The sequence below is a fragment of the Rhodopseudomonas palustris genome, from assembly GCF_034479375.1.
In the GTDB taxonomy this organism is placed as follows: Bacteria; Pseudomonadota; Alphaproteobacteria; order Rhizobiales; family Xanthobacteraceae; genus Rhodopseudomonas; species Rhodopseudomonas palustris_M.
In genome coordinates this window covers 54,636-112,306 of sequence record NZ_CP140155.1, presented here as the reverse complement: position 1 = coordinate 112,306, position 57,671 = coordinate 54,636, and the positions used below count along the sequence as shown (strand labels likewise).

At 64.6% G+C, this 57,671-nt stretch carries 49 protein-coding genes, 1 tRNA gene and 1 pseudogene (2 of these 51 cut by a window edge); 28 read left to right on the top strand and 23 right to left on the bottom strand.

Annotation, left to right across the window (positions count from 1 at the left end; translation table 11 throughout):
* From SR870_RS00555 to SR870_RS00535, 5 genes are all read left to right on the top strand, one after another.
* On the top strand, nt 1–1,292 hold the 3' portion of the coding sequence (locus SR870_RS00555; RefSeq protein WP_322516114.1) for a PLP-dependent aminotransferase family protein. The gene continues 487 nt to the left of window position 1, outside the view; 1,292 of the gene's 1,779 nt are visible here — the last part of the coding sequence; its start codon lies beyond the left edge, outside the window; it ends in the stop codon at nt 1,290–1,292.
* A gap of 447 nt (nt 1,293–1,739) precedes the next feature.
* Nucleotides 1,740–3,131 (top strand): amidohydrolase, encoded by a 1,392-nt coding sequence (locus SR870_RS00550; RefSeq protein WP_322516113.1) that lies wholly within the window; start codon nt 1,740–1,742, stop codon nt 3,129–3,131.
* The gene (locus SR870_RS00545) at nt 3,124–3,864 is read left to right on the top strand and encodes an ABC transporter permease (protein WP_322516112.1); all 741 of its coding nucleotides are present in this window, start codon (nt 3,124–3,126) and stop codon (nt 3,862–3,864) included. Before SR870_RS00550 ends, SR870_RS00545 begins: the two co-directional genes overlap by 8 nt.
* Nucleotides 3,861–4,679, top strand: a complete 819-nt coding sequence (locus SR870_RS00540; RefSeq protein WP_322516111.1) for an ABC transporter ATP-binding protein — start codon at nt 3,861–3,863, stop codon at nt 4,677–4,679. Before SR870_RS00545 ends, SR870_RS00540 begins: the two co-directional genes overlap by 4 nt.
* A 24-nt stretch (nt 4,680–4,703) precedes the next feature.
* Nucleotides 4,704–5,675: an ABC transporter substrate-binding protein gene (locus SR870_RS00535; RefSeq protein WP_322516110.1), complete on the top strand. Its 972-nt coding sequence runs from the start codon at nt 4,704–4,706 to the stop codon at nt 5,673–5,675.
* Nucleotides 5,676–5,726: 51 nt separating this feature from the next.
* On the opposite strand, the gene SR870_RS00530 is transcribed toward SR870_RS00535, so the two are convergent.
* Entirely contained in the window at nt 5,727–6,668 is a 942-nt protein-coding gene (locus SR870_RS00530) for a LysR family transcriptional regulator (protein WP_322516109.1), read from the bottom strand.
* Nucleotides 6,669–6,684: 16 nt separating this feature from the next.
* On the opposite strand from SR870_RS00530, the gene SR870_RS00525 reads away from it, so the two are divergent.
* The 3 genes from SR870_RS00525 (at nt 6,685) to SR870_RS00515 (ending at nt 9,701) form a co-directional block, all read left to right on the top strand.
* Nucleotides 6,685–8,010, top strand: a complete 1,326-nt coding sequence (locus SR870_RS00525) for an acyl-CoA dehydrogenase family protein (protein ID WP_322516108.1) — start codon at nt 6,685–6,687, stop codon at nt 8,008–8,010.
* 106 nt (nt 8,011–8,116) lie between these two features.
* The gene (locus tag SR870_RS00520; RefSeq protein WP_322516107.1) at nt 8,117–8,617 is read left to right on the top strand and encodes a flavin reductase family protein; all 501 of its coding nucleotides are present in this window, start codon (nt 8,117–8,119) and stop codon (nt 8,615–8,617) included.
* A 355-nt stretch (nt 8,618–8,972) separates the two neighbouring features.
* Nucleotides 8,973–9,701, top strand: coding sequence for a Crp/Fnr family transcriptional regulator (locus SR870_RS00515; RefSeq protein ID WP_416221112.1), 729 nt, complete (start codon nt 8,973–8,975; stop codon nt 9,699–9,701).
* A gap of 48 nt (nt 9,702–9,749) precedes the next feature.
* Here the strand turns inward: SR870_RS00515 and SR870_RS00510 are convergent, their stop codons facing one another.
* From SR870_RS00510 to SR870_RS00485, 6 genes are all read right to left on the bottom strand, one after another.
* Nucleotides 9,750–10,496 carry a Crp/Fnr family transcriptional regulator gene (locus SR870_RS00510; RefSeq protein ID WP_322516106.1) on the bottom strand — a complete coding sequence of 249 codons (747 nt, stop codon included), beginning with the start codon at nt 10,494–10,496 and terminating at the stop codon, nt 9,750–9,752.
* A gap of 261 nt (nt 10,497–10,757) precedes the next feature.
* On the bottom strand, nt 10,758–10,943 hold the full coding sequence (locus SR870_RS00505) for a hypothetical protein (RefSeq protein WP_322516105.1): 186 nt from the start codon (nt 10,941–10,943) through the stop codon (nt 10,758–10,760).
* A gap of 959 nt (nt 10,944–11,902) precedes the next feature.
* Complete coding sequence (locus SR870_RS00500) at nt 11,903–12,385, bottom strand: Spy/CpxP family protein refolding chaperone (RefSeq protein WP_322516104.1); 483 nt, start codon at nt 12,383–12,385, stop codon at nt 11,903–11,905.
* Nucleotides 12,386–12,478: 93 nt separating this feature from the next.
* Nucleotides 12,479–12,724 carry a hypothetical protein gene (locus SR870_RS00495; protein ID WP_322516103.1) on the bottom strand — a complete coding sequence of 82 codons (246 nt, stop codon included), beginning with the start codon at nt 12,722–12,724 and terminating at the stop codon, nt 12,479–12,481.
* A 205-nt stretch (nt 12,725–12,929) separates the two neighbouring features.
* Nucleotides 12,930–13,385, bottom strand: a complete 456-nt coding sequence (locus tag SR870_RS00490; RefSeq protein ID WP_322516102.1) for a response regulator — start codon at nt 13,383–13,385, stop codon at nt 12,930–12,932.
* Between the two features lie 136 nt (nt 13,386–13,521).
* Nucleotides 13,522–13,716 (bottom strand): hypothetical protein, encoded by a 195-nt coding sequence (locus SR870_RS00485; RefSeq protein WP_322516101.1) that lies wholly within the window; start codon nt 13,714–13,716, stop codon nt 13,522–13,524.
* A 241-nt stretch (nt 13,717–13,957) separates the two neighbouring features.
* Here SR870_RS00485 and SR870_RS00480 point away from each other — a divergent pair, with 241 nt between their 5' ends.
* The 5 genes from SR870_RS00480 to SR870_RS00460 are packed head-to-tail and all read left to right on the top strand — an operon-like array spanning nt 13,958 to nt 19,110.
* Entirely contained in the window at nt 13,958–14,428 is a 471-nt protein-coding gene (locus SR870_RS00480) for a response regulator (RefSeq protein WP_322516100.1), read from the top strand.
* Nucleotides 14,429–14,442: 14 nt separating this feature from the next.
* On the top strand, nt 14,443–15,060 hold the full coding sequence (locus SR870_RS00475) for a helix-turn-helix transcriptional regulator (RefSeq protein WP_322516099.1): 618 nt from the start codon (nt 14,443–14,445) through the stop codon (nt 15,058–15,060).
* The gene (locus SR870_RS00470) at nt 15,057–17,378 is read left to right on the top strand and encodes a PAS domain S-box protein (RefSeq protein ID WP_322516098.1); all 2,322 of its coding nucleotides are present in this window, start codon (nt 15,057–15,059) and stop codon (nt 17,376–17,378) included. The genes SR870_RS00475 and SR870_RS00470 overlap by 4 nt, the downstream gene beginning before the upstream one ends.
* Complete coding sequence (locus SR870_RS00465) at nt 17,375–18,070, top strand: response regulator (RefSeq protein WP_322516097.1); 696 nt, start codon at nt 17,375–17,377, stop codon at nt 18,068–18,070. The genes SR870_RS00470 and SR870_RS00465 overlap by 4 nt, the downstream gene beginning before the upstream one ends.
* Nucleotides 18,067–19,110 carry a glycoside hydrolase family 113 gene (locus SR870_RS00460; RefSeq protein WP_322516096.1) on the top strand — a complete coding sequence of 348 codons (1,044 nt, stop codon included), beginning with the start codon at nt 18,067–18,069 and terminating at the stop codon, nt 19,108–19,110. Before SR870_RS00465 ends, SR870_RS00460 begins: the two co-directional genes overlap by 4 nt.
* Here the strand turns inward: SR870_RS00460 and SR870_RS00455 are convergent, their stop codons facing one another.
* The 9 genes from SR870_RS00455 to SR870_RS00415 form a co-directional block, all read right to left on the bottom strand.
* Nucleotides 19,111–19,899 carry a hypothetical protein gene (locus tag SR870_RS00455; RefSeq protein WP_322516095.1) on the bottom strand — a complete coding sequence of 263 codons (789 nt, stop codon included), beginning with the start codon at nt 19,897–19,899 and terminating at the stop codon, nt 19,111–19,113.
* A 55-nt stretch (nt 19,900–19,954) separates the two neighbouring features.
* Entirely contained in the window at nt 19,955–20,917 is a 963-nt protein-coding gene (locus SR870_RS00450) for a response regulator (protein WP_322516094.1), read from the bottom strand.
* A 46-nt stretch (nt 20,918–20,963) separates the two neighbouring features.
* Nucleotides 20,964–22,370 carry a hypothetical protein gene (locus SR870_RS00445; RefSeq protein WP_322516093.1) on the bottom strand — a complete coding sequence of 469 codons (1,407 nt, stop codon included), beginning with the start codon at nt 22,368–22,370 and terminating at the stop codon, nt 20,964–20,966.
* Nucleotides 22,371–22,426: 56 nt separating this feature from the next.
* Entirely contained in the window at nt 22,427–24,307 is a 1,881-nt protein-coding gene (locus SR870_RS00440) for a glycosyltransferase family 2 protein (RefSeq protein WP_322516092.1), read from the bottom strand.
* Between the two features lie 7 nt (nt 24,308–24,314).
* Nucleotides 24,315–26,426: a cellulose biosynthesis cyclic di-GMP-binding regulatory protein BcsB gene (locus SR870_RS00435; RefSeq protein WP_322516091.1), complete on the bottom strand. Its 2,112-nt coding sequence runs from the start codon at nt 26,424–26,426 to the stop codon at nt 24,315–24,317.
* 5 nt (nt 26,427–26,431) lie between these two features.
* Nucleotides 26,432–26,815 carry an Hpt domain-containing protein gene (locus tag SR870_RS00430; protein ID WP_322516090.1) on the bottom strand — a complete coding sequence of 128 codons (384 nt, stop codon included), beginning with the start codon at nt 26,813–26,815 and terminating at the stop codon, nt 26,432–26,434.
* Between the two features lie 257 nt (nt 26,816–27,072).
* Nucleotides 27,073–27,390, bottom strand: coding sequence for an NAD(P)-dependent oxidoreductase (locus SR870_RS00425; RefSeq protein ID WP_322516089.1), 318 nt, complete (start codon nt 27,388–27,390; stop codon nt 27,073–27,075).
* Nucleotides 27,378–27,686: a hypothetical protein gene (locus tag SR870_RS00420; RefSeq protein ID WP_322516088.1), complete on the bottom strand. Its 309-nt coding sequence runs from the start codon at nt 27,684–27,686 to the stop codon at nt 27,378–27,380. The genes SR870_RS00425 and SR870_RS00420 overlap by 13 nt, the downstream gene beginning before the upstream one ends.
* A 134-nt stretch (nt 27,687–27,820) precedes the next feature.
* The gene (locus tag SR870_RS00415) at nt 27,821–28,534 is read right to left on the bottom strand and encodes a DUF502 domain-containing protein (protein WP_322516087.1); all 714 of its coding nucleotides are present in this window, start codon (nt 28,532–28,534) and stop codon (nt 27,821–27,823) included.
* Between the two features lie 172 nt (nt 28,535–28,706).
* On the opposite strand from SR870_RS00415, the gene SR870_RS00410 reads away from it, so the two are divergent.
* From SR870_RS00410 to SR870_RS00375, 8 genes are read left to right on the top strand one after another with little or no spacing between them, the layout of a single operon-like run.
* Entirely contained in the window at nt 28,707–29,231 is a 525-nt protein-coding gene (locus tag SR870_RS00410; protein ID WP_322516086.1) for a Na+/H+ antiporter subunit E, read from the top strand.
* Complete coding sequence (locus tag SR870_RS00405; protein WP_322516085.1) at nt 29,228–29,512, top strand: monovalent cation/H+ antiporter complex subunit F; 285 nt, start codon at nt 29,228–29,230, stop codon at nt 29,510–29,512. The genes SR870_RS00410 and SR870_RS00405 overlap by 4 nt, the downstream gene beginning before the upstream one ends.
* Nucleotides 29,509–29,832 (top strand): monovalent cation/H(+) antiporter subunit G, encoded by a 324-nt coding sequence (locus tag SR870_RS00400; protein ID WP_322516084.1) that lies wholly within the window; start codon nt 29,509–29,511, stop codon nt 29,830–29,832. Before SR870_RS00405 ends, SR870_RS00400 begins: the two co-directional genes overlap by 4 nt.
* On the top strand, nt 29,829–30,761 hold the full coding sequence (locus SR870_RS00395) for a hydrogenase subunit MbhD domain-containing protein (protein WP_322516083.1): 933 nt from the start codon (nt 29,829–29,831) through the stop codon (nt 30,759–30,761). Before SR870_RS00400 ends, SR870_RS00395 begins: the two co-directional genes overlap by 4 nt.
* Nucleotides 30,758–31,087, top strand: coding sequence for a cation:proton antiporter subunit C (locus SR870_RS00390; protein WP_322516082.1), 330 nt, complete (start codon nt 30,758–30,760; stop codon nt 31,085–31,087). The genes SR870_RS00395 and SR870_RS00390 overlap by 4 nt, the downstream gene beginning before the upstream one ends.
* Entirely contained in the window at nt 31,068–32,585 is a 1,518-nt protein-coding gene (locus tag SR870_RS00385) for a complex I subunit 5 family protein (protein ID WP_322516081.1), read from the top strand. The genes SR870_RS00390 and SR870_RS00385 overlap by 20 nt, the downstream gene beginning before the upstream one ends.
* Complete coding sequence (locus tag SR870_RS00380) at nt 32,582–34,057, top strand: complex I subunit 5 family protein (RefSeq protein WP_322516080.1); 1,476 nt, start codon at nt 32,582–32,584, stop codon at nt 34,055–34,057. The genes SR870_RS00385 and SR870_RS00380 overlap by 4 nt, the downstream gene beginning before the upstream one ends.
* 8 nt (nt 34,058–34,065) lie before the next feature.
* The gene (locus tag SR870_RS00375; protein ID WP_322516079.1) at nt 34,066–35,724 is read left to right on the top strand and encodes a complex I subunit 5 family protein; all 1,659 of its coding nucleotides are present in this window, start codon (nt 34,066–34,068) and stop codon (nt 35,722–35,724) included.
* A 58-nt stretch (nt 35,725–35,782) separates the two neighbouring features.
* On the opposite strand, the gene SR870_RS00370 is transcribed toward SR870_RS00375, so the two are convergent.
* Together SR870_RS00370 and SR870_RS00365 are read right to left on the bottom strand one after the other, a co-directional pair.
* Nucleotides 35,783–38,938, bottom strand: a complete 3,156-nt coding sequence (locus SR870_RS00370) for a multidrug efflux RND transporter permease subunit (RefSeq protein WP_322516078.1) — start codon at nt 38,936–38,938, stop codon at nt 35,783–35,785.
* A complete protein-coding gene (locus SR870_RS00365; protein ID WP_322516077.1) occupies nt 38,938–40,149 on the bottom strand; it encodes an efflux RND transporter periplasmic adaptor subunit in 1,212 nt (403 codons plus the stop codon). The genes SR870_RS00370 and SR870_RS00365 overlap by 1 nt, the downstream gene beginning before the upstream one ends.
* Before the next feature lie 528 nt (nt 40,150–40,677).
* Between SR870_RS00365 and SR870_RS00360 the strand changes: the two are divergent.
* Both SR870_RS00360 and SR870_RS00355 read left to right on the top strand, forming a co-directional pair.
* Nucleotides 40,678–41,537: pseudogene (locus SR870_RS00360) on the top strand (transposase).
* Between the two features lie 103 nt (nt 41,538–41,640).
* Nucleotides 41,641–41,904, top strand: a complete 264-nt coding sequence (locus tag SR870_RS00355) for a hypothetical protein (RefSeq protein ID WP_322516076.1) — start codon at nt 41,641–41,643, stop codon at nt 41,902–41,904.
* A gap of 176 nt (nt 41,905–42,080) precedes the next feature.
* On the opposite strand, the gene SR870_RS00350 is transcribed toward SR870_RS00355, so the two are convergent.
* Nucleotides 42,081–42,157, bottom strand: a tRNA-Met gene (locus SR870_RS00350).
* 285 nt (nt 42,158–42,442) lie between these two features.
* On the opposite strand from SR870_RS00350, the gene SR870_RS00345 reads away from it, so the two are divergent.
* Together SR870_RS00345 and SR870_RS00340 are read left to right on the top strand one after the other, a co-directional pair.
* Entirely contained in the window at nt 42,443–43,876 is a 1,434-nt protein-coding gene (locus SR870_RS00345; RefSeq protein ID WP_322516075.1) for a coniferyl aldehyde dehydrogenase, read from the top strand.
* A gap of 75 nt (nt 43,877–43,951) precedes the next feature.
* Entirely contained in the window at nt 43,952–45,556 is a 1,605-nt protein-coding gene (locus SR870_RS00340) for a choline dehydrogenase (RefSeq protein ID WP_322516074.1), read from the top strand.
* Between the two features lie 152 nt (nt 45,557–45,708).
* Here SR870_RS00340 and SR870_RS00335 read toward each other — a convergent pair whose 3' ends face one another.
* The gene (locus SR870_RS00335) at nt 45,709–49,830 is read right to left on the bottom strand and encodes an autotransporter-associated beta strand repeat-containing protein (RefSeq protein WP_322518365.1); all 4,122 of its coding nucleotides are present in this window, start codon (nt 49,828–49,830) and stop codon (nt 45,709–45,711) included.
* 491 nt (nt 49,831–50,321) lie between these two features.
* Complete coding sequence (locus tag SR870_RS00330) at nt 50,322–51,083, bottom strand: glucose 1-dehydrogenase (protein WP_322516073.1); 762 nt, start codon at nt 51,081–51,083, stop codon at nt 50,322–50,324.
* Nucleotides 51,084–51,193: 110 nt separating this feature from the next.
* On the opposite strand from SR870_RS00330, the gene SR870_RS00325 reads away from it, so the two are divergent.
* Nucleotides 51,194–51,976 carry an SDR family oxidoreductase gene (locus SR870_RS00325; protein ID WP_322516072.1) on the top strand — a complete coding sequence of 261 codons (783 nt, stop codon included), beginning with the start codon at nt 51,194–51,196 and terminating at the stop codon, nt 51,974–51,976.
* A 66-nt stretch (nt 51,977–52,042) separates the two neighbouring features.
* On the opposite strand, the gene SR870_RS00320 is transcribed toward SR870_RS00325, so the two are convergent.
* Entirely contained in the window at nt 52,043–52,672 is a 630-nt protein-coding gene (locus tag SR870_RS00320) for a response regulator transcription factor (protein WP_322518364.1), read from the bottom strand.
* 248 nt (nt 52,673–52,920) lie between these two features.
* Here SR870_RS00320 and SR870_RS00315 point away from each other — a divergent pair, with 248 nt between their 5' ends.
* Both SR870_RS00315 and SR870_RS00310 read left to right on the top strand, forming a co-directional pair.
* Nucleotides 52,921–54,009, top strand: coding sequence for a tripartite tricarboxylate transporter substrate-binding protein (locus tag SR870_RS00315; protein ID WP_322516071.1), 1,089 nt, complete (start codon nt 52,921–52,923; stop codon nt 54,007–54,009).
* Complete coding sequence (locus SR870_RS00310; protein WP_322516070.1) at nt 54,006–56,648, top strand: hybrid sensor histidine kinase/response regulator; 2,643 nt, start codon at nt 54,006–54,008, stop codon at nt 56,646–56,648. Before SR870_RS00315 ends, SR870_RS00310 begins: the two co-directional genes overlap by 4 nt.
* Before the next feature lie 26 nt (nt 56,649–56,674).
* On the opposite strand, the gene SR870_RS00305 is transcribed toward SR870_RS00310, so the two are convergent.
* Nucleotides 56,675–57,671 carry the 3' portion of an EAL domain-containing response regulator gene (locus SR870_RS00305; RefSeq protein WP_322516069.1) on the bottom strand. Its footprint extends 257 nt past the window's final position, so 997 of the gene's 1,254 nt are visible here — the last part of the coding sequence; its start codon lies off the right edge, out of view; it ends in the stop codon at nt 56,675–56,677.

Sequence of the window (57,671 nt, the reverse complement as noted above, 5' to 3'; positions counted from 1 at the left end):
TCGGCACCTTCGTGGCCGACGTGTTGCCCGATCGCAGCGTCGGCGCAGAACGGATCGGTGTCCCCGCCGACCCCGAGGCAACGGACCGGCCGGCTGCCTCGATCTTCACCGGCCGCCCTCACGCGATCCTCAACAATTCGAACATCCCGATCGATTTCTGGACCCAGCGCACCGACCCGCGCGCTTTCCCGCTGAAGACATGGCGGCGGCTGGTGATGCAATCGCTCGCGGCCGCGGGACACAATCTGACCGAATACGGCGATCCCTGCGGATTGATGCAGCTCCGCATGGAAATCGCCGAGCATGTCGGCGCCGCGCGCGGATTGCGCGTGCGGCCCGAGCAGGTGGTGATCGTGGCCGGCGCGCAACTCGCGCTGAACCTCGTACTCCGCCTGCTCGCCTCTCCGGGCGACGAGATCGCGGTGGAGAATCCGTGCAATCAGGGCGCGGCCTATCTGTTCGAAAGCCATCATATGCGGCTGCTCCCGATCGCGGTGGATCGCGCCGGTATCGACACGTCGCAGGTCGCCGCGTCGCATGCGCGCCTCGCTTATCTGACGCCGTCGCACCAGTTTCCAATGGGGGCGACGCTGTCGCTGGAGCGCCGCAGGGTCATCGCCCGCTGGGCCCAGAGCACGGGCGCACACGTCGTGGAGGACGATTACGACAACGAATTCCGCTATGACGGCGCGCCGCTTCCGGCGCTGGCCGCGATGGCGCCGGATCATGTGATCTATCTCGGCACCTTCTCCAAAACGCTCGGCGCCGGACTGCGGACCGGCTACGCGATCTTCCCCGAACATCTGGTGGACGCGGCCGCGACCGCGAAGGCGCTGCTCGACAATGGCCAGGTTTGGCTCGAGCAGGCCGCGCTGGCGCGCCTCATGCAGAGCGGCGGCTTTGCACGTCATTTGCGCCGCTGTCAGCAGCACTACTATGCGCGACGCAACGCGCTGATCGCACGACTGCGCGAGCGCTTCGGCGACGTCGAACTGATGGGCACCGATGCCGGAACCCACCTCGCATGGCGGCTGCCGCCGTCGCTCGCGCCGGCGCACAACATCAAGGCGATCGCGCGGACCCGCAATATCGGGGTCTATACCGTGCAGTCCGGCGGCGGTCATGAATATGACGGTGATCAGTACGAGACCGGCTGGCTGCTGCTCGGCTATGCCTCGTTGTCCGAAGACCAGATCCGGGCCGGCATCGACCGGCTGGCCGAGGTCTTGACCGACAACGACTTGCTGCGGCCCGGCGCGCGAGCGCACCGCACCCCGCTCGCTCCCGGCTAGCTTCGCGCGAATGCGCCGCTCGCGACGCACCAATATCTTCAGCTCAGCGAAGATTCATGCAATCCAAGCCGCGGTGCCGTTGTTGGTGGACGACAACATCGAGAAGTAGGGTTCCAGCGTTGCCAACATCCGATCTCCGCATGCGTCGAGAGCGTCCGGAGAACGCACGCGTATTGTTCAACGGCTGAACTAATAAGTAGCAGTCAGCACCATTTTCGTGCAGCTAGGCTAACCTCATCAACAGAATTCATGTAGAGAATTATTTCCATGAATTTGACTTAAGTCAACGTCGCATCCATTTTTTGAGAATGGACGCCACAGATTCAGAGATGGTCGTACTCAAAGGATGGACGCTATCCAGGTCTCGTTCGACCAAATGGTCGGTCCTGTGATTGACGGCCGCGTGTTGAGTAGCCTCAGGGAGCGGCCGTCAGGCCGATGGTCCCGATGACGCGCATCGTGATCGAGCACGGCCTGGTACTCACGATGGACCAGGCCGGCCGGATCATCGAAGATGGTCGGGTCGTGGTCGACGGGCGCGACATCGTCGCCGTCGGACGATGCAGCGACGATCCCGGCCCGCCTTGCGATCTCGTCATCGACGCCACGGGAAGGATCGTGCTTCCGGGGCTGGTGAATTCCCATACGCATCTGTGCATGGCGTTCGGCCGGACGATCGGCCCGGAGCGACGCTTGCTGGAGTGGCTCGATCTCATCATGCCGATGATGGCGGCGATGGACGAGGAGGCGCTCTACGTCGCCGAACTGCTTGGCTGCGTCGAGAACATCAAGAACGGCAATACCAGCCTCGTCGAGAACATCTTCATGCCGCCACAGGCGGCATCCGATCCCGAAGACTCCGCATTCCGCGCGCTCCGCGACAGCGGCGTCCGCGGCACCGTCGCGCGCGCGACCGAAGCGCGGAGTTTCGACCCGCGGTTCTGCGAGACGGCCGCCGAGCAGGCGGAGCGAGTCGGCCGCCTTGCCGGTCGCTGGCACGGCGATGAGGACGGCCGTCTGCGACTGTCGATCGGACCATTGCTGCCCTGGGTGGTGGATGAGGCCGGCTTTCGCGAGACGCGCCGGATCGCCCGCGACAACGGCCTCGCCCTGCACATGCACGTCGCCGAGTCGCCCGAGTTCAATCACATGATCGCGCGCCATTTCGGTCGCGACATCCGTCAAGTCGAACTGCTCGATGAAGTCGGCTGCCTCGGCCCGGACGTGCAGGCGATCGCCTGCTCCGACGTGTCGCCCCGCGAGATCGAATTGCTCGCCCAGAGCGGCACCGCCGTCTTGTTCGATCCGCCGACGCGGCTGTTCTGGGGAACCGGGTTTCCGCCGATCGGGGACTTCCTCGCGGCAGGCATCACCTGCGGTCTCGCGACCAACGGCGCCGCGGCGAATTGCGGGCAGGATCTGTTCGAGAGCATGAAATACGCCTGCGCGACCGCCAAGACGGCGGCCAACGATCCACGCGCTCTCACTGCCGCGCGCGCGCTTCGCATGGCGACCGTCGAAGGGGCGCGCGCGATCGGGCTGCCGGAAACCGGATCGATCGAGGTCGGCAAGCGCGCCGACCTGATCACGGTGGACGCGCGGCAGCCGCATCTTGCGCCGCTGTTCGATCCCGAGAAGGCGCTGGTTTACAGCGCGCGCGGCGCCGATGTCCGCGACGCCGTGATCGACGGCCGCGTCGTGATGCGGGATCGCAAGATCCTGACGGTCGACGAGACTGCCCTGCTCGCCGAGGTCGACCGCGTGGCGCGCCGCTGCGCGGCGAGCGCGGGGATCGCACTTCCAGAGGCTCGACTGATGGGGATTTCCAACCATGCTTAAAGTGGTGTCGCTGGTGGTCGCCGTGATCGTCTGGGGATTGCTGTCGCTGACATTGCCGCCGGAGATCTTCCCCGGTCCGGTCGAGACCGCGAAGGTGCTGTGGGCCGAGATCGCCGGCGGGCGCGTGGAAACGGATGTCGCCATGACGATGCTGCGCGTCGTCGGCGGCCTCGTTCTCGCGCTGCTGCTCGGCGTTCCGGTCGGCGTCCTGATGGGGCTCAACCGGCGCGCCGAGGCCGTGCTCGACGTCTGGGTGATGATCGGACTGACCGTCCCCAGCCTGTGCTACGCCATCATGGCCTTCATGTGGTTCGGGCTGAACGAGGGCGCCGCCATCATCGCCATCGCCGTCACCGCTGCGCCCTCGATCACGATCAACATCTGGGAGGGCGTGAAGAACGTCGATACCAAACTCGTCGCCATGGCCCGCATCTTCGAGGCCTCGCGACCGACCATCGTGCGCCGCGTGCTGCTTCCGCAGATCTACCCTTACGTGATGGCGTCCGCGCGTTTCGGGCTTGGCATCATCTGGAAGATCACGGTTCTGGTGGAATTGATCGGCCGCCCGAACGGAGTCGGGTTCAAACTGTTCTACTGGTATCAGCTCGCCGATATGCGCCAGGTTCTCGCCTGGACGCTGCTGTTCACCATCATCATGCTACTGATCGAGCTCGTCATCCTGAAGCCGATCGAGCGCCGCATCTTCGCCTGGCGTCCGGAGGTCGCAGTATGAAGCCCGCCATCCACGTCGCATCGCTGCGGAAAACCTTCAAAGGGCGCGACGGCGCGATCCACACCGTCTTGAAGGATCTCGACCTCGAGGTCGGCGTCGGCGAATTCCTGTGCATCCTCGGTCCGTCGGGCTGCGGCAAGTCGACCCTGCTCAACGTCCTCGCCGGTCTGGACAAGGTCTATGACGGTCGAGCCGACGTCAGCGGCGGCCGGATCGGCTATCTGTTTCAGGAGCCGCGCCTGCTGCCGTGGCTGACCGCGGAAGGCAACCTCGACTTCGCACTGTCGAGTTGTCGCGTGCCGACGGAGCGCTGGAGCGAACTGAAATCCCGCTATCTCGCAATGACGGGACTGTCCGACTATCGCAATTACTATCCGCATCAGATTTCGGGCGGCATGGCCCAGCGGCTGGCACTGGTGCGCGCTCTGTGTGTCGAGCCCGGCATCCTGCTGATGGACGAACCGTTTTCGGGGCTCGACGAGATCACGGCGCGGCGCATCCGCACCGACCTGCTGACGATCTGGGAGGAGACCCGCAAGACGATCGTCTTCGTCACGCACAACGCCTACGAGGCCTGTTTCCTCGCCGACCGCATTCTCGTGATGTCCGGTGGCGCGTTCCAGCAGGAGATGCGGGTCCCGATCGCCCGGCCGCGCAGCTACGACGACCCGGCCGTGTTCGAACTGAGCCGCGACGTCATCAAGGCGTTCGGCGACGGCATCGGGCGCGAAGCTGCGCCGACCATCGCCCGCCAGCCGCCATCGGGTCTGGTCGACGATCTCGACCGTCACACTGCTGCCCGCATGAACATCTGAAACCGTCAATCGATTGGAGCGAGTATGCTAATCCGTCTAGGGTTCTTCGCCGCCGTCCTGTTCGCGACGACCAGCGCCGCAACCGCGCAAGTCAAAGTGCGGATCGGTGATCTCGCGCAATCCCTCAACGAGATCGGGTCGCGCGCGATGATCGATCAGGGGATCGACAAGAAATACGGCATTGCCGCCGAGTATCGGGCCTACCCGACACTCGACGGATTGTTCACCGCGATCCGCGGCAAGGACGTCGATGTCGGCTTCGGCGGCTGGACGGCGATCGCCCAGTTCCGCGGCAAGGGCATGCCGGTGACGATGATCTTCCCTGTCGGGCGCGGCACGACGGTCGACGTCATCGTGCCGACTGCGTCGCCGATCAAGAGCATCGCCGACCTGAAGGGCAAGAAGGTCGGCTCCTTCGCCGGCGCGGCCGGGACCGCGACCGTGCTGTTTCGCGTGATCGCATCCAAGTTCTACAATTTCGATCCGGGCAAGACCGGCGATCTGCAGTTCGCCGGGCCGGGGCTTCTTCCCGCGCTGCTCGACAAGGGCGAGATCGACGCCGCGGTGATGTTCGATCCGCTCGCAGCCAAGCTCGAAGGATCGGGCAAGTACAGATCGATCGGCAATCTGGCGGACGCTTACAAGGCCGGCACCGGCGACGACTTCCTCTGGATCGGCTACTCGACGAACGACGATTTCATCAAGGCCGAGCCGGAAGCCTTGACCAACTTCACGCGGGCCTGGCTCGAGGCGCTCGACTACGTCAAGAGTCACCCCGAAGTCTTCGAGGCTTACGGCAAGAAATATGGGTTGGAGCCTGCCGCGGTCGACCTTCTCCGTCAGCGCGTGCTGGCCGACTACACCACCAAATGGGACGACGCCACGATCGCGACCCTGAAACGCTTCGGCGAGATGGCCAACGACGTCATGGGCGGAGGCTATCTCGACACGGTGCCGGCCGCGGCCTTCTCGACGCGTTTCGATCCACGCAAGTAACGAGAGCGGACCGGCGCTTCGGCCCAGCCACCCCGACGGCCGGCGCTCGATTCAGCGCTGGTCCGCTTTCACCCGCCCGGTGCCGCCCTCCCGGCTCAAGATGGCCGCACTGGTCTGGCACATCCAGTTGATGCCGGTGTCGTTTGCAAAGCGGGAATGGCTGTGCACGCGAACTTCGATCGGGGGCAACTCGAACGGGAGATCGAGCAGGCGAAAATCTCTGGCACGATGTAGATCCAGCGCCAGCAATCTCGGAAAGATCGCAACCAGATCGGAATGACGAACGATCTCCGGTGCCGTCGTGAAGTGCCCTCGCACGGCAATCCGCGGCCGGGCGTCTTCGTCTGCGAGCCATTGCTCCGCCAACTGATAGACCGACGACGTCGTTCGGGCGAAGAAGAACCGCAGCTTGGAGAAATTCGCCCGCGTCAGCTTGGACTTCGCAATCGGGTGATTGGCGCGCACCAGGCAGATGTATCGATCGTTGAAAGTGTCGATACTGATCAGGTCCTTCTCCGGCGCGCTGATGGCGCCGATCGCGAGATCGATCTCGCCCGATCGCATCGAGCTCACGACGCTGTCCGGAAGCAGCGGCACGATGTGAACGCGCACGAACGGGGAAATCCGCGACAATTCGCTGATCAGGCGCGGAAGGATGTACACCTCCGCGATGTCCGACATCGCGACCCTGAACGTGCGCTCGGTGACCCGCGGATCGAACACCACACCGCTCTGCAGAGTGCGATTGAGCAGCTCGAACGCCTGATCGAGCGGCCCGTGCAACCGTACCGCCGCATCGGTCGGAAGCATCCTGTTCGCCACCCTGACGAACAGCGGATCGCCGAAGCGCTCGCGCAGACGACGCAGCGCATGACTGATCGCAGGTTGGGTCAGCCCCAGGCGATCCCCCGCGGCGGTGAGGCTGCGCAGATCCCAGATCGCCAGAAAAACCCGCAGCAAGTTCAGATCGAGATATTCATTAGTCCGGCTCATACGGACGATTATGACTATGAATTTGACTTACATCAAGGCGCTCGACATCGTGGCGCATCCGCAAACTAATCGTGACGCGGGCCGATACAAAACCTCACCGGCGGCCATCAGGAGATCTGGGATGAACAGTGCATCCGCAATGCAGAAGGTTCAATCGCAAGACGCGACCGGCTCCGTCTTCGACTACAAAGAAGCGGTGCGTTCCATCCTTCCGCGGATCGCCGCCACGACGCACGAGAGCGACAAGCTGCGCCGCCTCAGTGACGATGCCGCGAACGCCCTGCGTGAATCGGGGCTTGCTCGCATGATTACACCGAAGCAGTTCGGCGGCTACGAGATGTCGCCGAGCGCTCACATCTGGGCATGCGCGGAGATCGGCAAAGTCTGCTCGGCGGCGAGCTGGGTGCTGATGGTGTGCGTCGCGCACGACTACATCATCGGTCGCTTCCCGGAAGAATGCCAGCGCGAGGTCTACGAGGGTGATGCCGACAATCTCGTGGCCGGCTCGCTGGCCCCGGCGGGAACGCTGACCCGCGTCGACGGCGGCTGGCGTCTCACCGGACGCTGGCAGTTCGGCAGCGGATCCGACCATTCGCCGTGGTTCATCGTCGGCGCTCGAAGGGCCGATCCCGGGCCGGACGACTACCTGATCCATCACGTCATGGTACCCCGCGCGGACGTCGAGATCGTCGATACCTGGCACACGCTGGGCATGCGGGGAACCGGATCCAAGGATCTCGTCGTCACCGACGCCTTCATCCCGGATCACCGCGCGGTTCCGACCCAGCCGACATTTCTCGGCCTCAGCCCGCACGCCAAGGCGCCGACTTATCGACTGTCCGTCTATTCAGGGCTGCCCGCGATGTTGTCCGGGTCCGTGCTCGGCATGGCCGAGGGAGGCCTGAAGGCCTTCGTCGATGCGACCGCCAAGCGCGTGTCGCCATACGGCGTGGTCAAGGCCGCCAACCAATCGATGCAGAAGCGTGTGGCGGAATCGAGCGCGGAGATCGCCGCGGCGCGCCGACTCCTCACCGACATGTGCGATCGCTTCGATGCCTTGATAGCGATCGATCAGGCGCCGATGTCGGCGGAGGATCGCATCCAGATGCGTTGGGATGCGGCCTATGTCGTCGAACTGTGCCGCCGCGCGATCGATCGCCTCTACGCGGCGTCGGGCGCGCACGGCCTCTACGAAGGCAACCCGGTCTATCGCGCCTTCCGGGACATCAGCACCGCGTGCCACCATGCGGTGATCGATTTCGACACCGTCTCGGGCATGATGGGTCAGTTCAAGCTGACCGGCGAGCTCGGCGAGAACCCGCGGGCGGCGCCGTTCGCCTGACACACCTCGATGACACGCCGTGGTGCGAGCGCGCCTCCGATCGCCGATTTGGATTGGGCTTCGCGAGTCGCACTGACCGGCTGATCGAGTATCCGCGAGGACGTGCATGATCTCCGAAACACCGATGTCGTCGGACCTGTTCAAGCAGAGCATGCGCCTTCTCGCCGGCGGCGTGTGCATCGTAGCGACCAGCGACAACGGCGAATGGCACGGTCTGACCATGACCGCAGTGTGCTCGCTGACGACAGATCCGCCGTCATTGATCGCCTGCGTGAACCGCGGCGCGGGCACCCGCGGTATCATCAGCGTCACCCGCCGCGTCAGCGTCAACATCCTCTCGGACGACCACTCCGGTCTCGCCGAGCGGTTCGGATCACCGGCGGTGAGAGGTCCCGATCGCTTCGACGCTCATGACTGGACCGAACTGGCGAGCGGGGTCCCCGCCCTCGTCGATGCGCTCGCCGTGCTCGATTGCGAAGTCATTCGCGAAACGGAACTGGGCCAACACTGCGTGTTCTTCTGCGAAGTCAAGAATTCGCGATTGCAGCCCGACAGAAAGCCGCTTGTCCACTTCAATCGAGAGTTCTGCGCCGTTCAGCCCGTGTAAACTCGCATCGGCCCGATGTGACCCGCGTAGTCACGTGCCGAACGAGTCGCGTCGAAGAGCCGCGTGGCGGATTCTGCCGCATTCCGGAGCTGCCTTCCGCGACGGGCCGGACGAAGCTGAATAGCAAGAGCTACCGGCGGTATGGCCGAGTAACGCGCCGGCGCCTCGCGATCCGGCTTGCACATCTGGCTGGAAGCTCCGCGATGGTCAGATACCTCACGGACGGAGATCATCAGGCGGCGGGTGCGTTTCCCTTCACAACCGACGGCAAAGACGTTATCCTGCCCGGGCGCCTGGGAGACCGTGAGTTCAGCACTTGCTGACCTCGGCAAATCCTTTCAGGCTTGGAGACATTTTGGCAAAGCCACCCGACGCTCCGGATACCAAGCACATGCCCCTCGATCCTGTGGCATTCTTGAAAACCACCGGCGTTGGCCACAATGTCAACAAGTATGTCAAGAACCTGACCGTTTTTTCCCAGGGCGATGCTTCGGACGCTGTCTTCTACATCATAAAAGGCAAGGTGAAGATCGTCGTATTGTCCGAACAGGGCAAGGAAGCGGTGATTGCCATCCTTGGACCGGACGAATTCTTCGGCGAAGCCTGCCTTACCGGACAGGAAAGGCGGCTTTCTACCGCGTCGACGATGAGTGAATGCGAGATCATGTGGATCAGCAAGCCGGCGATGCTGGCCGTGCTGCACAAAGAGCCGACCTTTTCCGAAATGTTCGTCGCGCATGTTCTGGCGCGCACCATCCGGGTCGAAGCCGACCTCGTCGACCAATTGTTCAATTCGAGCGAAAAGCGGCTGGCGCGCGCGCTGCTGCTGCTGGCGAATTTTGGCCACGACAGCGAACCAAAGAAGGTGATCGCGAAGGTCAGCCAGGAAACGCTCGCAGAAATGGTCGGCACCACTCGTTCACGCGTCAGTTACTTCATGAACAAATTTCGTAAAATGGGTTTCATCGACTACAATGGTCATCTCGAAATCCACAACTCGCTGCTCAATGTCGTGCTGCACGAACAGCCGCATATTTCCGGCGACGAATCCAAGACCGCGAAATTCGCCCCCAAGATCGACTGATCGATCGACGTGGATGGCATTCGGTCGGGAGGGCACAAGCTCTTGCGTTCAATCCAGCTCGTTCTTCAAGGCGGTCGAGGGCGGCTTCAGGAAGGCCTCGAACCGCTGCTTGACGATGGCGTAGCACTCGCACGACGCCAGCTCCAGGCCGGCACGATCGACCACCTGAATCGTTCCACGATGATAGCTGATGAGTCCCGCGGATTGCATCGATTGCGCCGCCAGCGTCACTGATTTCCGATTGACGCCCAGGATCTGCGACAGGAACTCGTGGGTGTAGGGAAGCGCTTCGCCTTCGGCCCTGTCGTGCATCATCAGCAGCCAGCGGCACATCCGCTCTTCCGTCGTGTGCATCGCATTGCAGGCGACCGTCTGTTGAACCTGAGACAACAACGTTTCGGAATAACTGACGAACAGATTCCGAACGTTCCCGCTCAGCTCGAATTCATGTTGCAGCCGCTCGATCGGGCAGCGGACCGTATGGCCCTCGAGCTGCACGATGCAGCGGTTGAAGGAAACCCTGCTGTACATCGCGGCGAACAGGCCGAACGCGCCCTCGCGGCCGATATTGGCGGTTTCGATAGCCGTACCGTTCTCCAGCACCGTCAGCAACGACAGCACCGATCCTCGCGGAAAATATGCATGCCTGAGCAGACCGCCCGCATCGCAAACCATGTCGCCGAGCTTGAATTCGACCGACTCGAGATGACGGTCGATTCGACTGCGGCTGTCCGGCGCCAGCGCGTCGAGCAACTGATTGCTCCGCAGATCATGGTCGGTCTGTGCCTTGGGCATTGGCCTGGTGCAACTCCCGGATCGAGGCGCGCCGGATCAGAGCGGTCGACCGTGGGACGGCCGCATCCTAAATCCGGAGCAGATTTTCTGCCACGATCTCCTTGGGCGCGTAGTCACGACAATGCTGAGCAGAACAGCTCACAACCGGCGATTGGACAATTCGCGCCGACCACGATCCTGAGCGGAGAGAACAAGCAAGTATCTCGTCGCAAATCGGATTCTGGCGGCAAGGCTGGCGCACGCTCAGACGCGGCGCCGATCCTAGGCGGTCGGGTCGGATGGATCATCCGGCGAGCTTGCGGCGATTTGGTCGGTCCAGTAGGCCGCCATTCGAATGCAGTGCGCCTTCAGTTCCGGATTGAATGTTCCGCGCGATAACTGGATGAATTCGTTTGCGAGACGCGCGCATTCCAGATCGTGTTTCCGCCCATCGTCGATTGTAGACACAACAGTTCTCCTCGCAGAGGACTGTCGTTGCACGGCTCCGCGCGCGCGTCGGTGGCCCACACCACCGAGCGGCGACGGATTCCGCAATTACTTCAATCTGGAACCTCCAATGGCGCCGGGCCCGATTCGTCGACCTGCGACACTCCGACCGCCCGACAGTCTCCCAGACCGAGCGCCACGGACTCATTCTCTGGCGTTGGATCTTCTCCATTGCACCGACCATTCGAAATCGAGCGAAGAGCAATACCGACCATTCAAGGCCGTTCTTTCGTGAGTGAAATGATCAGGACGCGCAACCGACGTCCGGTTCGCGCGCGATCATCGCCACTCCAGGGGAGAGCGGACTATGGCAGATCATGCGGAGCGCACCAATCCGAGCTCGAACGCGACCGACTCGGTTCCCGCCGCAACAGGCGCGCAGCGACACATGCGAGCGCGCGACCGGTCCGCTACGTCACAAGATGCCATCGCGGCAGATGCTCTCGAAGCTGCGCGAAAGATGAAGCCGGGGCCACGGAGGTCCGAGGCCTTGAAGCAAGCCGGCTTTCTGCAATTTGCGGCCGATTGCCACGGCGTCAGCTTTGCAAAGCGAGGCCGTCCCCGGAAGTAACTCACCCGATCAACGATCCGGGCGTCCTTGGATGCGCTGCGGCGGAATAGTCAGTACGGCGTGGCCCTTGCCAACTGTACCGCCCCTCAACCCGATGAACTCGGCAAAACCCGGCGTCTCGAAGGATCGGCGCGACGCAGTGCCGGCGGCTCATGGTTCGCGACGGCGCTTCGCGCCTCTTCACCATGAGATTGCACCTGTGGTGAGCGTCCCGGAACGCCGATGCTGATTCCATCGGAAACAGAACTGCTGAAGACAGAACTGTGGGAGACAGAACTCCTCTCGGGCGTTGCGAGCAGCCGTGACACTGCTCGCCATCGAGGCGGCCCGGTCGGAACGCGCACTTCCCTCAGTCGGAGTGCCGATAGCGCCCCCTGCTCGCCAGCGCTTCGGCGAACCGCTGTTTTTGCTGCTCGTCGAGGCTCTCGTAGAGCGGCTGGGCGGCATCGGCGAGTTTCTTGTGAAGATTGCCGCGCTCGATCTGAGCATCGCCATCCTTGCGGATCTGATCGATCAGATTCTCCTTGCCTGGCTGCTCGGTCTGGTTGGCGCGCGCATTGCGCCAGGAGGCCCGCTGTTCGGCCCGGGTTTTCCAAACCTCGACGATCGCCGCCTGGAAGCCGGCCCAGTGCTTGTCCTGATCCAGCGTGAGGCGAAGATCGACCTTCATCTGGGCTGCGCGAGCCGCCGCCTTGTCGGCCATCTGGCTCTCGGTCAATTCCGTGCGAACGGCGCGGTCCGACCGGTCCCGTGCGATCGCCGCTCCGGTCACGGCGCCGCCCGTCAGCAAGGCGGCGGTGGTCAGAACGATGAGTGTTTTCCGCATGATCATTTTCCTTTCAAGGATGGCTCGATTGAGACGACCGTGATCGCCACCGATCTCCACTACGCGTGCAAACGCTCCAGGCGCACGGCTCGCGGGCTACTAATCGCAGTGGACGCCTCCCCCTTCGTCGACCGGCAGCAGCCCAGCAAAGTCGCGCCACGCCTGCACTTTCATCGGGTCACGGAACGAAGCCGCTGAGGTCTTGCCGGCGCTGACTGATTTAGGACAGCCCCCGCAAGAGGGGAATTCGAAGGCGCAGAAGAGGCCGTCCGGATCGTTGAGGAAGCCGTGGCCCCACCGTTTTGCCAGCGCGCAGACGAACTCTTCCTGATCGAAAAGGGGCATGATGCATCTCCACGATGAGGCGGGAGCAAATGCACTCTCAGTCACCGATGTCTGCCAAAGGCTGAGCGGTGATGAGCTATCCTTGAACGATCGGCCGCAGCACTACTGGTCAATACGGACCACGCACGACGAGTTAATGATCCGGCGGAGCGACTGTCGCACCGCCGCCCGCAATCCGGATCCGAACTGTCGGATTTTCAGCGGGTCACGGCGGTGCCGACGCCCCCTCACTGGAGAACGATCTGTCGCATCGCGCAGTCGAAGCGGATGCCGCAGTGTCCGCAACAACAAGATGATCAATCGAGCCCACAGCGCAAAGCAATTCTCTCGAGCAGAAGGGCTTCGAAAGGGCACAAATAGCCCCGAATTCAATCGCGGCATTCAAAAAACGGGGGGCGGACGCACCGCCACGAAGACGCAATCCGGAAATCGCCAGGATCGGCAGGCGTGGCAGGTACCTGTGAAAATGCCGAATCGTCTCCAATCCATCCATCGTCGGCATGAAGATATCGACGATCCCCAAGTCGAACTTCATCGCCACCGCCATCGAAACGGCCTCGCGGCCGTTTTCTGCCTGCGTCACGTCGTGCCCGGCATCAGCCAATACGCCGCCCATAGCGGCTCGCACGTCATTGTCGTCGTCGACAAGGAGAATATACACTGCACCACCTCGTCTCTGCGGACGTCGCTTTCACTCGACTTGCCCTGCGCGGTGTCCAGGACCTGGCGGAAGACGCCTCTCTCGCAAAGCCTCCGCGAACTCCGACGGGAACAATATACGTGCGCCCGTCTTGTCACTACGACATTGCGGAATGCGGACCGTCCGGGCCGCCTGCAACGACGTTCCTGAGAATAGTCTGGGACAGACTGACGACGAGACCTTTCAGCCTTCGATTTTCCAATCTCAGCCTTTCAATCACGCGGTCCCGTTCCGCCAGACGATCCGGGGCGAACACGACTGCCGCATCGAGGTTCGAGGACACCTGCTTCATCGCAAATCCTTCAATGATCGAAACCCATCGACGTCATCCGGTAGGAGCAAATCGAATCAATCCTGACGGATGCGTCGTAAATTAGTCGCGCGCTCGACCGTCCGCCAGTCGGCACCAATGCGTACGAGTTCCACTACGTTGTAAGTACATGTCCCACTGTTTATGATCGCTTTTGATCAGACGGGTAGCGGCTTGGTTGCAAGAGTAACACCGATTCAGTCGGAGACGCTTCAATGGGGGGATGCATGATGTGGAATCGTGGCGCATCGGATCGCCGGTTCCTTCGGCCGTTGCATTGATGACCGCCGTCCTCATCGTCGATGATGACCCGTCGATCGGCGCAGCGATCGATACGCTGCTGCACTTCAGAGGATATCGGACTACTTATGCCGCCGACGCCATTGCGGGGACGGACGCCTTCAACAGCATCCGATTCGATCTGGTCGTTGCCGACATTTTCATGCCGGGCGAGAATGGACTGAGCATGATCTCCCGTTTCCATCGGGCATCACCGTGGGTTCCCGTCATCGCAATTTCAGGCCTCCGCTTCCGGGCCGACGGGCCTCGGCTCGATTTCCTCACGATGGCCCGAAAACTCGGGGCCGCATCGGTGCTGCGAAAGCCGTTTTCTCCGATGGAACTCATGTCTGCCATCGATGCATGCCTGGTTCAGGGCGCTGCCCTTGATCGCACTGCGCAATCGAAGCCCTGAGAAAGGACCAACGCATGCCCTTGAAGCGTAAACTATCAGATGCACCGTCCCCGGCGGTCGCGCGCCAATACGGCAACCATGGTCTCGACGGCAGCCAGACGCAGCCGGTGTCGTCGGCGTCGATGTGGGTGGCCGACGAAGTCGGAGCGGCGATCGCGCATCAGATGAACGAACCGCTCACCGCACTTCTTCTGTACCTTTACGAGATCAAGCACCGGATCGAATCGTCGGCTGCGCCTCCCGAGACCGGCAGCGTCGGATCGTTGCTCGAATCGGCGATCCGGGAAACCAAGCGCGCTTGCGACATCATGGACCGCCTGGACTACTCCGGCGATCGCCTCACGGGCCCGGACGGCACGATCCCCCGCGGAAACAACACCCTCGAGTCCTGGCGGCGAACGCTGAACAGCCCCGACTCGCCTCGGGCGCCCGTCTTAGTGCGACCTCCGTTGACCCCGCGGGAGAGCGAAGTGATGGCACTGATCGCTGGAGGCGCTTCCAACAAGGAAGGTAGCCACCAGCTCGGCATCAGCACCCGAACGTTCGAGGTCCATCGGGCGCGCGTTATGGAGAAGATCGGAGCCAGGAACGCAGCCGATCTGGTTCGTATCGCGCTCAGCGACGCGACATGAGCCGAGCCGGCAATGGCCGTGGCGAATTCAGGGCTCCGGAATTCGCGGACTTTCCGATCACGTGCCATGAAAGCCGGAGTGCCGCCGTCGAACGGCTCGCGGGAGAGACATTTCGCTTGGCCGTCGAGGCCTGCCCGATCGGCATGCTGATGCTGGACGGCGACGGCCGGATCGTGATGGTCAATGCCGAGATCGAACGGCAATTCGGCTACGACCGGGAGCAGTTGATCGGGCAAGCAGCCGAAATGCTGATTCCGATGCGCCTTCGTGCGGAATATCTCCGTCACCGCGAGTTGTTCAGACGCCGCCCGGAGGCCCACCGCATCGCAGCAGGGCAGCAATTCTTCGGCTTGAGGCAGAACGGAATCGAGTTCTCGGTGGAGATCGGGTTGACGCCTGTCGAGGTCGAGCATGATCCGCTCCTCCTTGCGGTGATCGTGGATGCCAGCCAACGCAATGAAGCCGAGCAGCAACTGGCTCAGTTGGAGGGACGATATCGCGGGCTGCTGGAGGCGGCGCCGGACGCGATCGTCGTCGTCAACCAGTCCGGCGATATCGTTCTTCTGAATGTTCAGGCCGAGCAGCAATTCGGCTACCACCGCGACGAGCTTCTGGGTCAACAGGTCAAGAACATCATTCCGCAGGGGTTTGCCGAGCGGCTGATCGCCGACAAGCTGCGAACCGCGGAAGATGCACGGACCCAGCAAATCGGAACCGGCATCGAACTCATCGCGCGCCGCAAGGACGGCAGCGAGTTTCCGATCGAGATCATGTTGAGCCCGCTCGACAGCCCCGAGGGTGTCTTGGTCACCGCAGCCATACGCGACATCTCGGAGCGCAAAGACGCGGAAAAGCACCTGGTGCAGATGGAGGGAAAATACCAGGCGTTGCTGGAGGCGGCGCCCGACGCGATGGTGGTGGTGAATCAATCCGGGGAGATCGTGCTGCTCAATCTGCAGGCCGAAAAGCAGTTCGCCTATCGGCGCGACGAACTGCTTGGACAGAAGGTGACGAACATCATCCCCGAAGGATTCGCCGAGCGGTTGATCGCCGACCGCTTGCGATCCAGGGAAGACGCGCTGGCCCAGCACATCGGCGCAGGGATCGAGCTCACCGGCCGGCGCAAGGACGGCAGCGAGTTTCCGATCGAGATCATGCTCAGCCCGCTGGAGACCGAAGGCAGCATCCTGGTGACCGCCGCGATCCGGGAGATCAGCGCGCGCAAGCACATGGAGCGCCTCAGGGATGAATTCGTTGCGACCGTCAGCCACGAATTGCGCACACCGCTGACGTCGATCTCGGGCTCACTCGGCCTTCTGGTGGGGCAATGGGTCGGCATCTTCCCGGAGCCCGCGGCGAGGCTCGTGGCCATCGCCTACAAGAACAGTCAACGGCTGGTGCGCCTGATCAACGACATCCTGGATATCGAGAAACTCGGTGATGGTCGCGTGGTCTTCAATCTGTGCCGCATCGACGTGCGCGTCATCGTCGAGCAAGCGATCGAGAGTAACCGCGGATTTGCCGAAGGCTACGGCGTGCACGTCGGGCTTACCACCGCATCGGGGAGCGGCGACGTCAATGCCGACCCCGATCGGTTGGCTCAGGTGATTACCAATCTGCTCTCGAACGCGATCAAAGCTTCCCCGCCTGGCCGGGACGTCCTCGTCGCGGTCGACCGGCACGACGACTTTGTCCGCATTTCGGTTCGCGACCAGGGCTCCGGAATTCCAGCGGCCTTCCGGCTGCACATCTTCGAGAAATTCGCTCAGGCCGACGCGACCGATGCGAGGCAGAAAGGCGGCACCGGCCTCGGCCTCAGCATCGTCAAGCAGATCGTCGAACGGCTCAACGGCCGGGTCAGCTTCGAAGACGCGGCCGGCGGAGGGACGGTGTTCTGTGTCGATCTGCCGGCATGGAAGCGTCCGGTCGACGAACCGCCGGTTCCAAAGTATCGAATTCTTCACCTCGACGATGACCCGGACATACTCGCGGTCGTCGCCCATGCCCTGAGTTCGGCCGCCCAAATCGTATCGGTCGAGTCTCTCCAGGACGCACGACGCATCTTGTCGGTCGATCCGGTCGATATGGTCCTGCTGGATATATCGGTCGGCGAGCACTCCGGGCTCGAGCTGATGCCTGATCTGCGCGACGCCGACGGCACAGCCATCCCGGTCATCATTTTTTGCACCAGCCCGGTCGAACTGGCACCCGACCGGCAGGTGCACAAGACCCTGGTCAAATCCCGCACACCGCTCGACCTGCTGCTGGCGTCGGTGCGGGACTGCCTGGCTGATCGCGAACATCGCGAGGACGCATGACGATTCGTGTTCTCCATGTCGACGACGAGCCGGATATTCGCGAAGTCGCTGCCATTTCGCTCGGGCTCGATTCCGAATTCATCACCCGCAGTTGCGGATCCGGCTCGGAGGCCGTCGCCGTCGCCGCCGAATGGCCACCCGATATCATCCTGCTCGATGTCATGATGCCGGGTATGGATGGTCCGGCAACGCTGGCCCGCCTGCGGGCAAGCGCGATCACCGCGAGCATTCCGGTGGTGTTCATGACGGCGCGCGCCCAGACCCGCGAGCTCGACCTGTTTCGGTCACTCGGCGCCGTCGGCGTCATCCCCAAGCCGTTCGACCCAATGACGCTCGCGGCCTCGGTCCGCTCCCACATCGAACCGGTGGACGGCAAGCTCGCGCGCCTGCAGAGCGATTTTCTGCACCGTCTCGACAACGACGTCGCCAGGCTCAAGAAACTTGCGAGAGATCTGAAGACGGGTACGGCGAGGAAAGCAAGCTTGAAGCAGATCGGGGAGATTGCTCATGGGCTCGCCGGCGCCTGCGGGGTGTTTGGATTCCCGCATCTTGGTGACCTCGCGGCCGAGCTCGAACAGACAGTATACGACGGGGGTGTCGGAGCGGACCACTTCGGCAATGTGCATCGCTCGCTCGATCTGCTGCTCGCAGGTGTCACGGCGCGTGACGCCCTAGAGAACCTCGTGCCTTGAGGGGTGCGCCGGGCACAACGAACGCCCGATCTCGGCGTTCTTCCCTGCTGCTGGCGGCCTTGTCTCTGGCGCTGACGATCGCAGCGACCAATCGAGTTGCCGCGCAGCGGATCGACGGCTTCAACATTGTCGCGACCGCGGGCCATCCGTTCGGAAGTGCCGACGCAGAACGCTCACTGAGCCTTGCAAAGCAGCTCGGTGCGCGCGCCGTAGCGATTGTTCCGTTCTTATGGCAACCGACGATTTCGAGCCCCGAGATCGGCTCGGGTAGCGAGATGCCCGACCAGACCTTGCGGATCGCGATCCGCCAAGCGCATCGGCGAGGCCTGTCCGTCGTCGTGAAACCTCACGTCTGGGTGCCGGATAGCTGGGCCGGCGCGGTCGAGCCTAACTCCGAGCCCGCGTGGCGGATGTGGTTCGCTCGCTATCGGACCGAACTCGAGCGCATCGCGCGGATCGCGGCCGAAGAGGGCGCCGAGAGTCTGGCGATCGGGACTGAACTCAAGAAGACCAGCCACCGGCCGGAGTGGATGGAGCTGATCGCCGCCGCTCGCCGACTCTTCCCCGGGCGATTGTTCTACGTCGCGCACAATGTCGAAGAGGCCGAAGCGCTGACCTTCTGGCCGTTGCTCGACGCGATCGGCGTGTCGCTCTATCCACCATTGGGCGCCGACGACGATCGCGCCGGACGGCTGATCGTAATGGGCGCCGTCGCCGACCGTCTCGAAGTGTTATCGCGCCGCGTCGGCAAGCCGATCCTGGTCGGCGAAATCGGTCTGAGATCGGCCAAGGGCGCGACGGCGAAGCCCTGGGAAAGTGCCGAGGAGCGTGTCGCCGAACCCGATCAGCAATTGCAGGCCGATGTCATCGCCGACTGGCTGGCAGCGCTCGACCGCCCGTCCATCAGCGGCGTGATGATCTGGCGCTGGTTCACGGACCCCGCGGCCGGCGGAGCCGCCGACACCGATTTCACCGTGCAAGGCAAGCCGGCGCAAGCCGTGTTGTCCTGCGCCTGGACCGGAATCTGCGGCAAGCCCTGATCAGAACCTGAACCATGCCCCGACCACCAGGCCGTTTTCCTGCAAAGCGTTTCGCCCCGCATAGGTGGTGTAGCCCCCGGCCTGCAGCGACAGCGTCGACGTCAGCGCGTAGACCGCGCTGAGTTGTAACTTGTGATACGCGAAGCTCGCATATCCCCAGCTTCCCGTTCCTTCCGAAACGACGTTGAATGATTGCGCCAGCAACAACCAGCGCTCCTGCGGCCGAATGCCGAAGGTGATGTCCGCCCGGAATTCGTCCGGCGGGCCGCTCAGCCTGAACCGCTGCGCGATCTGGACATCGACGAAGGCCGGCAGCCCTCGGAGCGTGGTGCTGTATCCCACCAGACCGCGAACATCGATCTCGGGATCACTGTATCCGATCGCCGCCACGTTGGACTTGTCGAAGGTGCCCGGAATACGGAAGGTCGTCTGCGCCGATACCACCCAAGATCCGCCGGTCCAGAGGCGAACCCTGCCGCCCACATCGGTGTAGCCTAGTCCCGTGCGGCTGGCGTCGACCGGCGCGGCGATGTCGACGTGCTGCAGCGACGGTGTGACGATCATGGTGAACCAGTTGGTGACACCATATTCGATCAAGGCCTGCGACTCGGCCTTGCTGTAGCGCGGAATCGACCGCTGCGAGCCGCCGCCGTCGAACGCGGCGTTTGCCGCGCTGGCGGTCGCCGTGACGTAGCCGTAACCCTGACCTTCCTGCAGCGTCCACGAACCGGCGAACGCCGCGGGTTGGGACGCCGTCACGCCAGTTGCAATCAACACTGCCAGCCCCACCCGTCTGCACACCACTCGGCACTCCCCTTCAAGGCGGCGCGTGACCGCGACAGCATCAGGCGGCTTCACTCACGATGCGATCGCCGCCTTCGGCAGCCGCGCGACGCGCCGCCGCCATCGCTCGTGTCAGCAGATGAATCCTTTCAGTACTGCTATCCACCCGGCCGGTGACGACAGCGACACTCGCGGTGGCGTGATCGGCGTAAACCGCTTCTGGGTTCGCGATCCGAAGATCGAACACCGCGGCGCGCAGCGTTTCACCGAGGTCGAGTGCGCGCTGAGACGGCAGTTCAGGAACGATCAGAACGATGGTGCCATCGCGATAGGAGGCCGCCACGACTCCGACCGTCGCTGTCGTAGCTCTGATCAAGCGGGCCACGCGGGCCACGATGTCCGCCGCTGCCGCATCGCCACGGGTCTGACGCAAGGCTTCGAGCCGATCGACGCCGAGAGCAATGACGGACATGTCGCCGATGGCATGATTCTCTGCGATCAGGTAGGCTTCCGCCACCTCCCCGACGATCAGTCCGGTTCCTTCATCGATCCAGTGTGACGTCCGGCGGTCACCCAAGGTCGATAAGAATTCCAACAGCTCCCGTTCCCGCGCTCGACGTCGATCGAGTTCGGACTTCAACTTCAACGCGGAACGAACCCGTGCGTGCAGTTCGACCCGCTTGAGCGGCTTGGTGATGTAGTCCGTGGCGCCGGCCACGAACGCATTGGCGAGGCTGTCGACGTCGTCGAGCAGCGTCACCATGATGATCGGCACATCCATCAGATGCGGCTCGCCGCGAATGCGGGCGCAAGCTTCGATGCCGTCGACCTCGGGCATCATGATGTCCATCAGAATCAGATCGACGGGGGACGCTTTGGTCGGGGTCGAACTGCCGACCGCGAGTAGCTCATACGCATCCGCCGCCGATTCGGATGTCTGGATGTCCTCGTACCCCGCGGCAAGCAGCATGGCTTCCGCCACATCGCGTCCATCTTCACTGTCATCGATGACCAGAATTCGCATGCAGAGTGTCCCCTGTTTGTCCGGAGCGAGGTAACTCCGGGCCGCATCAGTCGCGTGCGAACAATCTCCAGTTCGCATTCTGGTAGACCACGCGATAGCCGGGCGCGCCGCGCCAGTAGAGTGTCGGAAACGCCTTGTTGAGGCGGTCCTGCACACCGGCTCCTACCAGCGGATCCGGCACGGCGATGAACGGCGCCTCGATTCTGGAGAAACGCACCCCGAAGGTGAACGCATCGTCGGAAGGGGAAAGCAGTCCCTTTGCGCGGCCGCGGCCCAACACCACGGCCGGAGCGCTGAAGGTGTCGACCAGAATGCCGTCCCGCCCGATCGTCGCGTTGCCGAGGTTGATGGCGGCGGCCCGCTCCGTATCCATGCGCCCGCCGTCCATTGCGACGCTGACGTTGATGGCGCCTCGCGGATCCAGGATCACCAGACCAGCGATGCCTCCGATCCATCCCACGACCAGCAACGCAACCGCGAAGGCTAGTCGCTCACGGACCACGGGCACGCGCACCATGATGACGGCGGCCAGAATCGGCGGCATCACGGCCAGTGCGGCCGGATCACCGAACAGGCCGGTGACAACCGCAATGCCGGCCGCCGCCATCGTCATCACAATGATCACCACGGGCGGTCCGACCAGCGGTCGCCGCCGCAAGATCCAGCCGATCGCGACCGGAACGACGGGCGCCGCCAGAAGCAGCGCCACCGCGACTGCGATCCCCGCGTCGATTGCCAGCGAGCCGCTCAAGCCACGGCCGAACAATCGGGAGAAGCCGACGGTCCAGGCCGCCAGACCTTCGGACGGAGCGACCAGAAAACTCCAGCCGCTTCCAGGAAAGACCCACGACATGTAGGTGAAAGCCACGACGCAGAACAGCGTCGGAAACACCAACGCGACAATCAGGTTGATGACCGATCCCGCCAGTAATTCCGGCCTGAGCGCGAACACCAGCAGCGGAACCGCGGCGCAAGCCAATGCGGCGCCCATCGGGTGGGTGAACGTCAGTCCGAGCATCGCGAGCGCGACAGCCATCACTTCCGGTGCGGCGCTGCGAGCGCGGATGTCGTAGAGGGAGCGGCTCAACAGATATAGAAATCCAGCGAGCATGATCTCGGCGGGGCCGGCGATTGCCGCCCGTAGCAGCGCGGGATGCAAAGCGAGAAGCACCGTCGCCGTCAAGGCTGCCAGCAGCGGAAGTCCGGCGCGGCGAAAGGAAACGAGCCAGACGCTCGCCAACGCCGCCAACACGCAGGCGGTCAGCAACACCGGCGCCGATATGCCGATCGGGCTGACGGACTCCAGCAACGTCGTGGCGAGGAACGGGATGGTCGGATAGGCCGCCAGCACCCGCCCGATCGGCATCTGGCTGTCGCTCGCAGTGATCGCATTCGACCACAGCGTGATCGCATCCTCCGGCACCAGACCCGCAGTCGCGGCCATCTTCGCCATCAGCAGCACGGTGACGAATGTCGGCAGTGCAATCGACAGAACCGGGAGAGCCCGCCTCATGTCGTCGTCTCCCGTCCGAGCGCCAATTCTCGGACGACGTGCTTCGACACCCCGTGGTCGGTCTTCTCCCAGTAGAACGGATTTCGCAGTAATTGCCAGAGGCCGCGATAGCTCGCTATCGAGATCAGGATCCAATAGCCGAGTGCCGTGAGGCTGTAGGGAATCAGATTGAGCCACCCTCTTCGGATCGGCGCCAGCATATTGAGGAAGATGAAAGCGCCGTTGCCGGCCAGCAGATTGAACAGGCTGAGATAGAGCAGCGGCTCCGGAAACAACTGATCCACACCGTTGGTCAGTCCGATCAGCCAGATCGCGAACATCAACCAAAACACCGGATTGATCAGCCCGGCGAGCACGGTGCCCCCGATGAAGAAGACGAAGCCGAGAAAACCGAGAGGACCAATGCTCAACAGCAGGTGCAGCGGACGCCTGGTGTGAACCAGGAAGGTCTGCATGTAGCCCTTCATCCAGCGCGAGCGTTGTCTGATCCAATTGCCGGCGTGGCAGCTCGCTTCCTCGAAGGTGGTCGAATCGACCACGCCGACGCGATAGCCTTTTTGAGTGAGGCGAACGCCGAGATCGGCGTCCTCGGTGACGTTGAAGGGATCCCAAGCGTGCAACTCGCGCAACACGTCGATCTTGAAATGATTGGAAGTGCCGCCGAGCGGAATAGGAACGTTGAGTCGTTCCAGCCCGGGCAGCATCTGGTCGAACCACAGCGCGTAGTCCAGCGTGAACATCCGCGTCAGCCAGTTTTCGCGGGCGTTGAAGTAACTCAGCCGGCATTGCAGGCACGCGGTGTTGGCCGGCGACTGCCGGAACGTCGCCACCACCTTGCGGAGTTGGTCCGGCTCCGGCCGATCCTCGGCGTCGTAGATCACCAGGAATTCGCCGCGGGCGAACTGCAGCGCGAAGTTGCAAGCCTTCGGCTTGGTCTGGGGATGGGACGGCGGCACCCGGATGACTTCGAAAATGCCTTCGAGCCCCAGCGTGCTGGCGACCTCGATGGTTTCGTGATCGTCGGCTTCCAGCACCAATTTGATGTCGAGCTTGCCGAGCGGATAATCGAGCTGGCGCAGCGAGCGCGCCAGCATCGGCAGCATTTTCGGCTCACGATACATCGGCACCAGCACCGTGAACACCGGCAGTTCGTCGTCGCTGAGCGCACGCGCCGCGATCGCGATGGCCTCGTCGCGATCGACCGAGCGGGCGCCTCCGACCGAAACCAGAATTCCCTTGAACAGGAAATTGCCGAGATAGAACAAGCTCAGGATCAGATTGACCGCGATCAGCGTCGCGATCGGGGCGACCGCCAGTCCGACCAGGAGACAAGTCGCGACGAGGTATCCCAACAGAACCTGGGCCGGCGAGAACACCTGTTGCGCGGACATGTCCGGATCGAGCTCGGCGAGGTCGTACACTGCGCGATGCGACAGCGCATCGGCAAAGGCCGTTTGCACGGCCCAGACGATGTCGAATTTGGAGGCGACGACGAATTCGATCGCGTTGCCCCAGCGCCGCCGTGCGAACAGGACGACGTCGGGACCAGGCTCCGCGGTCGCGATCACGATCCGGCCATCCCGGATCCGCCACGGCATCGTCAGCCGGCGGGCGTAGACCTCCGCCTCGTCGGCGGCGAGCAGCGACGGATCCGGAGCATCGCCGATCAGATCGACGAACGGCAGTTCGTAGTGATAGGCGACCGCCTGGTAGTACACGGCCGGTTCGATCCAGGCACGTGACAAGATCGCGTCGCCGAGCCGGACATGCCACGCTTCGGCGAGGCCGACTGCCTCGTCGAGTTGCTGCAGACTGAGGACGCGGCGGGCGACAAGCAGGTCACCGAGGGCGAGATCCGAGGGCGAGAGCGGCTGCATCCGTCCCTCACTTGTCCGCGGCGAGGGCGCGGCGCCGATACACTCTTTGCAGAATGAACAACAGGCCCAGCGTGACGAGAACCCAGATCCCGCCGATGATCCAGGACCGGAAGCGCGAGAACGAATTCAGCCAGGATCGCTGATCGGGATAGGACACCCGCAGCAAGGTGTCGCGCTCCGTCGACATCGCCAAGGCGACGCCGGTTTTGTCGAGAAACGCCACATCGCCGCGATCGAGGTCGACGGCTGGCGCGACGGGAAGCGCGCTGTCGGCGCCGAGGGGCTTGATCCAGAGTCCCGGAAACTCCCCTGCGGTCACGATCTGGGCCACTGCGCCGGTGGTGAATCCGCCGACATCGAGTCGCGTTCGGCCGGAGCGATCGACGATCGCCACCCTGCCGCGATCGAAGCTGACCCGTTGCTCGGCGCCGACCGGCGCCAGATTGCTGACCGCGATAAAGGACGCCGTCGGCGCCGGTGCAGCGCCAGCGTCGACATATCGCACGGCGATCGGCGCGGATTCGCGCGACAGCCCGTTCAGAACATCCGCCAGCATAGGCAGAACGGAGAGCGGCTTCACCGCCGTCGTGGAGGGCACCAGCACTTCGACGCCGTTTGCCCAGAACGTCGACAGGTCGGAAAAGTCCTGGGCGGCGGCGCCGGTCGGCGAGAGGATCACCGAACTCGAGCCGAGGATTTCCGCCGGATAGCCTTGCGGTTCGAACCTGCAGTCGCCCTGCGCGCTTCGACGCTGGACCACCACGCGAATGTTCGCGACCGCGCCGACCAGGCCCTCGGGTAGCGACAAATCGAGCCGAGTCGGCTCGCCGATCGAAGCGACCGAACTCGAGATCAGTCGCTCATTGACGAACGCGCTCACGACGGCCTTTTCGCCGGCGCCGTCCGGCGCAACCATCACATCGAGCAGAATCCGGGATGGCCTTGTGCCGCCCGCCAGCATGCGGTTGGTGATGGTGACGGCGAGATCGGCACGGCCGAACACTTCCGCCTTCGCCGGCACCAGGCCGAGTTCATCGAAACTGACGCGTTCGGTCGGGCCGTTCGGCGACGTGACGTGCCCGACCGAGGCGGACGGCGTGTCACGCAACGCCGCGAGAGAGGGATTTCCGATCAAGCGGCCGGCGCGCGCGGAAGCGGCGTCGGTCAGCATCAGCATCGGAATGGCGCCGATCCTGCCGGCGGCGAGCGTATTTTCGATCGGGGCCGTTGCGGTAGCGCTGGCCAAGGTCGGTAGTGGTGCATCTATGTGTCCGACCATGCGATCGAGGCCGCCCACGACGATCAGGCCGCGTATCCATTGACGACGGTCGTCGGGCTTCACCAGCGGCGGCAGGTTTTCGACGCCGTGATAGAAGCTGATCTGCCGGCCGTTGGCGCTGAGCGACCGCGCCAGCGTCAACGCGGCCGCGACATCCACCGGCGGCGGGCGCGGGCTCGACAGCAGGATGGCGACATTCTGTGGCATCAGCGCCGCGGTCGCGGTGATACTCGGCGCACCGCTCACGCCGAGCTCGAACTCCACCGCGGATTCCGGTCGCATCGTCAGGCTGTCGCCGACATAACGAACGTCGATGCAACGATCCTGCGTTGCGGCGCCGGAATACAGAAACGACAACTTGAGAAAGCCGTCGCGCGCCACCGCGCCGAGCAGCGGCACATGGACGGTACGGGCACTGCTCTTGCCGTCGAGCGCGACGGCCGACACCGATCGATCGTTGACCAGAACTTCGAGGCTGCGGCGCGCGTCATGGGCGCTGACGTCGTCGAAGACCAGGTTCAGGGCAGAGAGACTCAGTTCGATGCCTTGCGGCACCGGAATGTAGATCTCGCGGCGGCCGCCGAGATTGGAAAACCGGAAGCCGTTTGGATAGCCGACATTGGCGAACAGCACTCCGACCGAAACCGACTTCAGCAATTGCGGATCGGCGGGCGTTTCGCGCACCTCGGGCACGACCGCCACCAAATTGCGGGGCAGCGGTTGCGCGCGCGCCGCCGTCGGACGATTGGCGAGGACGGGCTTCGGCTCGGATCTCGCCGAGGAGAGGACGGTCGCGGTCAGACCCGCGGCGAGCAGAATGCGTACAGAGGATCGTATCAAACTACTCACTCCTGAACTGTCTCATGTGAAATGTCGGCGAGCGCGGCGCTCCGGAGCGCAGTGAGGCCATCCTTCAACTGCGTGAGTTCGTCATCGGTCAGCCCGCGCTGCGCGCGAAACGGATCGACCAGAAGGCTGTCGAGCGCGCGCGCCGACAATCCGGCCGCGATCAGGCCGACGGTCGATGCGATGCCGCACACATCGTGAATTTGTCGGTAGGCCCGCGCGACGACGGCCGCCGAATCCTTCAGATCGCACGACATCGATTTGGAGGCGTCGTCGATGGATCTGATCGTGTCGTCGAGTTTCGAAATGAAACGGGCGCGGATCTTGGCTAGTCGCCGCGTGAACTCCGCATCCTGGGCGACTTGTGCTTGCGAGCTTGCCATGGATCATGGATCGCACGCTTCACTTAATAATACTTGAATTCTCCGCCGCGAGTCGTATTTTTGACTTCATATGTACGTATTACTTACTCTAATTACAGACTATTACTTACATCGTTCCATGATCTTATAGATTCTAATACTTATATCTTCGCGACAGGGCCGATCGTGATCGAGTATCTCGGGGGACGCCCCCGCGGGCGTCCGGGATTGATCAGCATGACGCCCGGCTTTCATCGCAGCGATTGAGGTCTCATCGATCATGTGATGAGTAGTCGGAGTCGGCGGGCAATGAATGTGATGACGTCGGACTTCGACAGCAACTCCTCCAAGCCCAAATAGCATCCTCCGTGCGCCTCGAAGGCGGGATTGTGTTGAGGATCAAAACCCAGCACGCGACAACCGAATCCCGCCATGATGCCGGCGACGCACTGACCGATATTTCCGGTCCCGACGATTCCGATGCTCCGTCCTTTGAGATCGAACCCGAGCAATCCTTCCAGAGCGAAATTGGCTTCGCGCACCCGCGCGTAGGCGCGATGGATCTTTCGGTTGAGGGAAAGGATCAGCGCGACCATGTGCTCCCACCGCGATCCCGAGAATCGCGGGCGGCCATCAGGTCCACATTGTTAAAGCCGGCGCAACGCAACGCTACAAGTCGGACGCCGTTGGCCTTCAACCTATCCAGGACGGATCGGTCGAGCCCGTCGTTGACGAACGCGCAGATCGCATCGGCATCGCCGCTCAATTGCGCCGTATCCAGCCCCAGGCGCGGCTCAAGGAAATGCAGTTCGTGCCTGTCCCCATCCTTGGCATTGGCCGCGGTCAGAAACTGCCGATCATATGGCTTTGTGTTGAACACCGCGACTTTCATTGACCGAGCTCCGATCATGGAATCTCTCGAATGCGAGGTATAGCAGGCACCCGACCATCGACGGCGCGGGTCTGGGCGTTGCGTCAGGACGCCGCAGAGGCTGTCTTTTTGTTGGCTCCAAAGCCTGGGTGGGATCAGCGAGGCACTGCGGGCTCCACGACCGGGTCGTTGGCTGCCGTGTCCTCTGTCGGGATCGCGGCAGCATCGGGATTCATCCGGATTCCGCCCGGCGTCATCGTGCCGGCCGAGACGATGAAGGCCATCGCATCGTTGGCGCTCCAGTCGAGCCACACCAATAGCTTGGTCGGAACGATCTCGACATAGCCAGATGTCGGATTAGGCGCGGTCGGTACATAGACTGCTGCGAGCTCTTCGCCAGTATCGATCGCCTCGAACACAGCCGTGACAAAACCGACAGTCCGCATATCCGGGTTCGGAAATGGAATGAGCACGACCCGTTGGCCGTTTCCTCCCTGTGGGCCCCGTTGTACGGTGTCGATCAGCGTGCGGGACGCCCCGTAGATCGTCTTGACCAGCGGCACCCGCTTGATCAGGCGGTCAAGCATCCGGATGTAGCGGCACCCGACCACGACGTTCGTCGCCGCACCAACAGCAAACAGCAATCCGCCGCCGACGACGACCGCGAGCAGCGACTGAAACCAATCGCTCGTGAGAAGGTCGGCGGCATCGGGCGCGTAGGGCTGAATACCGCGTGATAGTCCGAGCACCAGCGGACGTCCCAGGTGGGTGATTTGCCCCAGGACGAACCCAATTACGAACACCGTAATCCAGAGGGGCACAATCGTCAGCAAGCCGGTGAGAATGTTGCGACGAATACTCTCAAACATCTGCACTCCTTTGCCCGACACGGTCGGTCGTCCACGACCCCGGAGCGGGCGCATTGCCACATCTGCTAAGCGCAACCTTCCAGGGAACCGTGCGTTTGGCCCGTTCGCATAACGGCATTCGGCGCAAAACGGCCGGGTGTCGCCCCCAATGGGGGCGGCGACCCGATGTCGCATGGTGACTGACATGATCGCTCTCAGGGGCAATCTCATGATTGCCCTCAAACGCTTCGTGCTCCTGGGTGCACTCTGGGTGGCGCTCACCTCGAACGATCCGGCGGCGTGGCCGGTCGGGTTGCTGACCGTGGCAGCGGCAACGATGCTGAGCCTGCGCCTGTTGCCGCCGGCGGCACACCGGGTCCGGCTCATAACGCTGGTCGGTCTTGTCCCAGGATTCCTGGCCGGATCGCTGCGTGGCGGCATCGACGTGGCGCGCCGCGCATTCGATCCGCGCATGCCGCTCTCGCCCGGTTGGCTCGCGTACTTGGTACGGCTGCCTTCTGGCGCGCCGCGCGCGGCGCTCGGCGGCGAACTCAGCCTGATGCCCGGGACACTCGCAGCCGGCGAAGACGGGCGTGCGATCTACGTGCATTGCCTCGACCTCGACCAGCCGCATGACGAGGCGATCGCCGCTGAGGAGCGTCGGATCGGTGCCGGCCTCGGCCTCCCGCTGGACGACCGGCGGAGGCCGCCTTCGTGACCGATCTGCTGTTCATGACGGCCGCCGCGCTGTTGCTGACCGTTGCGGCGAGCCTGGTACGGGTGCTGCGCGGACCCACCCGGCCCGACCGCATGATGGGTGCCCAACTCGCCGCCACGGCGGGCGTAGCGATCCTGCTGCTGTTGTCGGTAGCCGCCGGCAGCCCTGCGATCCTCGATGTCGCGCTGGTCCTGGCGCTGCTCGCCGCTTTCGCGGCGGTAGCCTTCGTCAAAGCGGCCAGTCCCGACGGCGCCGGCGATCCCGAGGAGGAAACCCCATGAGTTGGGGTCTCGACATGGGGTCGGCTGTCGATGCCGCGACCATCGCCCTGCTCGCCGCCGGCATCGTGTTCTTCGTCGCCGGCACGGTGGGCCTGCTGCGCTTTCCGGATGTTCACAGCCGGCTGCACGCCCTGACCAAGGCCGACAATCTGGGCCTCGGCTTCATCACGGTGGCCCTCCTGCTGCAGGCGCCCGATGCATGGAAGGCGGTGAAGATGCTCTTCGTCTGGCTGCTGACGATGCTCGCAGCCGCCACCGTCGCACAGCTCTTCGCCCGCTCCGCCCTGGTCGCGCGCCCGCCGCAGGATCGTCGGCCGTGACGGCGCCGCTCGCCTTCGACCTCGTACTATGCCTCCTCCTCATCGGTGTCGGGCTCGCCGCCGTGCTGGCGCGCGACCTGTTCGCCGCCATCGTGCTGTTCATTGTCTACGGCCTGTTTGTTGCGATCGGCTGGGTGCGGCTCGACGCCGTCGACGTCGCGCTTGCCGAGGCCGCCATCGGCGCAGGCTTGAGCGGCGTGCTGCTGCTGCGGGCGGCCGGGCTTCTCGGGCAGCGCAGCGAAGCCCCGGCGCAACCACCCCACAAGCGCCATTTCGGTTCTGCGCTTCCCTGTGCTGCCATCGCCGCCGTGCTCGCCCTGCTGTCGCTGTTGCTGCCGGACACGATCGCCGGGCTGCGCGGACCGGTCGGCGAAAATCTGGCCGCGACCGGCGTTGGCAATTCGGTGACGGCCGTTCTGCTCGACTTCCGCGGCTACGACACCCTGCTCGAAACCGTCGTGCTGTTCGCGGCGCTGGTTGGCGTGTGGTCGCTGACCCCCGATCAGCTCTGGGGCGGGCGCCCCGGCTTGAAGGAGCACGCTCGGATCGACGGCGTCCTTACCTCGTTTGGCCGGCTGTTGCCGCCTGTCGGCCTGATGATCGGCGTGTATCTGGTCTGGATCGGGGCCGATGCGCCGGGCGGCGCGTTCCAGGCCGGCACCGTGCTGGCTTCGGTGTGGATGCTCGCCATCATGGCGGGGCTGGTCGACGCGCCGCCCGTATCGCGGCTGCGGCTGCGACTCGCCGTCGCGGTCGGGCCGCTGCTGTTCCTCGCGGTCGCTAGCGCCGGCCTGTTCACCGGCGGCTTCCTGGTGATCCCGGCGGCGCAGGCCAAAACCATCATTCTCGCGATCGAGGCGGCGCTGACGCTGTCGATCGCGGTCACGCTGGCGCTACTGGTGATGGGACGCCCGAGGCGCCCCGCATGACGGCGCCGGTGCTCTATGGCCTGTGCGGTGCTGCATTGGTGGGCATCGGCCTGTACGGCCTTGTCGCCGGCGCCGACCTGCTCCGCCGCATCCTCGGCTTCAACGTGGTCGGCAGCGGGGTCTTCCTTTATTTCGGCAGCCTCGCGGCGCGTCATCCGACGCTTGCCGTCGATCCGGTGCCGCAAGCGATGATCATCACCGGCATCGTCGTTGCCCTCGCCGGCACGGCGCTCGCTGTTGCCATTGCGATCCGGCTCCACGATGAGACGGCAACGACGCGCCCGCCGGGCAATGCGGAGAACCGCGATGCCCGCGATCTTCGCTGACCTCGTTGCACCGGCGGTGCCGTGGGCCGCGATCAGCGTCGTGTTGCCGCTCGCGGCGGCGCTGATCGCCGCCCTCCTCGGCCGCCACGCCCACCGCCTCGCCATCCCGACGGCGCTCGCCGGGCTTGCCGTCGCAGCACTCGCTACCACGCAGGTCGCCCGCCATGGCGTGATCGAGATCGCGGTCGGCGGCTGGAAGCCGCCGCTCGGCATCGCGCTCCGGCTCGACGGCCTCGGCTGCGCGTTCCTGCTGGTGATCGCACTGGTCAGCGCAGGTGTAATGCTGTTTGCCCGCGCCGGCTTCGGCGCCGCGCCGGACGGCAGCGAGACCCGGCGCGGCTACGTGTTCTGGCCGCTGCTGTTCTGCACGATCGGCGGGCTTGCCGCGATCGCGGTATCGGGCGATCTGTTCAATCTCTATGTCGGGCTGGAACTGCTGACCGTGACGGCGGTGGCGCTGGTCGGGCTCGACGGCAAGCCGGCGGCGCTCGCGGCGGCGATCCGCTACCTGCTATTCGCCCTGCTCGGCTCACTGCTCTATCTGCTGGGGACGGCGATCCTCTATCTGGTCCACGGCACGCTCGATATCCGCCTCCTCGCCGGAGCCGCCAGCACGGACGGCGCAACGCTCACCGCCGTCGCGCTGATGACGGCGGGGCTGATGGCGAAGGCCGCGCTATTCCCGTTGCACGGCTGGCTGCCGCCCGCGCATGCCTCGGCGCCGGCGCCGGCAAGCGCGTTGCTGTCGGCGCTGGTCGTCAAGGGGCCTTTCATCATCATGCTGCGGCTGTGGTTCGAAATCGCTCCGGCGATCGCAACTCCGTTCGTAGCGCAAGGGCTTGGCGCGCTCGGTGCCGCCGGGATTTTGATCGGATCGCTGCTCGCGCTGCGCCAGCACCGCCTCAAACTGGTGATCGCCTATTCGACGGTGGCGCAGCTCGGTTATCTGCTGCTGGTATTTCCGCTCGCCGGCGGGTCCGGGGAACAACAGCCTTGGACCGCCGGCGCCTGGACCGGCATCATCTTCCACGCGATGTCGCACGCGCTCGCCAAAAGCGCGATGTTCCTCGCCGCCGGCGCCATGGTCGAGGCGATCGGCGACGACCAGATCGAGCGGCTCGACGGCATCGGCCAGCACCTGCCGATCGCGACCTTCGCGTTCGGACTGGCTGCAGTGTCGCTGATGGGCCTGCCGCCGAGCGGCGGCTTCACCGGAAAATACCTGCTACTCAGCGCCGCCTTTGCCAGCGGACAATGGTGGTGGGCCGTGGTGATGATCGGTGGCGGCCTGCTGGCCGCCGGCTATCTGTTTCGTCCGCTGAGCCACCTGCTCGCCGAACGACACCAGCCGGGCGATCTCGTCGTGGTCGCCCGCTCCCGCCAGACGATCGCGCTCGGCCTTGCGGCGTTGTCGATCCTGCTCGGACTCCTCTCGCTCGGGCCCTATCAGTTGCTGCAGATCGGCCGTCCAGGCGCCGCCGCGGAGGGGCTGTCATGAGCGCACTGTTGCCGATACTGACGCTCGCCACCTCGCTGCTCGCCGCCGGCGTCATCTTCATGCTGCCGGAGACCAGCAAGACCACCCGCACCGCCGTCAATCTGGTGGCGGCACTCGGCAAGCTAGGCCTCGCCACGGTCATGATCATCGGCGTCGCCGAAGGCAAAACCTACGAGGCGACGCTCACATTGCTGCCCGGGCTGCAGCTGATCCTCCGGGTCGACGCACTCGCGCTGCTGTTCCTGGCGCTGTCCGCTTTCCTTTGGCTGCTGACCACGATCTACGCCATCAGCTATCTCGGCGACGGGCCGAATCTGTCGCGCTTCTTCGGCTTCTTCAGCCTGTGCGTCGCCGCCACCACCGGCGTGGCGCTGTCCGGCTCGCTGATCACCTTCTTCGTGTTCTACGAATTGCTGACGCTGTCGACCTGGCCGCTGGTGGTCCACAAGGGCGACGGCGCCTCGCTCGCGGCCGGGCGCCGCTATCTGATCTACACGATGAGCGGCAGTGCAGTGCTGCTCGCCGGCATCCTGTTGCTCGAGGGCGGACTTGGGCCGATCGAATTCGCGCGCCACGGCAGCCTCGCCGCCGGCGATCCGGGCGTGCTGACCGGCGCCTTCGTGCTGATGGTGGCCGGGCTCGGCGTCAAGGCCGCGCTGGTGCCGCTGCATGGCTGGCTGCCGAGCGCCATGGTAGCGCCGGCGCCGGTCAGCGCGCTGCTGCATGCGGTCGCGGTGGTGAAGGCCGGCGCCTTCGGCATCATCCGTGTGGTGTACGACGTCTACGGCGTCGCGCTGGTGAACGAACTCGGCGTCGGACTGCCGCTCGCGATCGTCGCTTCGGTGACCATCGTCTACGGCTCGCTGCGCGCGCTGCAGCAGCACGACATCAAACGCCGGCTCGCCTACTCGACGGTAAGCCAGGTCGCCTACATCGTGCTCGGCACCGGATTGTTCGGTCCCTACGCGACCATCGGCGGCGTGGTCCATCTCGTCCACCAGGGGCTGATGAAGATCACGCTGTTCTTCTGCGCCGGCGCGCTCGCCGAGCGGATCGGCGCGACTCGCATCGAGCATCTCGACGGCGCCGGGCGGCGCATGCCGCTCACCATGGCGGCGTTCAGCGTGGCGGCGCTCGGCATGATCGGCGTGCCGCCGCTCGCCGGCTTCGTCAGCAAATGGTATCTCGGCATCGGCGGCCTGCAGGCAGGCCAGCACTGGGTGCTGGCGGTGCTCGCCGTCTCCAGCCTGCTCAACGCCGCTTATTTCCTGCCGCTGCTGCACCGCGCCTGGTTCGTAGCGCCGCCCGCCGATGCGCGGCCGGCGGTCGCCTCCCGGGAAGGTCCGGCCTGGCTGATCGGCCCCGGCCTGGTGACCGCGGCGGCGGTGGTGGCAGCCGGCGTGTTCGCTGGAATGCCGTTCAGCCCGCTCGGCTGGTCGACGCTCATCGTCACGCGGAACTACGCCCCATGAGCATGAGCATGACCGAGTTCGTCCGCGTTCTGCTGCCGCTGGCCCCGGCGGTCCCGCTGGTGCTGGCGCTCCTCGGTCTGCTGCTGCGGCGACCGACCTCGCTGCTGCCGCTGGCGGCACTGCCCGGACTCGCCGCGGCCTTTGTGTCGCCCACCGGCGAGATAATCAGTCTACCCTGGCTGCTGCTCGGCATCAGTTTCAGGCTCGACCCGCTGGGTGCTGTGTTTCTCGGCTTCGCCTCGTTGCTGTGGACCCTGGCCGGCCTCTACGCCTACGCTTATCTCGGCGGCAAACAGGGCGAAGGCCGATTCTGCCTGTTCTGGAATCTCACGCTGGCTGGCACATCGGGAACCTTCGTCGCCGCCGACGCGGCGACCTTCTATCTGTCCTTTGCATTGCTCTCGCTGGCCGCCTACGGCCTCGTCGTGCACGAGCGCAGCAAGGCGGCATGGCGCGCCGGGCGTGTCTATATCGTGCTCGCGATCTTCGGCGAGACCTGCCTGCTGCTCGGTTTGCTGCTCGGCGCCAACGCCGCCGACAGCCTGCTCATCGACGATGTGCGCGCCGCGCTCGCCGTCTCGCCGTGGCGCGATGCTGCGATCCTCGCCTTGCTGATGGGCTTCGGCCTGAAGGCGGGGCTGGTTCCGCTGCACGTCTGGCTGCCGCTGGCCCATTCGGCCGCGCCAGTGCCCGCCTCCGCGGTGCTGAGCGGCGTCATCGTCAAGGCCGGACTGATCGGCCTGATCCGCTTCCTGCCGATCGATGCTCTGCCGTCTTGGGCCGACACGCTGCTCTGGCTCGGTCTCGCCACCGCCTGGAGCGGCATCCTGCTCGGCCTGCCCCAGCGCCAGCCTAAAGCCGTGCTGGCCTATTCGACGATGAGCCAGATGGGGTTGATGGTCGCGGTGCTGGGCGCCGGGTTCGGCGCCGGTGTCGCCGGCACCACCATGGCCACGGCGCTCTACGCGACCCATCACGGGCTGGCCAAGGGCGCCCTGTTCCTCGCCGTCGGCGTGGTCGCTGCCGGAGCCGGACGCGCGGCAATCCCGTTGCTCGTCGTGGTGGCGGTTCTCGGCGCAGCCATCGCCGGCATGCCGTTCACCGGCGGCGCGCTGGCAAAACTAGCCATCAAGGATTCGCTCGGCAGCGGCCCGGTCGGCCTCCTCGCCTCGCTCTCGGCGATCGGGACCATGCTGCTGATGCTGCGCACCCTCGTACTTCTCGTCGCGCAACGGCCGCCCGCAGCAGTAGCCCATGCATCAGCCGGCCTGATCGGGCCGTTCGTCGCGACGGCCGCCGCCGCCCTCGTCGTGCCCTGGCTGCTATTCCCGGTGCTGACCGGCCGGCCGCTCGCCTATGCGTTCGCCTCCCCCGTGATCTGGGACGCGCTGTGGCCGATATTTGTGGCGGTCGTCATCGCGAGCCCGGCTTTCCTGCGGTCGATTGCGGTTGGTGATATCGCCGGCCCGGTCGAGGCAGTCTTGCGCCGGGTCGGCGGTTCGTGGACGGCATGGCACCCGCCGCGACCTGCGATCGATGGTCCGCGGCTGCTCACCCGCCTCGTCAAGCCAGCGCAATCGCTGGAGACGTGGCTTGCCGGGTCGGCGGCGAGCGGCAGCGCGCTGCTGCTGGTCGCCGTTCTGCTCGGCTTTGCGGCGCTTATCTGAACTGCCCGCCAATGACCGGCCGTGAGCTACGTATTTCAAGCCAAGTAGAACGGCTGACTCAGAGTGATTTGGCCGAGGGCGTTTTGCTCTCAGTCGTTGGCGTCTGCGCAATCACTTCGGCTTTCGGCCTGCTCCTTGTCAGCAGGCGGAAGAACAGCGGCACGAAGATGATGGCGAGCACGGTGGCGGCGATCATGCCGCCGATCACCCCGGTGCCGATCGAGTGCTGGCTGGCGGAGCCGGCGCCGCTCGCGATCGCCAGCGGCATCACGCCGAGAATGAAGGTCAGCGACGTCATGATGATGGGCCGAAAGCGCAGACGCGCGGCTTCCAGTGCCGCATCGACCACCGACAGTCCTTCGCGGTGTCGCCGCGCGGCGAATTCGACGATCAGGATGGCGTTCTTGGCGGACAGGCCGATCAACGTCACCAGTCCGATCTGGAAATAGATGTTGTTCTCCAACCCACGCAGCCAGATTGCGACGATGGCGCCGAACAGCGCGAACGGCACCGCAGTCAGCACCGCCAATGGCAGCGACCAGCGCTCGTATTGCGCGGCCAGGATCAGGAACACCATGAGCAGGCCGAACAGAAAACCCTGATAGCCGGTGCCCTCGGTCGAGATTTCCTGATAGGCCGAGCCGGTCCAGCCGATCGAATAGTCGGAGCCGAGCGTGTTGCCGACCACCTCCCGCATCGCGGCCAGCGCCTGCCCTGATGAAAATCCCGGCGCCGGATTGCCGAGGATCTTGGCGGAGGGGAAGATGTTGAAGCGATCGACCGAATCCGGGCCGAGTACGCGCTTCACCGAGACCAGCGCATCCAACGGGATCATCGCGCCGGTCTCCGAGCGGGCGTAGATGAACCGCAAGTCGCCCGGCTCGCTGCGGAAGTCGGATTCCGACGACAGGCTGACGCGGTAGGTTCGCCCGAACAACGTGAAATCGTTGACGTAGAGACTGCCGAAGCCGCTCTGCATGGTCTGGAAAATGCTGTCGATCGGCACCCCGAGCGTCTTCGCTTTGTCGCGATCGACGTCGATCCGGTATTGCGGAATCGAGGTGGAGAATTGCGAACGCACGCCGGCCAGTTCGGGACGCTTGGCGGCCTCGGCGACCACCCGGTCGGCGGCGTCGGCCAATTCCTGCAGCGCGACGCCGGAACGGTTCTGCAAGTACAGTTCGAATCCACCGGTGGTGCTGATGCCCTGGATCGCCGGCGGATTGAAGCCGACCACGACGCCGTCACGAAACATCGCATTTAGCCGGCTCAGCGCCGGCGCAAACTGCCGCGCATCGGACTCCGGCGTGGTGCGCTCCGCCCAGTCCTTCAGGGTGATGAAGGAGACCCCGGCATTGGTCTTCTGCGCACTCGACAGGATGTCGAAGCCCGACATCGTGACCACGCCTAATACTTCGGGCATGTCCTTGACGGCGTTGGCTGTGATCTGCCCGATCTCGCGGGTCCGGCTGAGCGCCGCTGCCGGCGGCAGCGACGTCACCATCAGCACGCGCCCCTGGTCCTCCTCCGGCACCAGACTGCCAGGCACGGTGTTGAACAGCACCGCGGTGGCAGCGAGCATCACGCCGACGACGGCCAGCGAGACCACCACCCGCCGCATGAAGAACGCGACCACGGCGCCGTATCTGTCGGTCAGCCATTCGAAGCCGCGGTTGAAGATCCGGAACGGCCGCGCCGGCTCCTGGTGCTGCGGCTTCAAAATCAAGGCCGCCAGCGCAGGCGTCAGCGTCAGCGCCACGATGCTGGAAATCACCACCGACACCGCGATCGTCACTGCGAACTGGCGATACAGTTCGCCGGCAAGCCCGCCGAGAAACGAAACCGGAATGAACACCGCGCACAGCGACAGCGAGGTCGCGACCACCGGCCCGCTGACCTCGTCCATCGCCTTGATCGCAGCATCCCGCGGCGATTTCTTCTCGGTGCGCATAATGCGCTCGATGTTCTCCAGCACGACGATGGCGTCGTCGACGACGATGCCGATCGACAGCACCAGCCCGAACAGCGTCAGCAGGTTGATCGAGAACCCCAGCGCGTACATGCCGGCAAAAGTGCCGATCACCGAAACCGGCACGGCGATCACCGGGATCAGCGTCGCTCGCAGGTTCTGCATGAACAGGAACACCACCGAGGTCACCAGGATGATCGCCTCGATAAAGGTCCTGACGACCCGTTCGATCGATGCCTCGACGAAGCGCGTGGTGTTGAACGGGTTGCGATACTCGAGACCTTCCGGGAACCGGGCCTGCAGCCGGTCCATCGTGGCCAGCACGTTGGCCGAGACCTCGAGGGCATTGGCCCCCGGCTGCAGATAGACCCCGATCGGCACCGTCGGCGCACCGTTATAGGTCGCCGCGAAACTGTAGTTCAGCGCGCCGAGTTCGACCCGGGCGACATCCTTGACTCGCAACGCGCCGCCGAATTCGTCGGATCGGATGATGATGTTCTCGAATTCGCTGGGATCGGCGAAGCGTCCCTGGGTCGTCACCGAATAGGTGAAGGCGTTGGGATCCTTCTGCGGCTCTTCGCCGAAACGGCCGGCGGCGAATTGGGCGTTCTGCTCGCGGATCGCCGCGGCGATGTCGCCCGGCGTCAGGCTGAACTGCGCGAGCTTGTCGGGACGCAGCCAGATCCGCATCGAATAATCGGACGCACCAAACAGCGACGCATCGCCGACGCCGGGGGTGCGGCGCAATTCATCGATGATGTTGATCAGCGCATAGTTGCTGATGAAGACGGTATCGTAGCGCTCGCCCGGCGACGACATCGTCAGCACCTGCAGGATGTCGCTGGAGCGCTTCTGCACGACGACGCCCTGACGCGCCACTTCGGCGGGCAACAGCGGCGTCGCGCGCTGCACCCGGTTGTTGACGTTGATCGTGGCCTGGTCCGGATCGGTGCCGATCGCAAACGTCACCGAGATCGACAGCGTGCCCGCCCCCGTCGAGGTCGAGCGCATATAGAGCATGTTCTCGACGCCGTTGATCTGCTGTTCGAGCGGCGCGGCCACCGTCTCGGCAATGGTCTCGGCGGAAGCTCCGGGATAGGTCGCGCTGATCCGCACCTCCGGCGGCACGATCGCCGGATATTGCGCGATCGGCAATGCGCGCATCGAGATCAAGCCGACCAGCACGATGCCGATCGAGATGACCGCGGCGAACACCGGCCGATCGATGAAAAAACGCGAGAACATTACTTCGCCTGGCCGGACGCCGCGGCCGGCTCCGCCGCTTCTGCCCGGGTCCTGCCATTGGCCTCGCCGTCGGGATTCACGGGCACCGGCTTCACCTTCGCGCCAGGGTGAATTCGCAGCAGTCCGTCGACCACAAGCGTCTCGCCGTCGTTGAGCCCCTCCTTCACCGCCCAGCCGCCTTCGACCTTGCGGTCGAGCTTGATCGGCCGTGACATGACGCTGTCATTGCCGGAATTGAGCACGTAGACGAACGCACCTTGCGGGCCTTGCGACACAGCTTGTTCGGGCACCACGAAGACGCCCTGCAGCACCACGCCGGTGAGCTTCACACGGACGAACTGGTTCGGTAGCAGCGCGCCTTCCGGATTGGGGAAGATCACCCGTATCTGCAGGGTGCCGGTTCGCGGATCGACCACCGAGGCGGCCTCGTTGATCTGGCCTTTCGCCGGGTAGAAGGAGCCGTCGCCGAATTGCAACGTCACGTCGATGTCGGAGCGTTTCAGCGGCTGGTCGCGCGCCTGATTGATGCCGCGCAGCGCGACGAATTCGGATTCGCTCAGCGAAAAATTCACATAGGCCGGATCGAGCTGGGTGATGGTGGTCAGCACGGTCTGCTGCGCCTGCGCCAGCGCGCCTTCCGGCGGCGACGTCAGGCTGGTCGGCCCGGACACCGGCGCGGTGACGGTGGTGAATTCAAGATTGAGTTTGGCGGTCTCGATGTCGGCCTGCGCGCCTTGCAGCGCGGCGCGGGCGAGATCGCGCGCAGCGCGGGCGTCCTCGAGTTGCTTGTCGGTCGCGACTTGGCGCTGCGCCAGTTGCTCGATGCGATTGAAATTGTCTTCGGCTTGCACCAGGGTTGCGCGGGCCTGCAATGCCTGCGCATTGGCGCGGTCCAGCGCGGCCTGATAGCTGCGCGGATCGATCCGGAACAGCACCTCGCCTTGCTGCACCGTGGCGCCTTCAACGAATTCGCGCTTCAGGATGGTGCCGCCAACCTGCGCCCGCACTTCGACATTGCGGAATCCGGCGACGCGGCCGGCATTTGTCAGCGGCAAGGGCACATCTGCGCGACGCGATTCGATCACCCCGACCTCAACCGGCGGGGGGATGGTCGTTTGCGCGACTTGCTGCGGGTCGCCGAAATAGAAATAGGTTGCGGCGCCAAGTGCAAGTGCAACGATCAAGGCAAAGACAGAACCGGCTGATTTCATCCGCACCAACGACCTTCAGACTGCCCGGCACCAACCTGCAACGAACAAACGACCCAACGGATTGGCGCGGGCGCGTGTAGCGGCGTTCGCCGGAGGCACGCGCGATACATCAAGCAACCTGAGCTGTTAGCTTCGGTTCCAACACTATTGTGCGAAAAGCCACCCGCCCTTGCTTTTGTGCCTGATCGTGCGCGGCCACGGCGTCCGGGACGTCAAGTGCGACACCATGTCCACAAACCAACCGGAAGGTGATGTGTTGGAACCCCGAACGCCGCTGCCCAAAAGACAATCAGCTAAGACAGACCCAACTCTCGAGACGATTGAAGAGGTCGCATGCTCCAGAGAGCTTCAACGCAGCAAAACGTCCGGGAGACGCGGCATCGAGTGTGGGAGTGGCTCTACTTGTCATTCGCCTCAAATGCGTTTCCCCAGGGTTTCGAGCTGAGCGGCGTGAAGACGCGAATGTCTGAACTGCTGCCGGTTTGATGGACACCGAGATTGGGTGTTTCATGAAGCTGGAGGTGTGTCATGCGGCGACGGAAGTTCAGTCGGGAGTTCAAAGGTCGAGGCGGTCAAGCTTGTGCGGGAGCGCGGGGTATCGGCAGCGCAGGCGGCGCGTGACCTCGACGTCCATGAGAACGTCTTGCGCAAATGGGTGAAGGAATTTGGTTCTGATCCGGTGCAGGCCTTCCCCGGCCGCGGACAGATGAAGCCTGAGCAGCAGGAGATCGATCGGCTCAGGCGCGAGGTCCAGAAGCTGCGGGCCGAGCGGGACAATTTATACAAGGGCCGCAGCCTTCTTCGCGAAGAAAGCGAAATGAAGTTCGTCTTCATCGCGAAGCACCGGAAGATCTGGCCGGTGGCATGGCTGTGCGACGCGCTGGGCGTCTCGCGGTCGGGCTTCCACGCGTGGCTGAACCGCTCTCCCAGCGCCAGATCCCGCAGCGACGAGCTGCTCGGCGAGCGGGTCAAGGCGAGCTTCCTCGCCAGCGACCGAACCTATGGCGCGCGCCGGGTCTGGCGCGATGTCCTGGCCGCCGGCGCGGCCGAGCTCGCAAAGCCGGCAGCCGCATCAATCGTTCGATCCGGTGCAGGCCGCAATCGAGTCCGGCGCCGCGGCAGGCCGAACGCTCTGCTGCATCACTCCGATCAGGGCAGCCAATACAAGAGCGAGCAGTTCCAGCGGCTGATGGCCGACAGCGGCGTCGCCTGCAGCATGAGCCGATCCGGCAATGTCTGGGACAACGCGGCGATGGAGAGCTTCTTCTCGTCGCTCAAGACCGAGCGGATAGCCCGCAAGATCTATCGCACCAGGAACGAGGCCAAGCCGATGTGTTCGACTACATCGAGCGGTTCTAAATCCGACAAGGCGTCATTCGGCGATCTGATATCTCAGCCCCGTTGAGTTCGAGCGGAAGCTGAGACTAGCTTATTTGCCCGACTATCAAAACCGGCAGCAGCTCAACCTAAGCCCCGCAGTCCCTCACCAGGTTGACGCTCTGGACGGGAAACGCGCCGGTCTTTGCACGACGCCAGACCGCGCTTCGCCACGCCGACACCTTGCTGAACCTGATCCTCGAGGACGGAGCGGCCGACCGGATCAACGCCAAGATGGTCCAATCGGAGGTGCGAAAAGCTGAGCTTGAGCGGCAGCTCGCCGACGCCGAGGAGCCACCGCCGCTCCTCCATCCCGAAATGGCGACTTTCTATCGCGAAAAAGTCGCAGCTCTCCACGAAGCGCTGCAGGACGAATAGCGAAGCGACACGGCTGACGGCCGGTGAAGTCCTGCGATCCCTTGTCAAGGAGATCGTGCTGACGCCCCAGAATGATGAGCTGAAAATCGATGTTCGAGGCGACCTCGCTGGAATCCTTGCGATTTCCCTCAAAACGAAAACCCCGGCCACAAGGACCGGGGTTTCGCAAGTTGAGCTGGTTGCGGGGATAGGATTTGAACCTATGACCTTCAGGTTATGAGCCTGACGAGCTACCGGGCTGCTCCACCCCGCGTTAAACCTTTGCGCGGCTTTCAGAAAACCAAAGCGAACGGTCAACGCCCAAGGGCGCCGATCGATCCTCCCGGAAGCTTCCTGAGAAGGCTGCCCGGGGCGAATGCCTGGGGCGCGAGGGGTGTGTACCAATGCCGGGGGGGTTTGGGAAGGCCCGTGACGCAGATTTTCAAGATATTATGACGGCCGGAACCGGATGCGGTTGCCGGCCGTCCCAGCTCCTGCAAGACTTCGGCAAAACCGGCCCAAAACGTGACAAACTGCCGGCAAACTGGTGGAGCGCAGCATGGACCAGCCGTTGGGCGGTTTCGGGGGCAATGCCCTGCACGACAGCTTTCACCGCATGATCGAGCGCTCCCGCGCCGAGCCGCCGGCGTCGCTGGAGCAGCGGCTCGACCGGCTGGCGCGGCTGCGCAGCCTGCTCCAGGACAATGAGAAGCGATTCGCGCAGGCGATCTCCGCCGATTTCGGCCATCGCTGTTCGGTCGAGACCATGATCGCGGAGACGCTGAGCCTGCTCGGCGACATCAAGCACACCAGCAAGCACGTCAAAGGCTGGATGGCGCCGCGCAAGGTGAAGACCGAGCTGCAATTCTGGCCGGGCAAGAACCGGCTGATCCCGCAGCCGCTCGGCGTGGTCGGCATCATCGCGCCGTGGAATTATCCGCTGCAGCTCACGCTCGCGCCGGCGATCGGCGCGCTGGCCGCGGGCAACCGGGTGATGATCAAGCCGAGCGAATTGTCGCCTTCGTTCGCGACGCTGCTGCAGGAGACGGTGGCGGCGACATTCGATCCCAGCGAGATGATCGTCACCGGAATCGACGACGGCGTTGCCGAGGCGTTCGCGAAGCTGCCGTTCGATCACCTGATGTTCACCGGCTCGACCCGGGTCGGCCGCATCGTCGCGGCGGAAGCGGGCAAGAACCTCACCCCGGTCACGCTCGAACTCGGCGGCAAGTCGCCGACCATCATCGACCGCTCCGCCGATCTCGACGAGGTCGCGCCGCGGATCGCCTATGCCAAGCTGATGAATGCCGGGCAGACCTGCATCGCACCGGACTACGTGCTGGCGCCACGCGACAAGGTCGAGGCGCTGGCCGAAAAGATCCGCGACGCGATGCAGCGGATGTTCGGCGCCGATCCCGCCAATGCCGACTACACCTCGATCGTCGCCGACCGGCATTACGCGCGGCTGAAGGACCTCGTCGACGACGCCGCGGCGCGCGGCGCGCGATTGCTGCAGCCGGCGTCGGCCGACGACGCCGCATGGCAGAGCCGGCGCAAATTTCCGCCGACCGTGGTGCTCGGCGCCACGCCCGAGATGAAGATCATGCAGGAGGAAATCTTCGGTCCGCTGCTGCCGATCCTCGGCTACGACGATCCGGCCGAACCGATCGCCTTCATCAACGGACGCGACCGGCCGCTGGCGCTGTACTGGTTCGGCACCGACGACGACGCGCGCGACGAGGTGCTGGCGCGCACGGTCTCGGGCGGCGTCACCATCAACGACTGCCTGGTGCATTTCGCGCAGGTGAACCAGCCGATGGGCGGCGTCGGCGCCTCGGGCAGCGGCGCCTATCACGGCGAATGGGGCTTCAACACCTTCACGCAACTGAAGCCGGTGTTCTATCGCTCGCCCTACAACCGCTTCGCCGACCTGTATCCGCCCTATGGCGGCAAGATCGCGCGGCTCGCCAAGGTCCTGCGCTGGATGTCCTGAGCGACGACGACCCGCCCGTCCAACGAGACGGAGCGGCAACGACAAAGACAGAAGAATCAAATCGGGAGGGAAACGATGACGGACACGTATGACTTCGTCGTGGTCGGCGCAGGCTCGGGCGGCTGCGCCGTCGCCGGGCGACTGTCGGAAGATCCGGGCACGTCGGTGGCGCTGCTCGAGGCCGGCGGCGCGTGCGACAATTGGGTGGTGAAGACGCCCTACGCACTGTCGCTGATGGTGCCGGGCAAACTCAACAACTGGCACTTCGAAACCGTGCCGCAGCCCGGCCTCAACGGCCGGATCGGCTACCAGCCGCGCGGCAAGGGGCTCGGCGGATCGTCGGCGATCAACGCCATGGTGTACATCCGCGGCCATCAATGGGACTACGACCACTGGGCCGAACTCGGCGCCCAGGGCTGGTCCTATGCCGATGTGCTGCCCTATTTCAAGCGCTCGGAAAACAATTCCGACTTCAACGGCGCGTATCACGGCCAGAGCGGCCCGCTGCACGTCAACAAACTACGCACCGACAATCCGGTGCACGCGATCTTCCTGCAGGCGGCGCGCGAGGCGCAGTTCCGGATCCGCGACGATTTCAACGGCGAGGAGCAGGAAGGCCTCGGCCTGTATCAGCTCACCCAGCACAATGGCGAGCGCTGGAGCGCGGCCCGCGCCTATGTGCATCCCTACATGACGACGAGGTCCAATCTGCGCGTCGAGACGCAGGCGCAGGCCACCCGCATCCTGTTCGAGGGCGGTCGCGCGGTCGGCGTCGAATATCGCCAGAACGACGAGATCCGGCAGGTGCGCGCGCGTCGCGAAGTGATCGTCGCGTCCGGCGCGTTTCAGACGCCGCAACTGCTGATGCTGTCCGGCATCGGCGACGCCGCCATGCTGCAGCAGCACGGCATCACCTCGACGCGTCATCTGCCGGGCGTCGGGCAGAATTTACAGGATCACCCCGACTTCATCTTCTCGTATCAGTCGGACAGCCCCTACTTCACCGGCACCAGCTTCACCGGCATCGGCCGGTTGCTGTCGCGGATCGGCCAGTACCGCCGCGACGGCCGCGGACCGCTCACGACCAACTTCGCCGAATGCGGCGGCTTCCTGAAGACGCGGCCGGATCTCGACGTGCCCGACGTGCAGTTGCATTTCGGCATGGCGATGGTCGACGACCACGGCCGCAAACGGCGCTGGGGCACGGGCTTCTCCTGCCATTTCTGTCTGCTGCGGCCGAAGAGCCGTGGTCGCGTCGGGCTGACCACCGCCGATCCGCTGGCGCCGCCGCTGATCGATCCGAACTTCCTCGGCGAGGCGGACGATCTCGAGGCGATGGTCGCGGGCTACAAGACCACGCAGCGGCTGGTCGACGCGCCGGCGCTGCGCGCGTTGCAGCAGAAGGATCTGTTCACGGCCGATGTCCGCACCGACGACGACATCCGCGCCATCCTGCGCGCCCGCGTCGACACCGTGTATCACCCGGTCGGCACCTGCAGGATGGGCACCGATCCGACGGCGGTGGTCGATCCGCGGCTGAAGGTCCACGGCGTCGGCGGTCTGCGCATCGTCGACGCCTCGGTGATGCCGACGCTGATCGGCGGCAACACCAACGCGCCCACGATCATGATCGGCGAGAAAGCGGCCGACATGATCCGCGAGGAGATGCGGGCGCACTGACGTCGCCCGCGATCACGTCAGGCCGACGCTCTGGACGCATCAATAGACGCGCCGGAGCAACCGTATTTGGATTCCGCCCCTCGGCCCGATGAGGCGGACGTCTCACATCAGACTTCGAACGTGCAGTCGGTCCAGCCGCTCGGTGCGCGATGTCACCACTGGTAGCTGACGAGTGCGCGGCCGGCGTAACTCTCGGCGTTCTTCCAAAACTCACCGTCAAATGCCGCCGACACGGTCCAGCCACGACCGAGTCCCAGACTCGCTCCCAGCGAAACCTGAACGGAGTCGCCGGGCAGCGCCGCGCCATAGACGTTGAACTGCGCGGCCGGGATTTGCGGCAACGTGGCTGCCGCGTGCCAGTCCGTGTTCCAGCCGTGAGCCCAGGCGGCCCGCGCTCTCAGCGCCAGCGGCCGTCCGTCGATCCAGACCTCGTCATCGAACCGAGCACCGAGTTCGCTGCGCGTCACCGTCGACTGGCGCCCGGCGTAGTCGAGCGCGAACAGACTCGTTCCGGTCTCGCCATAGGACGGCAGGAACATTGTCGTGGTCTGCAGCGCCGCATAGGGAGTAACGCCGATCCCGCTGACCTGGAGGCGCTGACCGCCCTCGACACGCGCCGTCAGAGCCTGCGGATGCATCCGGGCGCGCAGCGCCTCCCCACCGGCAACCGTCACTGTCCGATCGACAGTGGCGTCCTGCCACACATAGCCGAGCGCCGCCGCCAAATATGACGGGCCGACCTGATAGCGCCCATAGAGCGCGGCGTTGAAATTGTCTGAGCTGCCGGAGCCGAGGCCTTGCGCGAGGCTGAAGCTCGAACCGGAACCGCCCAGCGCGAAACCGACGCGGGCCTGCGGCGACACCTGATAGGTTGCGCCGGCGGCAGCACCGGCGACCCGGCTGGTGGTGTCGTGCGAGCCGGTGAACGCGTCGCCGCCGACGCGCAGCGTGCCGCCGTAGCCCGCGCCCCAGACGCTCCAGCTCGACGCCAAGGCGCCGGCAGGAGGCAGCGCCGCGCACGCGTCGCGCGGTCCGGCTTGGGATCGAGGTGCCGCGCACTCCCGCCCAGCGGAGCCGTCCGTCGGGTCGAGCGCGTTGCTGAACACGCTGCGCATGAACAGATCGGCCGAACCGAACAACGACTGCTGCAGCGCGGCTCCGGCCTCGCCGGAAGCCTGGCTCAGCCCGTCCGGCTTCAAAGTGCCGAGCGTCGTCGGGATTCCACCGGCGACGTTGAACGAATTGACCAGCGCACCAGCGACCTGCTGTTGATTGCGGCTCAACCCATTGCCGTAGTCCGGCGCGGTGGGAGGAACGAACGCCAACATCAGATCGAGGTAGGCATTGTTGGCATCGTAGGCCAGCGCCGATGTGAAATTGGCGGGCAGATTGGTGTCGACAAGCGCACCGAATGTGCCGGCGACACCGCCGCCAGCATTGACGATGGTGTAGCGCTTGGCGATGTAACTCCCGGTCGCGTAGCTCGCCTGCACGGTGCCGGCGAGTGTGGCGTGGCCAGTGACATTGGTGCGATCCGACGCCGTCGGCGACACCTCGACCGCATAGCTCGAGCCGGCCGCGAAGGCCAGATCGCCATTGACCGTGAGGGTCCCGATCGAATTGCCGGGCGCCAGCGTCCCGCCTGATGCAATCGTCGTCGAACCGACGCTGCCTGAGCCGCCGAGCCGGCCGCCGCTCGCCGCCGTCACCGCCGAAGCGATCGACCCGTTCACCGACAATGTGCCGGCATTGACCGTGGTCGGCCCGGTGTAATCATTGGTGCCGGAGAGAATGAGGTTTCCGGTCCCCTGCTTGGTCAGCCCCCCGGTCCCCGACATCGTTCCGGAATAATTCGTCGAGCTGTCGTTCGACCCGGCCGTGAGCAGCGCCGCACCGAGCGCGACCGATCCACCTCCCGCCAACGAACCAATGGTCTGATTGAAGCCGCCGAGATCGAGAGTGGTACCTGAGGTGACCGTCGCCGCGGTGGTCGCCGACAGCATGTTGCTGTTCGCCAACTGCAGTGTCCCGGCGTTGATGATGGTGCCGCCCGAATAGGAATTGTGCCCATTCAGGATCAGCTTGCCACCGCCGTTCTTTTCGATGATGCCTGCAGTGTCTCCGTCGGAGACAGCGCCCGTAATGGTCTGGGTGGTGCCAGTCCGGATATCGAAAACGGAGGTGCCGCTGACCACAAAATTGTTGGCGAGGGTGTAGTCGGCGTTGCCGAACGCCACCGTCGCGCCCTGCGTCGTCTTCACATCGCCGGTGCCAAAAGCGCTGTTGTTGCCGACCGTGACAGTGCCGCCGCTGATCGTCGTTCCGCCGGTGTAGGTGTTGGCGCCCGACAGTGTCAGATTGCCGGATCCCAGTTGGGCGACCGAGCCGGTGCCGGAGATCAAACCGGAGAAGGTGAGAGCATTGGAGCGATTGAACGCCAAAGTGCCGGCGTTATTGATGTTGTTGGAGATACTGCCGGTGGTGCCACCGTTGCCGATCTGCAGCATGCCATTCGAAATGGTTGTGCCGCCCGTGTAGGTGCTGTTGCCCGTGAGGACCGTCGTCCCTGGACCGAGCTGGCTCACACGTCCACTACCCGAGATTACGCCGCCGAACGTGTAGGTATCTGAGCGATTGAACCACAGCTCGCCGCTGTTGCTCACCCCGCTAGTGATCGATCCGGTCGTGCCGCCATCGCCGATCTGCAGCTTGCCGCGCGAAATGGCCGTGTTACCGGTATAAGTGTTGGTGCCAGTTAGGATCGTTACGCCGTCGCCGTCCTGGAGTATTGCTCCCCTACCAGAGATAGCGCCGCCGAACGTGTAGGCATCTGAGCGTTTGAACCGCAGCGAGCCGTTATTGATGATGTCGCCGGTGATCGATCCGGTGGAGCCGCCGCCGCCGACCTGCAGTATGCCAGCCGAGATGGTGGTGCCACCCGTATAGGTGTTGGTGCCGGTCAGGACCACGATTCCGTTGCCGGCTTTGCTCACTCCCCCCGTGCCGGAGATGGCGCCGTCGAAGGTGTACGTACCTGAGCGATTGAACACCAGCGAAGCGTTGTTGATGATATCGCCGGTAATCGATCCCGTGGAACTGCCGTCGCCGACCTGTAGTGTGCCGGCCGAGATGGTGGTGCCACCAAGATAGCTGTTAGAGCCGGTGAGCTTCAGCACGCCAGAGCCCGTCTTTGCGACGGAGCCCGCCCCTGTGATCATCTGGTCGAGGGTCGAGTTGGCCGACTGTACGATCGTGAGGGTGGTGCTGCTGGTCGCGAGACCTATCGCACCGAGAAGGCCTGCCCCCGCGTTCATGAACGTCAGCGTATTGTCGCCGCCCGTAAATTTAATCGAGTTCGCTCGCGCTCCGTCGCCGGCGAGGCCGCCCTGAATCGACCCGGAGTTGATAATTGTCAGGCCGGAGCCGACGATCCCAGCGCCGCCCGCGCCAGCCGTCCCCGCCATCCCTGCGGCGCCCGATCCGGCGCCTGCTGCGCCTGCGACGCCACCAGCGCCACCTTTGATGGTGCCGCGGATAGTGGCCGTCACCCCCGGTGAGGTCAATAGAAGGCCGGTCCCGCCGTCTCCGCCCGCGCCGCCATTGCCGTTTGCCGCAGCCGCAGATCCCCCGGCACCGCCATTGCCGCCGGCACCGCCTTGAATCGTCACATTACTGTTCGAGAAGGAGCCGATGCCTGAAACGATCAGACCGGCGCCCCCCGCGCCGCCGCCTCCGCCACCGCCCCCGGTCGAGCCTGAATCTGTGCCCGCCCCGCCGTTGCCACCTTTGCCCCCATTTTGGCCGGTGGAATTTGCCGTATTGCTGAAGGGGGCCGTTGCCACGTTGCCATTGTTGCCGCCGGCGCCTCCTCCACCTCCGCTGGGGGAGGCCGCCGTCGTGCCATTGCTGCCGTCTTGCCCCGGCGCGGTGCCGCCCGCAGCACCTCCGACACTGCCCGTATCACCACTGGAGCCACCGTTCCCGCCGCCGGCCGCACCGCCACCGCCGCCGCCCGACCCCGCGGTCGTGCTCGGTCCCGAGCTGCCACCGCTCGCCCCGCCATATCCAGAGCCGCCGATCCCGCCGGCGGCGGAGGAGTCGCCGCCTCGTCCGCCGGCACCTCCGTCGGCCATCGCCGGGACTGTCAAGGTCGTCACCACTGTGATGGCGCGCAACAGCACCGCGCTCAGCGCCGCAACGCTCCGTGCACCGACCCGACTGCCGCCTGACAGCAGCGCCTTGATGTCAGCCGACCGTGTTCGCTTGTACGCCACCAAATTCCATCTCCACCGACCTCGTAAAACTACTAGGTCGCGGCGGCGGGAGGTGGAAGCAATTGCGGGCGAAAAGTTTCAGTTGTTGCAAGCTGGATACAATGGCGATTGCGCCGAACGCCGATCGGCGCCCGCAACGCGCTCCAGAGTACCGACACGATCGCCTTGGTCGCAGGCATCGCACCAAATGATACCTTTGCGAGTCGCTCTAAGATGCAATGCCGACGCTCGCTGAACGATGCGATCGTAAGAATCGCTCGTGATGATGGAGCTTTGGATACCGTCACGACTCACCTGAGTCACCCCAACAACGCGCGCCGGATTGTCGCGCCAGCAGTTGCGACGACGCGAGCGCTCCAACGGCTTGGTGTCGACGAGATGCGGGCGCACTGACGTCGTCTTGCTCGTGACGTCATTCCGGGGCGCGCGCAGCGCGAACAAGGGAATGACAAACGAGAGAGCGCGAAAGAGAGGGGGAGGGGGACGACCGCCTACCCCAGCAAGAACCCGCCATCCACCGTCACCACGCTCCCCGTCATGTAGCGCGACGCGTTCGAGGCCAGTAGCAGAATCGCGCCGTCGAGATCGGATTCGTGGCCGACGCGGCGTTGCGGGATGCTTTTCAGCAATTTCTCGCCGACCGGGGTCGACCACAGTGCGTGGTTGATGTCGGTGTCGATATAGCCCGGCGCGAGTGCGTTGACGCGGATGCGCGAGGCGGCGAGTTCGAGCGCCAGCGCCTTGGTGGCCTGGATGATGCCGGCTTTGGAGATCGCGTAGGGCGAGACGAACTTCAGCACGCTCTCGCCGAGCACCGAAGCGATGTTGACGATATTGCCGCCCTGCTGCCGCGCGATCATGCGCCGCGCGACTTCGGTCGCGAGGAAGTACGCGCCCTTGAGATTGGCGCCGATCACCTTGTCCCAATCGGCCTCGCTAGTGTCCACCGCGAGCTTCTCGGTGGCGACGCCGGCATTGTTGATCAGCACGGTGATGGGGCCGAGCGCCGTCTCGGCCTGATCGAGCGCGCTCGCCATCGAGGCCAGATCGGTGACATCCATCTGAACCGCGACGGCGCGACCGCCCTTGCCGGTGATTTCCTGTTCGAGGCTCTTCAGCTTGTCGGTCTGCCGCGCCGCGAGCACGACGGCGGCGCCGCGCTCGGCGAGCACGCGCGCGAACTGCCGCCCCAGCCCTTGCGAGGCGCCGGTGACGAGAATGACTTCGTTGCTGACGTCGAACAGTTGATCCATGCCGCGTTTCCCGTTGATGCCTTATGCGTTGCCCTCCCCTTATCATGCCGGGCCGGCTTGGCTAGAGTGCCGGCCTCACCGACATCGCAAACACATCCGGGAGTGAAACCGTGGATCTGGGAATCAAAGGCCGCCGCGCGCTGGTCTGCGCTTCGAGCAAGGGACTGGGCCGCGCCTGCGCCGCGGCGCTCGCGGCAGAAGGCGTGCACGTCACCATGACGGCGCGCGGCGCGGACGCACTGGCCCAGGCCGCCGCCGATTTGCGCAAGGCCTATCCGGATGTCGAGATCATCGAGGTGGCCGGCGACATCACCACGCCCGAAGGGCGCGCCGCCGCGCTGCAGGCCTGCCCGGAGCCGGATATACTGGTGAACAATGCCGGCGGTCCGCCGCCCGGCGATTTTCGCAACTGGACCCGCGACGACTGGATCAAGGCGCTCGACGCCAACATGCTGACCCCGATCGAACTGATCAAGGCGACGGTCGACCAGATGATCGCGCGGAAATTCGGCCGGATCGTCAACATCACCTCGGCCGCCGTCAAGGCGCCGATCGACGTGCTCGGCCTGTCCAACGGCGCGCGCACCGGGCTGACCGGCTTCGTCGCCGGGCTGTCGCGCAAGACCGTGCGGCACAATGTGACGATCAACGCGCTGCTGCCGGGGCCGTTCGACACCGACCGGCTGCGCGGCGTGTCTGCGGGCCAGGCCAAGGCCTCGGGCGTGCCGGTCGAGCAGATCCTGCAGACCCGCATGAACGAGAATCCGGCCGGACGCTTCGGCGACCCGGAGGAATTCGGGCTCGCCTGCGCATTCTTGTGCGGCGCGAAATCCGGCTACATCACCGGCCAGAATATCCTGCTCGACGGCGGCGCCTTTCCCGGCACGCTGTGAGGCGGGAGCCCCTGACACGGGAGACCATGACGCGGGACGCCGTGACGAGGGCGGCCCGCGCCAGCCTCAGGCCTTCGGCGCCGTCATCACGATCCGAACCAGGTCGGTGGCATTGCGCGCACCGAGCTTCTTCATGATGTTGGCGCGGTGATACTCGATGGTGCGCGGGCTGATGCCGAGTTGGCGGCCCGCCTCCTTGTTGGTGTTGCCCGAGGCGAACAGCTCCAGCACCTCCCGCTCCCGCAGCGTCAGCGGCTCCTTGCCCGGAAAAACATAGGACGGCGCCTTGACCTCCGTGCCGCCCCCGAGCCGGCGCTGGAAGGCTTCGATCGCCTCCTCGACCCGGCCGACGATCTCCTTGCCGCGGAAGGGCTTCTCGATGAAATCGAGTGCACCGTTCTTGATGGCGTTGACCGCCATTGCGATATCGCCCTTTCCCGAGATCATGAAAATCGGAGCCGGATAATCCTCGGCGTGCAACTCGGCGAGAATATCGAGCCCCGATCGACCGGGAATATGAACGTCGAGCAAGATACAGGCGGGACTGCGGCTGCGCGCCACGGCGAGCAGAGACTCGCCGTCGGCGAAGCAGATCACCTCGTAGCCCGCAGTGGACAGCACAATCGAGAGCGTCTCGCGTACGGCCGGATCGTCGTCGACGACGAATACCTCCCGTGCTGATGACTTCTCATTCATCCAACAACCTCCAAACACTTGAACGAACTCTACTTCGCCCACCTCGTATCTATACGAGGCTCCAAGATACTACTCAGACGGCACTAAAACGTTACAAGAAAGAATGAAAACCAGAATGGTGACGGTGCTATCTGCCTCCGACCGATCGACAGGCGGAGATCTCTCCCAGAAATCGATCCACATCGGCCATCACGCGCCAACGCGCTCGGCAGCCATTTACGCACTAATCATTCGTATCTGACATATTCATGATCGAGAGCACCTGTCCGCATAGCATCATGAACCAGATTCGAGCAAGCGACGCAGTCGATATGCGGACATGTCGGGGGGATAACCTGGCAAGGCTCCTGCGCAGGGGAGTTCTCGGCCTGTTCGTCGCTGCGACCGCGGCGACACCCTCGGCTGCCGGCCAAGCCTATCCGGTACGGGCCATCACCGTGATCGTGCCGTTCGCGGCCGGGGGGCCGACCGACATCGTGACTCGTATCGTCACCGGCCATCTCGAGAAGCGGCTCGGGCAGCAGATCATCGTCGAAAACGTCGTCGGCGCCGGCGGGACCACGGCGGCAATCCGTGCAACCCGCGCTGCCCCGGACGGATACACGCTGCTGATGGGGCACATGGGAACGCACGGCAGCGCGCTCGCCGCGTACCCGCAACTGGTCTACGATCCCGTCAAAGACTTCGCTCCGATCGGACTGGTGGTGAGGACGCCGGTGCTCGTGGTCGTGAGGCCGGGCTTGCCGGTGCACGATCTCGCCGATCTGATTCGCTATTCGAGCAGCCGTGCCGGGACCGTCTCGATGGCGCATGCCGGCTTCGGCTCGATCTCCCATGCGACCTGTACGCTGCTGAATACGATCGGCGCGATTCAGCCGACAACGAAAGCCTTTCAGGGAACCGGCCCGGCCCTGAAGGCGCTCGTCGCGGGCCGCGTCGATTACATGTGCGACCAGATCGTCGGCGCGGCGCCGCGGGTGAAGACGGGAGAAGTGAGGGCCTTGGCGATTTCCTCGGCTCGGCGGAGTTCGATCCTGCCGAATGTCCCTACGGCCGCCGACGCCGGCGTCCCCGATTTCGAGGTGTCCGCCTGGATCGCGCTGTTCGCACCGAAGGACACGCCGCCGCACATCGTACAGGACCTCAACGCCGCGCTCGGGCACGCGCTCGACGATCCCGAAATCCGCCAGGCGCTGGGTAGTCTCGGCGCCGAAATCCCGCTCGCCGAAGAACGCAGCCCGTCGTCGCTCACCGCGCTGGTCGAACGCGAGATCGCCAGATGGAGACCGCTGTCCCGACCGGCCGCCGCATCGGACGGCGCGCGGGTTCGACAATGAGCGCGTTTCCCGGATCGATCCGGCCCCAGTTCAAACGCTCGCAGATCGCCCTCAGGATCACGGCAGCCGCGCTGATCCTGTCGATCTTCGGCACCAACCTGATATTTCTCGACAACCTGCGCGAGAACACGCTGCAAACCGCGGAAGCCAATCTGCAGCGCTACAATCTGACGCTCTCGGAGGAGGCCGACCGCTCGCTCAAATCGCTCGACCTCGTGCTGTCCAGCGTCGGCGACTATCTCGCCCGCCGCGACGTCACCGACAGCAATTCCTACAAACGCACGATGTCCGGTCAGGACAGCCATTTCCTGTTGAAGGAGAAGATCACCGGCCTGCCCCAGATCGACGCCGTGTCGATGATCGACGACAAGGGAAAGCTGATCAACTTCTCTCGCTACTGGCCGATCCCCGAGGTCGACGTGTCGGATCGCGACTACTTCAAGGCGCTCAGCAGCGACGCCAACCTCGAGACCTTCATCAGCGCTCCCGTTCGAAACCGCGGCAACGGCAGTTGGACCATCTATCTCGCGCGCCGCCTCGACGACCCCAACGGCAAATTCATGGGCATGCTGCTGGGGGCGATGTCGCAGCGCTACGTCGAGAACTTCTTCGCCGCGACCGCGCCCGGCCCCGATACCGAGATCGCACTCGTGCGCGGCGACGACCTGCTGCTGGCGACCTACCCGCATTCGGAGGCGGTCGGAGAGTTGAAATCCTCCGGTGGACGCCTCGCATTGGAGGCCGGCGGCAAACTCCGCCAGGCCGGCGGCGAAATCCGCAAGCCGCTCATCCGCTCGGCCCGGATGCTGCCGAACTATCCGGTGCTGGTGACGGTGGCCCAGCACGAAGACGGCCTGCTGCGAAGCTGGCAGGAAATGGCCGCTCTGTTGATCGCGATGTCGGTCGTCAGTGCGCTGATCATCCTCACCGGCAGCATCGCGATTGCCCGCTGGTGGAACAAGCAGGCCGTCTACACCGAGGCCGCCGAGGCCGCCAGCGCGGCGAAATCGAGCTTCGTGGCGATGATGAGCCACGAGATTCGCACGCCCATGAACGCGGTGCTCGGCCTGGCCAACAACCTTCTCGAGACCAAGCTCGACGCCGACCAGCGTCGCGCGGTCGTCGGCATTCACGACGCCGGCGACAACCTGCTGGAAATTCTCGACGACATTCTCGATTTTTCCAAGCTCGAAGCCGGTCGGCTGTCGCTCGAACTGATTCCGTTTTCGCCGCACAGCATCGTCGAGCATTCGCTGAGCATGATCGGCCCGCGCGCGATAGCCAAGGGACTGGCGATCGGCGCCGAGATCGGCGACGACCTGCCGCGGGCGCTGATCGGCGATCCCGGCCGCATTCGACAGGTCCTGCTCAATCTGCTTTCGAACGCGGTGAAGTTCACCGCGTCGGGGAAGATCGTCGTCGCGCTGGAATCGCTGTCGAACGACGGCGCCACCGCCCGCATTCAATGGACCGTCAGCGACAGCGGGATCGGCATCGATCCCGACAAGATCGAGTCTCTGTTCAGCGACTTCGTCCAGGCCGACAGTTCGATCCGGCGCCGGTTCGGTGGATCGGGGCTGGGTCTCGCCATCAGCCGGCGCCTGATCGAACAGATGGGCGGGCGGATCAACGTCACGTCGACGCCGGGCCTCGGCTCCTCGTTCCGCTTCACGCTGACGCTCCCGGTCACGACGGCCCATCCCCCGAAGGAGGAAGACCACCAGATCGGCTACGCGGAATTGAGGGCACGGATCGCGGCGGGCGCGCGGCCCTTGCGCCTGCTGATCGTCGACGACAATCCCACCAACCGTGCGGTCGCCGTTCAGATGCTCGGCGAATTCGAGATCCAGAGCGACACGGCCTGTGACGGCGCCGAAGCCGTGACGGCCGCAACAAGGTTCAGCTACGACGCCATCCTGATGGACATGCGGATGCCCGAGATGGACGGTCTGGAGGCGACCCGCGCCATCCGCGCCAAGGGCGGCCGGCTCGCCACCGTTCCGATTATCGCGTTCACCGCAAACGCTTTCATCGAAGACGAGAAGGCCTGCCGCGAGGCGGGCATGAACGACCACATCGCCAAGCCGGTCCGCAAGAACGTGCTGGTCGGCGCCATCCTGCGCGCGCTGCCCCCGCTTTCGTCGCCGACCGCGAGCGGGCGCCACGCGACATCGGACGCGGCCGGCGCCGCCGAGTCCGCCGGCTTACAGGACGGCGGTACCGCGGCGCGGGATCCGTCCCTGATCGCCGGTGCTGTCGACAGCGCCTCCACGTCACGTATCTACGTCGGGAAGACTGCATTCGATCATCTGGTCGCCGAAATCGGCGAGCAGTCGAGCCGCGACGTCCTCGCGATCTTCGTCCGCGACACCGAGGCGAGGCTTCGTCTGCTGGGCACCCTGCGGATCGCAGCCGACCGTCGCACGATCGAACGCGAAGCGCATTCGCTGAAGAGCGCCGCAGCCACCTTCGGGCTCGACCGGCTCGCGAGCCTTGCCCGCGAACTCGAGCGCCGCGCGCCGAACCTGTCCGAAGCCGACTACGTTGCGCAACTGGCGGAGATCAGGGCGAGTTTCGCAACGGCGCTGCAAGCGCCGACCGGCGAAGATTGTCTGGTCGAATTCGCCGACCCGGCGTGAGTGGAAGGACGTCGACGGCGTGCGGCTCAGGTCGCGCAGGCGCGGTGTCGTTCGGCCGCGGGACCCGCCGATGCCAGCCGCTCGCTCCAGTGCCGGCACCACTCGACGAACGCCTCCCTCCGCAGGCCGCGAGAGAAGCCGAATCCCTGCCCGATATCGCAGCCCAGTTCGTCGAGAGCTCGCCAGGTTTCGGCATCCTCGATGCCTTCGGCCACGGCCTGCATGTTGTACTGATGCGCGATCGCCACCGAAGCGGACACCACTTTCCACATGTCGGCATCGGTGAGGCAGTCCTTGACGAAGCTGCGATCGATCTTGAGCTCGCTGAAGGGCATTCTGGCGAGCACCGCGAGCGACGAATAGCCGGTGCCGAAATCGTCGATCGAAATCCCGACGCCCTTGATCCGAAGCCGCAGCATGATGTCCATCGCGCAGGCGATATCGGTCATCGCCGTGGATTCCGTGACCTCGATGATCAGCGAGCGTGCCGGCAGACCGGTCTCGTCGAGCAATCGCTCGACCTCTGCGGGTATCGTCGTATCGGACAGCAGCGCTGCCGACAGATTGACGGCCACCGCGAACGACGGATCGATGTCGACGAAGCGCCGCGCGATCTCGATCGACTGGCGGAGCATCAGCAGCGTGAGCGGCTTGATGAGTCCGCTCTGCTCGGCGAGCGGAATGAAGACATCCGGGCCGACCGAGCCGAATGTCGGACTGTCCCACCGCGCCAGCGCCTCACAACCGACGACCTTTCCCGTCGCGAGCTGCACCTTCGGTTGAAACGCCGGGTAGAACTCGCCGGCTTCGAGCCCGCGCGACAGATCGGCGGCGTCGATCGAACGCGAGCGCCGATCGGGTCGGCATCGCGAGGACGGCTGTTCACTGGCGCCGAAGGTCAGCGCATCGCCCAACGAGACGAGATCGATCGGCTTCTGAAGCGAAATCGCGTCGACGATACCGACTGCGTGCGCCATCCGCACGGTCGCACTGAGAATCCGCTGGTCGCAGCCGCTGATCACG

Bases quoted from the DNA above. Each gene is read 5' to 3' on its own strand.
- SR870_RS00550 (WP_322516113.1), top strand. From the start codon at position 1,740: ATGACGCGCATCGTGATCGAGCACGGCCTGGTACTCACGATGGACCAG.
- SR870_RS00545 (WP_322516112.1), top strand. From the start codon at position 3,124: ATGCTTAAAGTGGTGTCGCTGGTGGTCGCCGTGATCGTCTGGGGATTG.
- SR870_RS00540 (WP_322516111.1), top strand. From the start codon at position 3,861: ATGAAGCCCGCCATCCACGTCGCATCGCTGCGGAAAACCTTCAAAGGG.
- SR870_RS00535 (WP_322516110.1), top strand. From the start codon at position 4,704: ATGCTAATCCGTCTAGGGTTCTTCGCCGCCGTCCTGTTCGCGACGACC.
- SR870_RS00530 (WP_322516109.1), bottom strand. From the start codon at position 6,668: ATGAGCCGGACTAATGAATATCTCGATCTGAACTTGCTGCGGGTTTTT.
- SR870_RS00525 (WP_322516108.1), top strand. From the start codon at position 6,685: ATGAATTTGACTTACATCAAGGCGCTCGACATCGTGGCGCATCCGCAA.
- SR870_RS00520 (WP_322516107.1), top strand. From the start codon at position 8,117: ATGATCTCCGAAACACCGATGTCGTCGGACCTGTTCAAGCAGAGCATG.
- SR870_RS00510 (WP_322516106.1), bottom strand. From the start codon at position 10,496: ATGCCCAAGGCACAGACCGACCATGATCTGCGGAGCAATCAGTTGCTC.
- SR870_RS00500 (WP_322516104.1), bottom strand. From the start codon at position 12,385: ATGATCATGCGGAAAACACTCATCGTTCTGACCACCGCCGCCTTGCTG.
- SR870_RS00495 (WP_322516103.1), bottom strand. From the start codon at position 12,724: ATGCCCCTTTTCGATCAGGAAGAGTTCGTCTGCGCGCTGGCAAAACGG.
- SR870_RS00485 (WP_322516101.1), bottom strand. From the start codon at position 13,716: ATGAAGCAGGTGTCCTCGAACCTCGATGCGGCAGTCGTGTTCGCCCCG.
- SR870_RS00480 (WP_322516100.1), top strand. From the start codon at position 13,958: ATGCATGATGTGGAATCGTGGCGCATCGGATCGCCGGTTCCTTCGGCC.
- SR870_RS00475 (WP_322516099.1), top strand. From the start codon at position 14,443: ATGCCCTTGAAGCGTAAACTATCAGATGCACCGTCCCCGGCGGTCGCG.
- SR870_RS00470 (WP_322516098.1), top strand. From the start codon at position 15,057: ATGAGCCGAGCCGGCAATGGCCGTGGCGAATTCAGGGCTCCGGAATTC.
- SR870_RS00465 (WP_322516097.1), top strand. From the start codon at position 17,375: ATGACGATTCGTGTTCTCCATGTCGACGACGAGCCGGATATTCGCGAA.
- SR870_RS00450 (WP_322516094.1), bottom strand. From the start codon at position 20,917: ATGCGAATTCTGGTCATCGATGACAGTGAAGATGGACGCGATGTGGCG.
- SR870_RS00445 (WP_322516093.1), bottom strand. From the start codon at position 22,370: ATGGCGAAGATGGCCGCGACTGCGGGTCTGGTGCCGGAGGATGCGATC.
- SR870_RS00440 (WP_322516092.1), bottom strand. From the start codon at position 24,307: ATGCAGCCGCTCTCGCCCTCGGATCTCGCCCTCGGTGACCTGCTTGTC.
- SR870_RS00430 (WP_322516090.1), bottom strand. From the start codon at position 26,815: ATGGCAAGCTCGCAAGCACAAGTCGCCCAGGATGCGGAGTTCACGCGG.
- SR870_RS00425 (WP_322516089.1), bottom strand. From the start codon at position 27,390: ATGGTCGCGCTGATCCTTTCCCTCAACCGAAAGATCCATCGCGCCTAC.
- SR870_RS00420 (WP_322516088.1), bottom strand. From the start codon at position 27,686: ATGAAAGTCGCGGTGTTCAACACAAAGCCATATGATCGGCAGTTTCTG.
- SR870_RS00415 (WP_322516087.1), bottom strand. From the start codon at position 28,534: ATGTTTGAGAGTATTCGTCGCAACATTCTCACCGGCTTGCTGACGATT.
- SR870_RS00410 (WP_322516086.1), top strand. From the start codon at position 28,707: ATGGTGACTGACATGATCGCTCTCAGGGGCAATCTCATGATTGCCCTC.
- SR870_RS00400 (WP_322516084.1), top strand. From the start codon at position 29,509: ATGAGTTGGGGTCTCGACATGGGGTCGGCTGTCGATGCCGCGACCATC.
- SR870_RS00390 (WP_322516082.1), top strand. From the start codon at position 30,758: ATGACGGCGCCGGTGCTCTATGGCCTGTGCGGTGCTGCATTGGTGGGC.
- SR870_RS00385 (WP_322516081.1), top strand. From the start codon at position 31,068: ATGCCCGCGATCTTCGCTGACCTCGTTGCACCGGCGGTGCCGTGGGCC.
- SR870_RS00380 (WP_322516080.1), top strand. From the start codon at position 32,582: ATGAGCGCACTGTTGCCGATACTGACGCTCGCCACCTCGCTGCTCGCC.
- SR870_RS00375 (WP_322516079.1), top strand. From the start codon at position 34,066: ATGACCGAGTTCGTCCGCGTTCTGCTGCCGCTGGCCCCGGCGGTCCCG.
- SR870_RS00370 (WP_322516078.1), bottom strand. From the start codon at position 38,938: ATGTTCTCGCGTTTTTTCATCGATCGGCCGGTGTTCGCCGCGGTCATC.
- SR870_RS00365 (WP_322516077.1), bottom strand. From the start codon at position 40,149: ATGAAATCAGCCGGTTCTGTCTTTGCCTTGATCGTTGCACTTGCACTT.
- SR870_RS00345 (WP_322516075.1), top strand. From the start codon at position 42,443: ATGGACCAGCCGTTGGGCGGTTTCGGGGGCAATGCCCTGCACGACAGC.
- SR870_RS00340 (WP_322516074.1), top strand. From the start codon at position 43,952: ATGACGGACACGTATGACTTCGTCGTGGTCGGCGCAGGCTCGGGCGGC.
- SR870_RS00330 (WP_322516073.1), bottom strand. From the start codon at position 51,083: ATGGATCAACTGTTCGACGTCAGCAACGAAGTCATTCTCGTCACCGGC.
- SR870_RS00320 (WP_322518364.1), bottom strand. From the start codon at position 52,672: ATGAATGAGAAGTCATCAGCACGGGAGGTATTCGTCGTCGACGACGAT.
- SR870_RS00315 (WP_322516071.1), top strand. From the start codon at position 52,921: ATGATCGAGAGCACCTGTCCGCATAGCATCATGAACCAGATTCGAGCA.
- SR870_RS00310 (WP_322516070.1), top strand. From the start codon at position 54,006: ATGAGCGCGTTTCCCGGATCGATCCGGCCCCAGTTCAAACGCTCGCAG.